The organism is Alphaproteobacteria bacterium (genome assembly GCA_019635875.1).
In the GTDB taxonomy this organism is placed as follows: Bacteria; Pseudomonadota; Alphaproteobacteria; order Reyranellales; family Reyranellaceae; genus JAFAZJ01.
Window position 1 is genome coordinate 1 of the sequence record JAHBYP010000011.1, and the last position, 56633, is coordinate 56633.

The 56633-nt window shown below is 67.5% G+C and carries 56 protein-coding genes (1 of these 56 running past the window's edge); 31 read left to right on the forward strand and 25 right to left on the reverse strand.

The genetic code is table 11. The features are described 5' to 3' along the window. The 3 genes from KF889_27545 to KF889_27555 form a co-directional block, all read left to right on the forward strand. The coding region (locus KF889_27545; protein ID MBX3503215.1) for a hypothetical protein at window positions 1-1039 on the forward strand (1039 nt) is incomplete at its 5' end. A gap of 159 nt (window positions 1040-1198) precedes the next feature. After that, a complete protein-coding gene (locus KF889_27550) occupies window positions 1199-1615 on the forward strand; it encodes a response regulator (protein ID MBX3503216.1) in 417 nt (138 codons plus the stop codon). Window positions 1616-1618: 3 nt separating this feature from the next. Next, window positions 1619-1855, forward strand: coding sequence for a hypothetical protein (locus tag KF889_27555; GenBank protein ID MBX3503217.1), 237 nt, complete (start codon window positions 1619-1621; stop codon window positions 1853-1855). Window positions 1856-1863: 8 nt separating this feature from the next. Here KF889_27555 and KF889_27560 read toward each other — a convergent pair whose 3' ends face one another. Then, the gene (locus KF889_27560; protein ID MBX3503218.1) at window positions 1864-3324 is read right to left on the reverse strand and encodes an oligosaccharide flippase family protein; all 1461 of its coding nucleotides are present in this window, start codon (window positions 3322-3324) and stop codon (window positions 1864-1866) included. 189 nt (window positions 3325-3513) lie between these two features. On the opposite strand from KF889_27560, the gene KF889_27565 reads away from it, so the two are divergent. After that, window positions 3514-8010 carry a hypothetical protein gene (locus tag KF889_27565; GenBank protein MBX3503219.1) on the forward strand — a complete coding sequence of 1499 codons (4497 nt, stop codon included), beginning with the start codon at window positions 3514-3516 and terminating at the stop codon, window positions 8008-8010. On the opposite strand, the gene KF889_27570 is transcribed toward KF889_27565, so the two are convergent. The 4 genes from KF889_27570 to KF889_27585 all read right to left on the reverse strand — a co-directional run bounded on the left by KF889_27570 (window position 7975) and on the right by KF889_27585 (window position 11462). Beyond that, window positions 7975-8916, reverse strand: a complete 942-nt coding sequence (locus KF889_27570) for a glycosyltransferase family 2 protein (protein MBX3503220.1) — start codon at window positions 8914-8916, stop codon at window positions 7975-7977. The two genes, KF889_27565 and KF889_27570, sit on opposite strands and share 36 nt — an antisense overlap. A 212-nt stretch (window positions 8917-9128) precedes the next feature. Further along, complete coding sequence (locus KF889_27575; GenBank protein ID MBX3503221.1) at window positions 9129-10604, reverse strand: amidase; 1476 nt, start codon at window positions 10602-10604, stop codon at window positions 9129-9131. Between the two features lie 52 nt (window positions 10605-10656). Then, window positions 10657-11040, reverse strand: coding sequence for a hypothetical protein (locus KF889_27580; protein MBX3503222.1), 384 nt, complete (start codon window positions 11038-11040; stop codon window positions 10657-10659). A 35-nt stretch (window positions 11041-11075) separates the two neighbouring features. Continuing rightward, window positions 11076-11462, reverse strand: a complete 387-nt coding sequence (locus tag KF889_27585; GenBank protein MBX3503223.1) for a hypothetical protein — start codon at window positions 11460-11462, stop codon at window positions 11076-11078. A gap of 108 nt (window positions 11463-11570) precedes the next feature. Here KF889_27585 and KF889_27590 point away from each other — a divergent pair, with 108 nt between their 5' ends. After that, window positions 11571-12536 carry a nitronate monooxygenase gene (locus KF889_27590; GenBank protein MBX3503224.1) on the forward strand — a complete coding sequence of 322 codons (966 nt, stop codon included), beginning with the start codon at window positions 11571-11573 and terminating at the stop codon, window positions 12534-12536. 102 nt (window positions 12537-12638) lie between these two features. Here the strand turns inward: KF889_27590 and KF889_27595 are convergent, their stop codons facing one another. The 5 genes from KF889_27595 to KF889_27615 form a co-directional block, all read right to left on the reverse strand. Further along, entirely contained in the window at window positions 12639-14123 is a 1485-nt protein-coding gene (locus tag KF889_27595; protein MBX3503225.1) for an ABC transporter substrate-binding protein, read from the reverse strand. A 155-nt stretch (window positions 14124-14278) separates the two neighbouring features. After that, window positions 14279-14710: a DUF2147 domain-containing protein gene (locus tag KF889_27600; protein ID MBX3503226.1), complete on the reverse strand. Its 432-nt coding sequence runs from the start codon at window positions 14708-14710 to the stop codon at window positions 14279-14281. A gap of 9 nt (window positions 14711-14719) precedes the next feature. Then, window positions 14720-15520 (reverse strand): sterol desaturase family protein, encoded by an 801-nt coding sequence (locus tag KF889_27605; GenBank protein ID MBX3503227.1) that lies wholly within the window; start codon window positions 15518-15520, stop codon window positions 14720-14722. Window positions 15521-15685: 165 nt separating this feature from the next. Beyond that, the gene (locus tag KF889_27610) at window positions 15686-16759 is read right to left on the reverse strand and encodes a helix-turn-helix transcriptional regulator (protein ID MBX3503228.1); all 1074 of its coding nucleotides are present in this window, start codon (window positions 16757-16759) and stop codon (window positions 15686-15688) included. A 24-nt stretch (window positions 16760-16783) separates the two neighbouring features. Next, window positions 16784-17455, reverse strand: coding sequence for a metalloregulator ArsR/SmtB family transcription factor (locus KF889_27615; protein ID MBX3503229.1), 672 nt, complete (start codon window positions 17453-17455; stop codon window positions 16784-16786). Between the two features lie 24 nt (window positions 17456-17479). Here KF889_27615 and KF889_27620 point away from each other — a divergent pair, with 24 nt between their 5' ends. The 3 genes from KF889_27620 to KF889_27630 all read left to right on the forward strand — a co-directional run bounded on the left by KF889_27620 (window position 17480) and on the right by KF889_27630 (window position 20661). Next, window positions 17480-18325, forward strand: coding sequence for a sterol desaturase family protein (locus KF889_27620; GenBank protein MBX3503230.1), 846 nt, complete (start codon window positions 17480-17482; stop codon window positions 18323-18325). Continuing rightward, window positions 18322-18969, forward strand: a complete 648-nt coding sequence (locus KF889_27625; protein ID MBX3503231.1) for a TVP38/TMEM64 family protein — start codon at window positions 18322-18324, stop codon at window positions 18967-18969. Before KF889_27620 ends, KF889_27625 begins: the two co-directional genes overlap by 4 nt. A gap of 90 nt (window positions 18970-19059) precedes the next feature. Then, complete coding sequence (locus KF889_27630; protein ID MBX3503232.1) at window positions 19060-20661, forward strand: choline dehydrogenase; 1602 nt, start codon at window positions 19060-19062, stop codon at window positions 20659-20661. A gap of 324 nt (window positions 20662-20985) precedes the next feature. Here the strand turns inward: KF889_27630 and KF889_27635 are convergent, their stop codons facing one another. Continuing rightward, complete coding sequence (locus KF889_27635) at window positions 20986-21486, reverse strand: hypothetical protein (GenBank protein ID MBX3503233.1); 501 nt, start codon at window positions 21484-21486, stop codon at window positions 20986-20988. A gap of 160 nt (window positions 21487-21646) precedes the next feature. Here KF889_27635 and KF889_27640 point away from each other — a divergent pair, with 160 nt between their 5' ends. Next, a complete protein-coding gene (locus tag KF889_27640; GenBank protein ID MBX3503234.1) occupies window positions 21647-22855 on the forward strand; it encodes a CoA transferase in 1209 nt (402 codons plus the stop codon). A gap of 152 nt (window positions 22856-23007) precedes the next feature. On the opposite strand, the gene KF889_27645 is transcribed toward KF889_27640, so the two are convergent. Beyond that, entirely contained in the window at window positions 23008-23667 is a 660-nt protein-coding gene (locus KF889_27645; GenBank protein MBX3503235.1) for a peroxiredoxin, read from the reverse strand. A gap of 113 nt (window positions 23668-23780) precedes the next feature. On the opposite strand from KF889_27645, the gene KF889_27650 reads away from it, so the two are divergent. After that, window positions 23781-24725, forward strand: coding sequence for an SMP-30/gluconolactonase/LRE family protein (locus KF889_27650; protein ID MBX3503236.1), 945 nt, complete (start codon window positions 23781-23783; stop codon window positions 24723-24725). Window positions 24726-24737: 12 nt separating this feature from the next. Next, window positions 24738-25913, forward strand: coding sequence for an acyl-CoA dehydrogenase family protein (locus KF889_27655; GenBank protein ID MBX3503237.1), 1176 nt, complete (start codon window positions 24738-24740; stop codon window positions 25911-25913). A 116-nt stretch (window positions 25914-26029) separates the two neighbouring features. Here KF889_27655 and KF889_27660 read toward each other — a convergent pair whose 3' ends face one another. Next, a complete protein-coding gene (locus tag KF889_27660; GenBank protein MBX3503238.1) occupies window positions 26030-27127 on the reverse strand; it encodes a serine hydrolase in 1098 nt (365 codons plus the stop codon). A 15-nt stretch (window positions 27128-27142) separates the two neighbouring features. Next, window positions 27143-28021, reverse strand: a complete 879-nt coding sequence (locus KF889_27665; GenBank protein MBX3503239.1) for an LLM class F420-dependent oxidoreductase — start codon at window positions 28019-28021, stop codon at window positions 27143-27145. A 426-nt stretch (window positions 28022-28447) separates the two neighbouring features. On the opposite strand from KF889_27665, the gene KF889_27670 reads away from it, so the two are divergent. The 7 genes from KF889_27670 to KF889_27700 all read left to right on the forward strand — a co-directional run bounded on the left by KF889_27670 (window position 28448) and on the right by KF889_27700 (window position 36931). Further along, entirely contained in the window at window positions 28448-30388 is a 1941-nt protein-coding gene (locus tag KF889_27670) for a hypothetical protein (GenBank protein MBX3503240.1), read from the forward strand. Next, on the forward strand, window positions 30385-31062 hold the full coding sequence (locus tag KF889_27675; protein MBX3503241.1) for a hypothetical protein: 678 nt from the start codon (window positions 30385-30387) through the stop codon (window positions 31060-31062). The genes KF889_27670 and KF889_27675 overlap by 4 nt, the downstream gene beginning before the upstream one ends. A 260-nt stretch (window positions 31063-31322) precedes the next feature. Beyond that, window positions 31323-33452, forward strand: coding sequence for a hypothetical protein (locus tag KF889_27680; protein ID MBX3503242.1), 2130 nt, complete (start codon window positions 31323-31325; stop codon window positions 33450-33452). Then, the gene (locus KF889_27685) at window positions 33449-34165 is read left to right on the forward strand and encodes a hypothetical protein (GenBank protein ID MBX3503243.1); all 717 of its coding nucleotides are present in this window, start codon (window positions 33449-33451) and stop codon (window positions 34163-34165) included. The genes KF889_27680 and KF889_27685 overlap by 4 nt, the downstream gene beginning before the upstream one ends. Before the next feature lie 79 nt (window positions 34166-34244). Next, entirely contained in the window at window positions 34245-34757 is a 513-nt protein-coding gene (locus tag KF889_27690; protein ID MBX3503244.1) for a GNAT family N-acetyltransferase, read from the forward strand. Window positions 34758-34772: 15 nt separating this feature from the next. Then, window positions 34773-35798, forward strand: a complete 1026-nt coding sequence (locus tag KF889_27695) for a TauD/TfdA family dioxygenase (protein MBX3503245.1) — start codon at window positions 34773-34775, stop codon at window positions 35796-35798. Window positions 35799-35890: 92 nt separating this feature from the next. Then, window positions 35891-36931 carry an LLM class F420-dependent oxidoreductase gene (locus KF889_27700; GenBank protein MBX3503246.1) on the forward strand — a complete coding sequence of 347 codons (1041 nt, stop codon included), beginning with the start codon at window positions 35891-35893 and terminating at the stop codon, window positions 36929-36931. Here KF889_27700 and chrA read toward each other — a convergent pair. After that, a complete protein-coding gene (gene chrA / locus KF889_27705) occupies window positions 36921-38150 on the reverse strand; it encodes a chromate efflux transporter (protein ID MBX3503247.1) in 1230 nt (409 codons plus the stop codon). The genes KF889_27700 and chrA overlap by 11 nt on opposite strands. Beyond that, window positions 38147-38362: a PadR family transcriptional regulator gene (locus KF889_27710; protein MBX3503248.1), complete on the reverse strand. Its 216-nt coding sequence runs from the start codon at window positions 38360-38362 to the stop codon at window positions 38147-38149. The genes chrA and KF889_27710 overlap by 4 nt, the downstream gene beginning before the upstream one ends. 233 nt (window positions 38363-38595) lie before the next feature. On the opposite strand from KF889_27710, the gene KF889_27715 reads away from it, so the two are divergent. From KF889_27715 to KF889_27765, 11 genes are all read left to right on the forward strand, one after another. Continuing rightward, on the forward strand, window positions 38596-39051 hold the full coding sequence (locus tag KF889_27715; GenBank protein MBX3503249.1) for a DUF1801 domain-containing protein: 456 nt from the start codon (window positions 38596-38598) through the stop codon (window positions 39049-39051). A gap of 57 nt (window positions 39052-39108) precedes the next feature. Next, on the forward strand, window positions 39109-39534 hold the full coding sequence (locus tag KF889_27720; GenBank protein MBX3503250.1) for a helix-turn-helix transcriptional regulator: 426 nt from the start codon (window positions 39109-39111) through the stop codon (window positions 39532-39534). After that, on the forward strand, window positions 39531-39941 hold the full coding sequence (locus KF889_27725) for a VOC family protein (protein ID MBX3503251.1): 411 nt from the start codon (window positions 39531-39533) through the stop codon (window positions 39939-39941). The genes KF889_27720 and KF889_27725 overlap by 4 nt, the downstream gene beginning before the upstream one ends. Beyond that, entirely contained in the window at window positions 39938-40318 is a 381-nt protein-coding gene (locus KF889_27730) for a DUF1801 domain-containing protein (GenBank protein MBX3503252.1), read from the forward strand. The genes KF889_27725 and KF889_27730 overlap by 4 nt, the downstream gene beginning before the upstream one ends. A gap of 55 nt (window positions 40319-40373) precedes the next feature. Beyond that, a complete protein-coding gene (locus KF889_27735) occupies window positions 40374-40673 on the forward strand; it encodes a PAAR domain-containing protein (protein MBX3503253.1) in 300 nt (99 codons plus the stop codon). Window positions 40674-40763: 90 nt separating this feature from the next. Continuing rightward, window positions 40764-41162: an SRPBCC domain-containing protein gene (locus KF889_27740; protein ID MBX3503254.1), complete on the forward strand. Its 399-nt coding sequence runs from the start codon at window positions 40764-40766 to the stop codon at window positions 41160-41162. A gap of 203 nt (window positions 41163-41365) precedes the next feature. After that, entirely contained in the window at window positions 41366-41680 is a 315-nt protein-coding gene (locus tag KF889_27745; protein ID MBX3503255.1) for a winged helix-turn-helix transcriptional regulator, read from the forward strand. Between the two features lie 51 nt (window positions 41681-41731). Beyond that, window positions 41732-42076, forward strand: a complete 345-nt coding sequence (locus KF889_27750) for an SRPBCC domain-containing protein (protein MBX3503256.1) — start codon at window positions 41732-41734, stop codon at window positions 42074-42076. Between the two features lie 149 nt (window positions 42077-42225). Beyond that, on the forward strand, window positions 42226-43242 hold the full coding sequence (locus tag KF889_27755; protein MBX3503257.1) for an LLM class flavin-dependent oxidoreductase: 1017 nt from the start codon (window positions 42226-42228) through the stop codon (window positions 43240-43242). Further along, window positions 43239-44171, forward strand: coding sequence for an LLM class flavin-dependent oxidoreductase (locus KF889_27760; GenBank protein MBX3503258.1), 933 nt, complete (start codon window positions 43239-43241; stop codon window positions 44169-44171). Before KF889_27755 ends, KF889_27760 begins: the two co-directional genes overlap by 4 nt. A 97-nt stretch (window positions 44172-44268) precedes the next feature. Next, on the forward strand, window positions 44269-45123 hold the full coding sequence (locus tag KF889_27765) for an LLM class F420-dependent oxidoreductase (GenBank protein ID MBX3503259.1): 855 nt from the start codon (window positions 44269-44271) through the stop codon (window positions 45121-45123). A 112-nt stretch (window positions 45124-45235) separates the two neighbouring features. Here KF889_27765 and KF889_27770 read toward each other — a convergent pair whose 3' ends face one another. Continuing rightward, a complete protein-coding gene (locus tag KF889_27770; GenBank protein ID MBX3503260.1) occupies window positions 45236-45508 on the reverse strand; it encodes a hypothetical protein in 273 nt (90 codons plus the stop codon). Between the two features lie 60 nt (window positions 45509-45568). Beyond that, complete coding sequence (locus tag KF889_27775; GenBank protein ID MBX3503261.1) at window positions 45569-46522, reverse strand: LLM class F420-dependent oxidoreductase; 954 nt, start codon at window positions 46520-46522, stop codon at window positions 45569-45571. Between the two features lie 47 nt (window positions 46523-46569). Between KF889_27775 and cofH the strand changes: the two genes are divergently transcribed. Next, window positions 46570-48945 (forward strand): 5-amino-6-(D-ribitylamino)uracil--L-tyrosine 4-hydroxyphenyl transferase CofH, encoded by a 2376-nt coding sequence (cofH, locus tag KF889_27780; GenBank protein MBX3503262.1) that lies wholly within the window; start codon window positions 46570-46572, stop codon window positions 48943-48945. Between the two features lie 133 nt (window positions 48946-49078). Here cofH and KF889_27785 read toward each other — a convergent pair whose 3' ends face one another. The 7 genes from KF889_27785 to fgd all read right to left on the reverse strand — a co-directional run bounded on the left by KF889_27785 (window position 49079) and on the right by fgd (window position 56453). After that, a complete protein-coding gene (locus tag KF889_27785) occupies window positions 49079-50431 on the reverse strand; it encodes a hypothetical protein (GenBank protein MBX3503263.1) in 1353 nt (450 codons plus the stop codon). A 202-nt stretch (window positions 50432-50633) separates the two neighbouring features. Then, window positions 50634-52346, reverse strand: a complete 1713-nt coding sequence (locus KF889_27790) for a Kef family K(+) transporter (protein MBX3503264.1) — start codon at window positions 52344-52346, stop codon at window positions 50634-50636. A gap of 213 nt (window positions 52347-52559) precedes the next feature. Further along, the gene (locus tag KF889_27795) at window positions 52560-52931 is read right to left on the reverse strand and encodes a hypothetical protein (protein MBX3503265.1); all 372 of its coding nucleotides are present in this window, start codon (window positions 52929-52931) and stop codon (window positions 52560-52562) included. 49 nt (window positions 52932-52980) lie between these two features. After that, a complete protein-coding gene (cofC, locus tag KF889_27800; protein MBX3503266.1) occupies window positions 52981-53652 on the reverse strand; it encodes a 2-phospho-L-lactate guanylyltransferase in 672 nt (223 codons plus the stop codon). Continuing rightward, complete coding sequence (locus KF889_27805) at window positions 53649-54575, reverse strand: 2-phospho-L-lactate transferase (protein MBX3503267.1); 927 nt, start codon at window positions 54573-54575, stop codon at window positions 53649-53651. The genes cofC and KF889_27805 overlap by 4 nt, the downstream gene beginning before the upstream one ends. 91 nt (window positions 54576-54666) lie before the next feature. Continuing rightward, window positions 54667-55440 carry a coenzyme F420-0:L-glutamate ligase gene (gene cofE, locus KF889_27810; protein ID MBX3503268.1) on the reverse strand — a complete coding sequence of 258 codons (774 nt, stop codon included), beginning with the start codon at window positions 55438-55440 and terminating at the stop codon, window positions 54667-54669. Window positions 55441-55448: 8 nt separating this feature from the next. Continuing rightward, window positions 55449-56453, reverse strand: coding sequence for a glucose-6-phosphate dehydrogenase (coenzyme-F420) (fgd, locus tag KF889_27815; protein MBX3503269.1), 1005 nt, complete (start codon window positions 56451-56453; stop codon window positions 55449-55451). A gap of 84 nt (window positions 56454-56537) precedes the next feature. On the opposite strand from fgd, the gene KF889_27820 reads away from it, so the two are divergent. Further along, a protein-coding gene (locus tag KF889_27820) for an LLM class F420-dependent oxidoreductase (GenBank protein ID MBX3503270.1) crosses the window boundary here: on the forward strand, window positions 56538-56633 show its 5' end (the start). It continues 795 nt past the right edge of the window; only the first 96 of its 891 coding nucleotides appear in the window; the start codon lies at window positions 56538-56540; its stop codon lies off the right edge, out of view.

Genomic DNA, 56633 nt, shown 5'->3' on the forward strand with positions numbered 1-56633 from the left:
CACCGTGTTCGCCGGCGCGATCTCGGCCACGGGCGGCGCCGAGGGCGGCAACGGCGGCTTCGCCGAGGTCTCCGGCAAGGTCTATCTCAGCTTCCACGGCACGGTCGACCTGCGCGCTGCGGACGGCTTCCAGATCGGCACGCTGCTGCTCGATCCCAGCGACATCACCATCAGCAACAATCCCGACAGCAATATCGACGTGTCGGGCGACACGATCACCGGCACCGCGGACGCCTCGAACATCAGCGTCGCGACGCTTCTGGGGCTCTTGTCGACGGCGGATGTCATCATCGACGCGACCGGCGGTCCCGGCTCGGGCGGCGGCACCATCACGATCCTCGACAGCGTCGTCAACAATTCGTTCACCAGCCTGACGCTGAGGGCGCTGGGCAACATCGCGGTGAACGGGGCGCTATCGGGCTTCGACACGCTCACCTTCATCTCCAGCGGCGGTCAGCTCACCCAGACCGCACCCATCAGCGCCTTTACCGTGACGTTCGCGATGGGCGGCCTGGTCGCGCTGACCAATCCCGACAACCTGATCTCGAACGTGAGCGGCACGGCGGGCGGCTCGATCGCGATCGTCAGCAGCACGACGATGGTGGTCACCAGCGACGGCCTGACTTCCGGTCCGTTCTCGAGTATCAGCCTGACGACGCTGGGCCCCGAATCCGACCTGTACCTCAACGGCGTGGTGACGGGATTCGGCATCACGCTCAGCCCTGGCGGAAGCCTGCTCGGCGGCTCGCCCTTCAGGGACGACACGGGTCCGCCCGAGTTCATCGACCCCGGGCCGTTCATCAACGACACATCCATCGCCTTCTGGGCCAGCGGCCAGCCGCAGTTCACGAAAACGGCAGACGTGGATGTCGGCGCCATTTTCACCTCCTGCCAGCTGGTGAAGGAAGCGCCCGAGTGTGGCGCGGTGTCGTTCGATCACGGCGTGCCGTTCGTCGACACCGACCTCGCGCCAATCAATACCGGCAACGAAGAGCTGATCTTCGCCAACGTCCTGCGCCCGCAGCGGACGCCGAACTGAGGTCGCGGCCGAGGCGGCCGATCGCGTCCGCCCAGGCCTCCGCGCCTGCCCGTCTCGTAAATATTTCCTCGTCACGGCAACTTGCGCCGAAGCGAGCCGTTCAACGGGCTATTCGGCTCAGTGAACTCGACAACCACTCGAACGAGCAGGTGGCGTCCCATGAACGCACGCCATCGCAAGGCATCGCGCGTCCTCCTGGTAGACGACGACGATTTCGTGCGCCGAATCGCTGCGCAGTCGCTCGAGCACCTGGGCTTCAGCGTCGTCGAGCTCGCGGATGCCCGCTCGGCGTTGGAATTGCTTGAGCGGAGCGGCAGCGACATCCAGCTCATCGTCAGCGACGTGCGGATGCCGGGACTGCAGGGCGACGAACTCGCGAGTATCGTCTCGCAGCGCTGGCCCGATCTGCCGGTTCTGCTGACGTCAGGCCATGCTCGCACCGGCGACTTCACCGACGGAGACGTCCGGTACGAGGTCCTGGCCAAGCCCTATTCGCAGGCACAGCTCGCCAGGGCGATCGCCCACGTGAAGAACGAGATGAAACAGCGTCGGCGCCACTCTGCCCAAGGGGTTTGAAACATGGCGACCAAACCCAGCACGCCATCGCTCGCAATCAGCTGTCGGCGCTGCCGCCACAAATTCGAGCAGCCTCTGGTCTGGCTGAAGAAGAATCCAGAGTTTCACTGCCCGCGGTGTGACTGTCCCATCATCGTCGAGAGCGCCGCCATTGTCGAAGCCGAAGGCGCTCTCGGATCTGCAGATGGGTTCATGCCGACTGCCCGCGCGGAGCCCAAGAACAATGGCAAGAGGCCCTGACTGCGCGCCTAAGCGAAGCTGCGCAGCAGGCGCCGAAGGGCGCGCTGCTCAAACGCCGCGAAGCATCCCGCAAGCACCGCCGCGCCGATGAGAAGCTGCAACCACCATAGCCTGTCGAGCCAGCCGGGCAGGGATACCAGGATCATGGCCACGGCCGCCGAGCAAACGAGTGGCGGACCAACCACGGGCAGGACGGGGTGCCAGTGCAGGCGCAGGCGGCGTCGCGCGAGAAGTCCGACGATCACCACCAGCAGTTCCGAGCTGATCGTCGCGGCAACCGCGCCCCAAGGCCCGTAGAGCGGGATCGCGAGGGCGCAGACACAAAGATTCAGGATCGCAGCGGTGCCGGCAATCTTGAGTTGCAGCCCCCCGTATCCCCACGGCACGAGGGTGGCGACCACGCCATAGTTCAGGAAGGTGAGTCCGATGGTGATGCAGAGCCATTCGAAGTAATGGCCGCTGGGGCCGAACTGCGGGCCGTACAGCAGCCCGACGACGTGCCGGCCGAGCGCCCATCCCAGCGCCGCCATCGGCAGACCCATCCACGCCAGCAGTGCGAGGTACTCGCGCGACAGGGCAATCGCTTCATCGCGCCGCTCGAGCGTGCGCGCAAACGCCGGGAAATAGGCATTCCACAGCGCCGCCGTGATCACGGCCGCGACCAGCATCAGCCGATAGGCCGTCGTGAACTGGCCCACGGGAGCGTCGCCGTGCGTGAAGCCGAGGATGATGGTGCCGCTGTGCATCGCAATCATGGCGGCACCCTGCGCCAATGCCAGAGGCCATGCTTCCCGGAACAGGCCACCCGTGCCGGACAGCGTGGGTCGCAGCTGCCATAACCGCGCCAGGCCTCGACGGGCGATGTACCAGAGGTTGAAAAGGACGCCGGCAAACGCAAAGGGCAGCGACAGCGCCGCATAGAGGTATAGATCTCCGGGCCCGTAGACGAGAAGCGCCAGGGCCGGCAGCTGCAGGGCGTTGATGACCAGGCCGGCTATGCTGGGCGCGACCATTCGCTCGTGAGCCTGCAGCACCCATCCCGTGTTCCAGGCGAAGGAGAACAGCGTCACGCCATAGATGACCAGCAGAACGCTGACGACCTTGCCGCGCGGCTCGAACGCAGCAAGGACCAGCAGCGCACCGTAGACGGCGACTGCCAGCATGGTTTGCAGGGTGAGGACAAGGGCGAGGCGCTGCGGGGTCAGCTTCGGCATGCGCGCGAGCTCGCGCTGCGCCACAATCGTCAGTGCCGGGCATACCGCGACGGTGAGATAGCCGATCGCCGCCAGCGCCCAGCTCGCCTGCCCCACTGCGACCGGACCGAGGATGCGCCGCACGTAGACGCTGATGAGGATCGTTACCAGCAGGCCCAGAAGGCTGGTGAGCGCCAATGTGACGAAGTTCGTGGCGATGCGACGACGTCCGGCATCGGCAGCCGTCTCCGTCGCGCCCGCGATGCCGGTGGTCATCACCCCATTGTCGGGCGACGCCATCCGACCACCAGTGACAAAGTCGTGGCGTCGCTTGGCAAGTGTTCCGCAGCAACGACGCCTACGCTGGATCCAGAAGCTTGCAGTCCTCGTGTCACCGATTGATCACTTCGATCGTACTCGAGCGTGAATTAGCTATGCAGCTCTCCGATAAAAAGGACGACAGCCATGGCCTTCGCGTTCTCCACCCAGCAGGTGATCGACGGGCTGGCTAATCCCACCTCGCTGCAGTTCGGCCCCGACGAGCGGCTGTACGTCAGCCAGCAGAACGGGCTCATCCAGGTCTACACAGTCTCCCAATCATCGTCCGGGATCTGGACGGCGACGCTCGACGAGACGATCGATCTCATCCGAAATATCCCCAATCACAATGACGACGGCACGCTGAACGCCTCGATCGTCGATCGACAGGTGACCGGTGTGCTGGTTGCCGGAACGTCGACCAATCCCGTCCTGTATGTGACTTCGAGCGATCCACGCATCGCCAACTTCACGGATTTGAACCTGGACACCAATTCGGGAATCCTGTCGCAGCTGACCTGGAACGGCACCAGCTGGGACAAGGTGGATCTGATACGCGGCCTGCCGAGGTCGGAGGAGAATCATTCGGCCAACGGAATGGCGCTGAGCGAGGACGGGACCACGCTCTATCTGACCCAGGGCGGCAACACCAACAATGGCGCGCCGTCGCATTTTTTCGCCAACACGCCCGAATACGCGCTCGCGGGCACGATCCTCGAGATCGACCTCGCGGCGTTGGCCGCGATGCCGGACAAGCTCCACACCTACGCGTCAGGCGTCACGAGCGTCTACCGCTACGACTTGCCGACGCTCGACGATCCCAACGTTCCCAATGACGGGCTTCCGGGCAACGAGACCGCTTCGGGCATGGATATCGACGGCCCATTCGGCGGCCGCGATGGATTGAACATGGCCGTTCTGCCGGCGGACGCGCCGCTGAGGATCTTCGCGACCGGCCTGAGGAACACCTACGACGTCGTCATCACCCAGTCGGGTCAGGTCTTCACCATCGACAACGGCGCCAACGCCGATCTTGGCGGTACGCCGCTGTTCGACTCCGACGGGCTGCCGACCAACGAGGTCAACAACGGTGGCCTGGGCAGCCTCGACTATCTCTATCTCCTGGAAGATGGCGGCTACTACGGTCACCCCGCTCCGATCCGCGCCAACCAGTCCGGCACGATCTACGGCTACACCGACGGCCTCGAGCCGCAGGTACACGGTACCGTGCCGGTTGCCTGGGAAGCGGTACCCGATGGCGTCGACATCGCGCCGGGCTACGTCATCGATCCGAGCAAGTTCACGGCAGACAGCTCACGCCTGTCCCAGGAAGGGCAGTTCAGCGTCGGCGTGCTGGGCCTGGCGCAGTTCGGCGCGTCGACCAATGGCCTGATGGAGTACACGGCCACGGCGTTCGGCGGCGAGATCACCGGCGACCTCGTCACGGCGTCCTTCGACGGCACGGTGAAGCTGATCCAGCTGGCCGCCGACGGCGTGACGGTGACGGGCGTGATAAACCTCGCGACGCCGGGCGGCATCCCGCTTGATGTGACGCAGGGTCCCGATGGCACGATCTGGGTTGCCCAGATCGGCGCCGGCGCTGTCATCGCCCTTGTGCCCTCCAGTGAAGGATCGACCAGCAATCCCGACATCGACGGCGATGGCCTGTTGAACGTGGTCGATCCGTTCCAGGCCGACGCGGCCAACGGGCTCGGCACGTTCCTCGCGGCCAACAGCAGCTATAACTGGAACTTCCAGTTCGGCGCCGGCGACACCGCACCTGGCCCGTCCGGCCTGTTCCTTGGACTTACCGGGCACATGACCAATGGCACGCGCGATTTCGTGGCGCCGGTCGAGGAAGGCGGCCTGGACCTCAACAACGTCAAGATCGGAACCGCGGCCGGCGGCGGCCTGGTCGTGATCGAGAACGTCTCGACCGGTACGGCGTCCGGATCGACCAACACCGGCGAGTTCGTCTTCCAGACCGGCGTCGCGCTGTCGCCGGATATCGAAGCCTTCGACATCAAGTGGACCGCCATCAACCCGTTCCCGGGCCTGGCAGACAGCCCGACGGTGCGGCAGATCGGCGGCTTCATCGGCACCGGCGATCAGGACAACTTCATCAAGGTTGTCGCCGGGCCGAATGGCTCGGGCAACATCCTGTTCGAGCTGGAAAGCAACGGCGTTGTGCTCTCGAGCCAGTCGTTGGCCGGCAGCGGACTGCTTACCGCGCCGTCCGGCAGCAGCATCATCTTCAATCTCGCTGTGGATCGCGCCATATCGCAGGCGGTGCCATCGATCACCTATGCCAGCAGCAGCGGGCCCATCACGGTGAGCGGCGCGCCGATCAACCTGCAGGGCACGTCGATCCTTGCCGCCATCGACGGCAGCTACAGCGTTCAGGGTCAGGCCAGCGGCCTGGCGATCGGCCTGTGGTCGAGCAACACCGGCGAAGGCAGCCAGACCAGCTTCCAGGCCTCCTTCGACGACATCCTGATCACCACCAGCGGCGGCACCAGTCAGCTGATCAAGGCGGTGAACGTCGGCGGCGGGCAATTCACGTCGAGCGGCGGCATCGTCTACGAGGCCGACGCCGGCCCGACGAGCGGCGGCGCGGAGAGCCAGGTGTTCACCACCGGTTCGGCGATCGCCGGCACCACCGACGATGTCATGTTCAGCAGCGAGCGCTGGACGCCCGGCGGCAGCTACACCTACGAGATCCCGGTCGACAACGGCACCTATCGCGTCGACCTGCACCTCGCCGAGATCTACTCCGGCATCTTCGGCTCCGGCCAGCGCGTCTTCGACATGGCCCTCGAAGGCCAGGCCCTCGCACCCCTGCAGGACATCGACATCTACAGCCAGGTCGGACCCAACGCCGCCCTCACCATCAGCCAGGAGATCACCGTCAGCGACGGCTCGCTCTCCATCCAGGTCGGCCCCGGCAGCGACGCGCCCGGCAACGTCGAGAACGCCAAGCTCAACGGCTTCGCCATCTTCAGCCTCGGCGCCGCACCGACGCTCCCCACCCTGTCGATCGCCGCCGCCAGCGCCAGCAAGCCCGAGGGCAACTCCGGCAGCACCGCCTTCACCTTCACCGTCAGCCGCGCCGGCGACACCAGCGGCACCTCCTCGGCGATCTATACCGTCAGCGGCAACGGCGCCACCGCCAGCGACTTCACCGGCGGCGTCCTGCCCAGCGGCACCATCTCCTTCGCCGCCGGCGAGACCAGCAAGACGCTCACCATCAACGTCGCCGGCGACACCACCGTCGAGCCCGACGAAGGCTTCACCGTCACCCTCTCCCAGCCCGCCGGCGCCACCATCGCCACCGCCTCCGCCTCAGGCACCATCCTCAATGACGATGGCGTCACACCGCCGGCTGCGCTGGCGAAGCTGCTCATCACGCCTGGCACCGACGTCAACGCCAGCACATTCAACATTCCGAGCTACGAGCTCACCAACACCGGCAACAGCGCCATCACCACTTTCTCGATCGACCTGCACAACAGCCTGATCGCCGGCAACGTCTTCGATCCATTCGGCACGTTCGGCGACACCACGGCACTCGATCTGACGCCCTATGGCAACACGTCGATCAGCGCGAGCTGGAGCTACGGCCCCACACCTGTCACCGAAGGCGGATACAAGACCCTGACCGTGACCTTCGACGGCAGCGGCCTCGCGCCGGGACAGACCTTTTCATTCAGGCTCGATGCCGATCCCGCGAGCATCGAGGGTCCGGCGCCCGGGCCGAACGAGGCCGGCTCCATATCCGGCTTCGAGCATGTCGGCGCGGCACTCACGATCGGCCTTGCCGGCGGCGCGACGCATACCGCCGAGGTCTTCGTCGACGGCAGCGCCGGTGGCGGCGTCGCCACCGTGCTCCAGCAGCTCTCGGCGGCGCCCGTCCTCGCGATCGCCGGACTTGACGATATACCGCTGGTCACCGCCGAGGTCGGCGGCATCCTCAAGTCCAATCTGCCGGGACTGAACGATCTGGCGGGGAGCCCCGGCGACGACATCCTTGTGCTCGTCCAGGGCGGCGCCGGCCAGACCATCCGGCTGAGCCTCGCCGAAATCGGCGGCGTGGGTCAGGACATTCCACTGGGGAGCCACGAGGGCAACACCGTCCTGCAGGATCCGCTCTTCTTCGATGTCACCCTGGACGCCAGTGGCAGCGCCACCGTGGCCTTGGCACTGCCGGCAGAAACACCCCTGGCCGGCCTGGCCAGCGGATCCGTCTCAGGCCTGTTCGCGCTGACCGCCGCGGCGATCGATCCGCTCAGCGGGAACGCGATCAGCCTGGTGTCGAGCACGCTCGTCGTGAAGGACGCCCCCAACAGCTTCGTGTCGGAGAGCGGATCGGACACGTTCCGCTTCCACCTGGGCTTCGCGACGACCGACATCTTCAGCTTCGATGCCACGGGAACGCAGCACGACGTGATCGGCCTGGAGCAGGAGCTCTTCCCCGGCATGACCGTGGAGCAGTTCCTGGCAAGTGGCGCCGTGACCGATGGGCCCAATGCCGGGGACGTGAACATCACGGCTCCCGGCGGCGAGCTGATCCGGCTGCACGACGAAACCGGCACGCTGACCGCGTCGCTGCTACAGGGCCAGCCGCAGGACTTCTTCTTCTTTTGAGTGATGGGCACGTGGCGGCCGCGCGACGCGATACAGGGGCGCCGACATCAGGCCCCAGGCAAACCAGGCGAGCCCGGCAACGGCGGAGCCGGTGGCGAGCCGATTGCAGGCGAGCCACCAGGCAAGGCGCATCAGATACCCAATGGCGACGGTGTCGAACCGCAAGGCATAGGCACCGAGCACGGCGGCTTGAACACGAATCGCGACCTTCATCATGTGCGCGAACGCGCCGGCGTCCAGCCAGTTGTCGTGCTCGACCAAGGGATCCGGCGAGTACACCAGACGGCAGCGGTGCCACAACAGCCGATAGGTGAACTCCAGATCCTCGCCGGTGCCGATCCTGGATCCCGGCCCGAGCGACTCCATGAAAAGGCCGACCCGATGAAAGGCCTCCTTGCGGAACGACATGTTGTTGCCGGCGCCCAGCGTGAGATGCGGGATGGCCGGCGACTGCACGACCAGCCGGGTGGTCGATTGATTGACGGCGGGACAGATCAAGTCGCCGGCCTGGCTGAGGCAATCCCAGTCGTTCCTGCCCGCCGACCCGAACGGGATCACCCGGCCATAAACGCCCAGCGCGGCACGATCCATGCGGAACTCGGCGTGGATGGCGGCGAGCCATCCCGCATCGCAAACGCAGTCGTCGTCCGTGAAGACGACGATATCGGCGCGGGCGGCGCGAATGGCGATGTTCCGGGAGATCGCGACGCCCACGGTGCGCGTCCCGATGTAGCGCAGCCGACTGTCTCTGATCATCGCCAGGGCAACACGGGTCGATTCATCATCGGTCTGGTCGACGACGATGAGCTCAAAGTCAGTGAAAGTATTTCGGAGAACACTTTCAACCGCGCGCAAGACCTTGGCGGGACGATTGCGGGTGCAGATCAGAACCGACAGGGTTGGCATTGGTCGCGGTCCCATAATTCCTTCTCTCGGACCGCCAAAATAAAAAAGCGTTAGCGACATGTGTTGTGCTTAATTCGTGTTCTTACATACCCGCACCTTCTGCTTACGATTTACTTACGATTGCATACACAGACCGTTAAACCAGCGTGTGAAGAAATGCGATGCAAGGAAACTGAATGAGTTGAGCGCAGCCAGCTCACCCAGGATCTCAGCTACCCGTGCGCGACGTGCACTGGCGGCAGCCGCCCGTCGGTCCACTTGCCGCCGATGGCGCGCTCGACCTGCGCGGCGAGCTGCAGCAGCAGGCCGTCGGCGCCCTGCCTGGCCTGTGCCTGGATGCCCAGCGGCAGGCCGTTCTCCTGCGCGGCGAGCGGCAGGGAGATGCCGGGAATGCCGCAGAGATTGGCCAGCGGCGTGTAGGCGAAGATGCGCCAGAGATTGGCGAACCAGTCGTGCACCGAGGGATTGTCGCTGATCGTCAGGTATTCCTTCGTGCCCACCCGCGGCGTCGGCAGCGCCATCACGGGCGTGAGGATGATGTCCCAATCCTCGAAGAAGGCGCCGAAGCCACGCGAGGTGGTATTGAACACCGCCTGCATGCGTGCGCGATCGCTGTAGCTGAAGCCGATGCCGGCCTGCCAGATGCGGATGTTGATCGGCTCGACCAGATCCGGCGGCGGCTTGTCGAGCCCGCGCGGCGCCAGCAGGTTGGCGATGGTCTGCGCGAAGTTGCTGATGTAGCAGGCGGTCTGCGCCTGGAAGGCGGCGCGCAGGTCGACCTGCGGCAACGCCCAGTCGACCGTGTGGCCCAGCCCCTCGAGAAACCTGCCGATGCGCTCCAGCTCCTTCACGAAATGCGGAATCGCCTTGTAGTCGCCCCACTCGTGCGACAGCGCGATCTTCAGCCGGCCGGGATCGCGCCCGATCAGCTGGGCGTAGGGCTCGGCCGGCTGCCAGAACGGCATGAACTCGCCCGGCGCGCCGCCGCGGCAGGCATCGAAAAACACCGCGGTGTCGCGCACCGAGCGCGTCTGGACGCCCTGGGTCGAGACCAGGCCGCTGAGATCCGAGGCCATCGGCGAGAGCGAGAACACGCCGCGCGAGGGCTTGAGCCCGATATTGCCGTTGGCGCCCGCCGGCAGGCGGATCGAGCCGCCGCCGTCGGAGGCATGCGCGATCGGCACCGCGCCGCAGGCGACCATCGCCGCCGTGCCGGCCGACGAGCCGAGCGTCGTGTAGTCCGTGTCCCAGGGGTTGCGCGTGACATAGATCTCGGGATTCTCAGCCGAGGAGCAGCAGCCGAACTCCGGCGTCGTGGTGCGGCCCATGATGTTGAGGCCGGCGTTGCGGATGCGGCCAGTGAGCCAGGTGTCGGCGGCGGCACGGTTGCCGCGCAGCAGCTTGGAGCCCATCTCCTGCAGCCGCCCCTTCAGGGTCGGGCCGAGGTCCTTCATCAGGTAGGGCACGCCGGCGAACGGGCCGTCGAGGTTGGCGCCGTCCCGGGCCGGATCGGCGACGACGTCGTCGAACACCTCGACCACGGCGCCGAGCGTCGGATTGGTCCGCTCGATCGCGGCGGCGGCCTGCGCCGACAGCTCGGCCGGCTTGAGCTTCTTCGCGCGCACCAGTTCCGCCAGGGCGGTCGCATCGCACCTCGCCCACTCGTCCCAACCCATCGCCAATGTCATGTCGTATCCGGCCTCTCTCGCGAAGCCGGCAACCTAGAACGGCAACGGGGTGTCAGTCACGCATTGCCGCGTCGAGCTCGGCGAACCAGGCGTAGGCCGCTTCCACGTTCGAGAACACGCGGCAGGGCCGCTCGGCATTGGTGCGCCGGGCAAAGTACGCGCTCATGTAGCGCTCCGCGTCCGAGCTGGCGATCAAGGCCAGCGCGGCGTCGAATCCCTCGGGCTTCTGCCCGCTGGCGAATCGGCTGAACGCCGCCAGCTCCGCCGGCTTCAACTCGCCCCTGGCCGCCGACGCATCGAAGATAATCCGGTAGCCGACGGCCCCCTGGCTCTCGCGCTCGGCGATCCAGCGCTCGATGTCGGCGCCGCTCACCGCGCCGCTTACGACGGTGACGACCAGCCGCTTCCCGTGATCGACCGTCCATGTCAGCGACATGCCAAACTCCCTTGGCAGGACCACCTGAACCGTCTTCAGCCCCGCGACGCGGCGTCGAGCTCGGCATACCAGGCGCGCGCCGCCTCGATATCATGGAAGATGCGGCAGGGACGCGCGCCGCTGAGAAACTCGGAGAAGTAGTCGGCCATCTCGCGCTCGGCCTCGGACGTGACGATCAGGGCGATCGCGCCGTCGAAGCCGTCGGGCTTGCGCGAGGCGACCAGCCTGCCCTGCGCCGCAAGCTCGGCCGAGCGGATGTTCAGCCCGGCAGCGCGACGGGCGTCGAAGATCGCGCGGTAGCCGACCGCGCCCTCGGCGACCAGGCCGTCAAGATAGCTCATGACCTCCTGATGCGTCATGGCCCCGGCGGCGGTGGCCACGATGGTCTTCGCCTTGTGGTCGATCGTCCAGGTGAGCGGCATGAGTCATCCGTGATCGGGAACCGTGATGCGAAAGCTGTTGGACCGACTACGCTGTCACCTCCATAGCGCCATGATACGACAATTCAGGGGCAAGACGGATCGGGCACCATGTTCACAGGCAATCGGGTCACCGCCCATACACGTTCGCGCTATCCGATATTCCAGTCGCCGATGACCTGGATCGCCCGCGCCCCGCTGGTGACGGCGGTGTCGAAGGCCGGCGCCATGGGTCTGCTCGAGAACTCGATCCGCGATCTGAACGTCACCAAGAGCGAGTTCGCCGCCGTCCGCGCCGCGACCAACGCGCCCTTCGGCGTCAACCTGCCGATCCGATATCTGCAGATGGACGTCAAGGAGGAGGACGCCATCATCGACTGGCTGCTGGGCCAGGGCATCCACTTCGCCACCACCTCGGCCGGCGATCCGACGCGCTACACCAGGCGGCTGAAGGATGCCGGCGTAATCGTCTACCACGCCACTGCCACCTTGCGCGGCGCGATCAAGGCGGTCGATTCAGGCGTCGACGGTCTGATCGTCGAAGGCGCGGAAAGCGCCGGCATCCGCAATCCCGAGGAGGTGCACACCTTCGCGCTGCTGCAGGCGGTGCGCGAGGCGGTCGACGTGCCGATCGTCGCCGCCGGCGGCATCGTCGACGGGCGCGGCATGGCCGCGGCCTTCGCGCTCGGGGCCGAGGGCGTCACCATGGGCACGCGCTTCGTCGCCTCGTTCGAGAGTCCGGTGCACGTGAACTACAAGCAGGCGATCGTCGACGCGCCGATTACCGGCACGATCATGACCGACAATCCGCCGCGCGCCCGCTCGCGCGGCCTGAAGACGCCCTACTCCGTCGCGGTTGCCGAGGGCACGCGCGAGCGCGCGCTGCGCAGCTCGACCATCGAGCTGCTCTACGTCCAAGGCGATGTCGAGAACACCTCGGGCGCGGCCGGCGAAAGCGCCGGGCTGATCCACGAGATCAAGCCGGTGCAGCGCATCGTCGAGGAGACGATCCAGGGCTTCTGGCGCGAGATAGACCGGCTGGCGGGGTTGCGTCCCGGAAAGGCTCCGTCGTCCTGAGCGCCAGCGAAGGACCTTTCGGTGGTGTGAACGGCCACATTGTCTGGACGTGACCGCGGTACCGCGAGGTCCTTCGCTTCGCTCAGGACGACGGTGGCGTGCCTACTTCCACCCGTACATGTAGAAGCGCGGCAGCTCGTCGGCGTAGGGCGTGAAGTCGAGCTGCTTGGAGTGGGCGTAGGTGTTGACGTAGGTGAACAGCGGCAGCCAGTAGGCGTTCTCGGTGGCGCGCTTGATCGCCGCCGAATAGGCCTTCTTGCGCACCGCGGGATCCGACGTGCTGCCGCCCTGGTCGAGCAGCTTGATCATCTCGGGATCGCGCGTGTAGTCGTCGTTCCCGCCGCCGAACATCACCGGCATGATCGCCGAGACGTCGTTGATCGAGTAGCTGCCCCAGCTGCCGTGATAAAGCGGGTTCTCGCCGCGCCACGACTTCTGGATCGCCGCCGCGACCTGCAGCTGGGTGATCTTGGCGCGGATGCCCACGGCCTGGAGATAGTTCTGGATCGCGGCGCTCCACTGCGTGGGCTGCACGTAGGTCACCAGCTCGATCTCGAAGCCGTCGGGGAAGCCCGCTTCCTTCAGCAGCTCCTTGGCCTTGGCCGGGTTGTAGTCGTACTTCACCGCCGCGTCCTGGTCGCAGCCGAACTGGCTCGGGAAGCACGGTGCCTGCGGCACGCGGCTGCCACCGGTGATCAGCTTGTCGGCCATCGACTGGCGGTCGATGGCGTGCCAGATCGCCTGGCGCACCTTGACGTTGGTCAGCGGGTTGCCGGCGCCGCTGCGCCCGGCGGCGTCGATCGACAGGTAGCCGACGCGCATCGACTCCTTGCGGATCGCCGTCAGGGTCGGCATGCGGTTCACGGCAGCGAACTGGTCGGGATTGATGTTCCAGATCCAGTCGGCGCGCCCGCCCAGCAGCTCGGTCATCTCGGTGCTCGAATCGGGCACGAAGCGCACGTGCAGCTTGCCGATCCGCGGCACGCCCTTGGGGCTGCCCTTCCAGTAATCGGCGAAGCGCTCGAAATGGACCTCCTTGCCCTGCTCGAGCCTGACGATCCGGTACGGCCCGGCGCCGACCGGCGCCTTGGAGAAGCCCTCGAAGCCGACCTTCTCGCGATAGGCCTTGGGATGGATCGGCACGACCAGCGCGAAGTACTCCAGCGCCGCCGGCGTCGGCTTCTTCATGTGCACGCGCACGGTCTTGTCGTCGACCTTCTCGGCCTTGTCGATCCAGGCGTAGTTGCTCGGCGTCGCCACCTTGCTCGCCGGATTGGACGCGAGGTTGATGGTGTAGACGACGTCGTCCGCCGAGAGCGTGCTGCCGTCATGGAACTTCACGCCCTCGCGGATGGTGAACTCCAGGGTCTTGTCGTCGACCAGCTTCCACGCCGTGGCCAGCGCCGGCTTGATCTCGAAGCTCACCGGGTCGCGATGCACCAGCATGTCCCAGGCCTGGTGGCTGAGGATCAGGCCGGTGCGCTGCGAGTTGAAGTACGGGTCGATGCTGGGCACCGCGTCGCGGAACAGGATCCGCAAGGTGTCGTTGGACTTGTCGGCCAGAGCCGGCGCGGCGAGCGCCAGCATGCTTGTCGCCAATAAGCCGGCGACCATCCCCCTGAATCGCATGTCGATCCTCCGTCGGTTCGGTGGCGGTACGCTAGGACCACCAGCACCGGCGCGCAAGCACGCGCCCGCAGGACCGACATACGCAAACGCGATGCCATCAGGCCGGGCTCGCCTCAGCGCGGCAACGCCGATGGCCGGCGCCAGACCTGCGAGCGGCAGATGAACAGCACGCAGCCGCGCACATCGAGGGTCGTGGCGTCGCGCAGCTTGAGGCTGGCGCTGTAGCTGTTGCCGTCCTCGGGATTGTAGATGCTGCCGCCGGTCCATTCGCCCGGCCTGGCCGGACGGAAGCCCTGCAGCATCTCCAGGCCGACCAGCGGCCGCGAGCGCAGCGCCGGGTCGGCATTGCGCGTGTCGGCGCTCGTCGACGGATCCCACAGCCAGGTGATGCGCCCGCACAGCGTGCCCTCGTCCGACGGGCAGGGTGCGATCCGCACCACCGCCGAGGCGCCCGCCGTGAGCCAATCGCCCATCGGCGTCGGTTGCGCCGAGGCCGAGCCGACGAACGCCAGCACGGTCGCGACGGACAGAAGAACCCGATGCATCGCGCCCTCCTACGCGCCCAGCGCCTGCAACCGGCGACGGCGTGCTTCGAGGAAGCGTTGCGCATAGTCGGGGTGCTCGGTGCCCATCAGCCGGTCCCAGAAGGTGAAGTAGAAGCCGAAATTCCAGCGGCCGGTCTGGTGGTGGAGGTCGTGATGCGTGGTGGTGGTCAGCCAGCCCAGCGCGCGGCCCGGCGCGAAGATCGCCGGATGGAACTCGACGCCGGCGTGGCCCATGACGTTGCGCACGATCATGATCAGCAGGAAGAGCGAGATCACGCCGGGGTGGGTCGGCACAGCCAGCAGGAACAGCGGCAGGAAGATCGCCTGGATGACCGCCTCGCCGATGTCGAAGGCATAGGCGGCGAAGGGCGTCGGCGCGATCGAGCGGTGGTGCGCGCGGTGCATGCGCCGCCACATCGCCGGGCCGTGCAGGAGGCGGTGCGTCCAGTAGAACCACGCGTCATGCGCCAGCAGGATACCGGCGAAGGTCGCGACGATAGCCGCCCAGCCGCCGGCCGCCTCGAGCGTGCGGGGAATGGTGATGATGCCGGCCTGCACCGCGGCGAACAGGCCGAAGCCGTTGAGCGAGAAGATCAGCACGGTGCGCAGCGACAGGCCGATCTCGCGGCCGTAGTCGCCGCGGCTAGGTAGCCTGGCCTGGATCGGCCCGGGTCCGAAGCCCAGGCGCGCGACCACCACGATGATGAGCGCCATGACCGAGGCGGCGATCACGTAGCGCAGCAGGTCGATCAGGAACATGGCCGGCCAGGCCTGCAGGAAGAATTCCAGGGCCGAGGAGACAAGGGACATCAGCGGGGCTCCCGTGTTGTGGACGCCCCCTTCTCCCTGTTGCCACGCGCGCGTGCTCGCCGGATGCGAATCGCGGCCAGCCGATTCGTCGCAGGGTCCTGTCGAATCCGAAATCGCGATGCCGTGGCAAGCGCTTGGCGTCTTTGGGAGCGCCGGCGCCCAACGCTAGGTCGCGGCGGCGCGGGCCCGGAACTCGCTCGGCGTGAGCCCCGTCTCGGCCTTGAAGGCGCGGTTGAACGGGCCCAGCGAGCCGAAGCCGGCGTCCATGGCGATGGTCAGCACCGGCACCTCGGCCTGGCTCGGATCGGCCAGCGCCGCCCGGGCGTCGGCGATGCGGTAGGCGTTGAGGAACATGTTGAAGTTGCGATGGCCCAGCCCGGCGTTGATCGCCCGGCGCACGCGGTGTTCCGTCGCCCCCAGGCGCATGGCGAATACAGCGATGGTCAGCCCCTCCTCGCGGTAGAGCCGGTCGCGCTCCATCGCGGTCCTGATCTTGTCCAGCAGCGCGGTGTCGACCGAAACGGCAGGCGCCGGGGGCTCGTCGATCGCCGGCTCGGCTGGCGCTTGCGCAGCGTTGCGCGGCACCTGGACGAAGAGGTCGGCGGCCCCCAGCCCGAGCACCACCGCACTGAAGGCGAAGACGACCGCGAAGATGCCGGCGGCGTTGAGCGCCGACAGCGCCGCAGGCGCCGGCCCCTTGGGCATCGCCACCTCCAGCACCAGGACCACCAGCATGTAGAGGCCCGACATGGCGACGAACACCGGCCGCAGCCGCCGGCGGCGCTCGACCAGGTCGGCGGGCGCGCCGCGGATGGCGGCGAGCAGCGACAGCACGACGAAGCCGGCGGCGACGGCATGGATCGCCAGATCGACTGCCATCCGCACCGGGTTGCCCATCGGCCACAGGAACAGCCAGTAGATCAGCGCGACCACGATCCAGCCGACGATCATCGCGGCGTGCACGCCACGCGGCCGGAAGCCATCCTCGAAGAACGCGCGTGCCATCAGCCAGAAGGCGACAGGAGCACTGTGGGCGAGAATCGCCAGCGGCATCAGGGCGAGGCCGAAGCGCGGGCCCAGCCCCGGCGCCGAGACGACGCAATAGGCCGCGATGGTGAGCGAATAGGCCGCGGCGATCCATGCCGCGGGCGCCCGCGGCGCGCCGCGCGGCAGGAGCAGCATCACGAGGCCGAGCAGGCCGACGGCGCCGCCGCGCAGGGCCATGTCCAGTTCGAGCATCGCGCCGCGCCCCCGGGTGGCGGCCTACCCGGAGCCGCCGGCAGCCGCCTCGACCGGCAGGCCGGCCATCTTCCACTCGGGATAGCCGTCCTCCAGCCGCCGCGCGTCGTAGCCTTTGGCGCGCAGCGCCGCAACCGCCTCGAAGGACAGGACGCAATAGGGCCCGCGGCAATAGGCGACGATCTGCAGCGTCTTGGGCAGCTTCGACAGCCGCCGCGAAAGCTGCGCCAGCGGCACGTTCAGCGCGCCCGGCAGATGGCCCAGGGCGAACTCGTCCTCCGGCCGCACGTCGAGCAGCAGCACGCCGCCCTCCTTCACGCGCCGCGCGATCTCCGCCCGCGACACCGGCTCCAGCGCGTCGAGGCGCGCGAAATAGTCATCCACCACCCGGCGCATCTCGCCGCTGGCGAACTCGGCGTAGCGGCGCAGCGCCTGCAGCAGCTCGAGCACCGGGCCGTCGCCCAGCCGATAAAGCACCTGCTTGCCCTCGCGCCGTGCGCGCAGCAGCCCGGCGCGCCTGAGCACCTGCAGGTGGCGCGAGGCATTGGCGACCGAGAGCCCGGAAAGCTCAGCCAGACGCTCGACCGGCCGCTCGCCCTGTGCGGCGTGCTCCAGCAATTCCAGTCGGTTGGCCTCGCCCAGCACGCGGGCGATCTCGGCGAACTGGGCGAAGACTTCGGATTTCGGGTTGATCATTCAATTATACACTTGACTGATTGAATGATTGGAGTCAAGAGACCGGTCATGGGCAGCGAGCCTTTCATCCGCCTCTCCTTCTTCCTCGGCGTGCTGGCATTGATGGCGCTGTGGGAGGTGCTGGCGCCGCGCCGGCGGCTGAGCCTGCCGCGCGCCGCGCGCTGGCCGGCCAATCTCGCCATCGTGCTGCTGAACACGGCGCTGCTGCGCCTCGTCCTGCCGGCCTCTGCGGTGGGCTTCGCCCTGCTCTGCGAGCAGCGCGGCTGGGGGCTGCTGGGCCTGTTCGAGGCGCCGTCCTGGGCGACGATCGCGCTGGGCGTGCTGGCGCTTGACCTGGTCGTCTACCTGCAACACGTGCTGTTCCATGCCGTGCCGGCGCTGTGGCGCCTGCATCGCATGCATCACGCCGACCTCGACATCGACGTCACCACCGGCGCGCGCTTCCATCCTGTCGAGATCCTGCTGTCGATGGCCATCAAGCTGGCGGCGATCGCCGCCTTCGGCGTGCCGGCCACCGCCGTGCTGATCTTCGAGATACTGCTCAATGCCACGGCGATGTTCAATCACGGCAACATCCGCATGCCCGTCGCGCTCGATCGCGTCCTGCGCTGGATCGTGGTGACGCCGGACATGCATCGCGTCCACCACTCGGTGCTGCCGCAGGAGACCAACAGCAATTTCGGCTTCAACATGCCATGGTGGGACCGGCTGTTCGGCACCTACCGCGCGCAGCCCGCCGCCGGTCACGAGACGATGGCCATCGGCGTCGCGCATCTGAGCGCGCCACGCGAGCAGCGGCTGGACCGCATGCTGATACAGCCCTTCCACGAGGTCGTTGGCCCACCCTCCCCGGCAAGCGGCGATCGATGAGCGGCAGGACGATCTCCCGGCTGGCGCTGCTCCTCGCCATCGCGGTCGCCGCGGTGCTGGCGTTCCTTCATCGCGAGCAGCTGGAGCCGGCGCGGCTGCAGGCGCTGGTCGAATCGGCCGGCGTGTTCGGCCCTCTCCTGCACATCGCGGCGTTCGCAGTCGCGACGGTCCTGTTCGTACCGGGCGTGATCTTCGCCCTGAGCGGCGGCGCCCTGTTCGGTCCGGTCTGGGGCACGCTGTGGAACGTGCTGGGCGCGTCGATCGGCGCGGCGCTCTCCTTCCTCATCGCCCGCCATGTCGCCGCCGACCTGGTCGCGCGCAGGAGCGCCGGCATCACCCGGCGGCTGATCGACGGCGTCGAGGCCGAGGGCTGGCGCTTCGTCGCCGTCACCCGGCTGATCCCCTTCGTGCCGTTCAATGCCCTGAACTATGCGCTCGGCACGACCCGCATCGGCTTCACCCAGTACCTGCTGGCGACACTGGTCTGCATGGTTCCGGGATCGGCCGCCTATACCTGGCTGGGCCATGCCGGCAAGGAAGCCCTGGCCGGCGACGCGTCCGCTATCCGCTGGGCGCTGCTGGCGCTGGGCGCGCTGGCGCTGATGGCCTTCCTGCCGCGCTTCGTGCGACGGGTGCGCAGCTGATATCCGCCGACGGGCTGGCGCCGTACCGCGCGCCGTCCTAAAGGTACCTCGTCGCGAAGCCAAACAAGGGCGGCGGGAGGGAAACGGGCTATGTCGGCGTATGACTACATCGTTGTCGGGGCGGGTTCGGCGGGCTGCGTGCTGGCCAACCGGCTGAGTGCGGATCCGACCAGGAAGGTGCTGCTGCTGGAGGCCGGCCGCAAGGACGACGGCTTCTGGATCCCGATCCCGGTGGGCTTCTCCAAGCTGCTCAATCACAAGGTCTACAACTGGAACTTCGCCACCGAGCCGGAGGAGAACACCAAGGGCCGCGTGATCCCGATTCCGCGCGGCAAGACCCTGGGCGGCTCGAGCTCGATCAACGGCATGCTCTACGTCCGCGGCCAGCCGCTCGACTACGATACCTGGTCGCAGCTCGGCAATCGCGGCTGGTCCTATGAGTCGGTGCTGCCCTACTTCAAGCGCTCCGAGCATTTCGAGCGCGGCGGCGATAGCAGCCGCGGCAAGGGCGGCGAGCTCAACGTCGCCGACATGTACGAGAAGCACGAAATCCTCGATGCCTTCATCGATGCCGGGGTCGCCGAGGGCTATCCGCGCACCGTCGACTACAACGACGGCAACCAGGAAGGCTTCGGCTACTACCAGGTGACGCAGAAGAACGGCCGGCGCTGGTCCACCGCGCGCGCCTTCCTCGACCCGGCGCGCGGCCGGCCCAACCTGCAGATCGAGACCGACGCGCAGTGCAGCGGCCTGATCCTCGAGGGCAAGCGTTGCGTCGGCGTGCGCTATCGCCAGCACGGCCAGACCCGGGAGGCGCGCGCGTCGGGCGAGGTGGTGCTCTGCGCCGGCGCGGTGCAGTCGCCGCACATCCTCGAGATCTCCGGCATCGGCCAGCCCGAGCTGCTGAAGAAGCTCGGCATCGCCGTCAATCACGAGCTGCCCGGCGTCGGCGAGAACTACCGCGACCACTACGCCACGCGCATGGCCTGGCGCGTCAAGCTGCCGATCACGCTCAACGAGCAGACGCGCGGCGTGCGCTTCCTCACCGAGCTGCTGAAATACTACATCCAGGGCCGCGGCATCCTCACGCTGACCGCCGGCATCGTGCACGGCTTCGTCAAGACGCGGCCCGAGCTGGCCGGTCCCGACATCCAGTACCATTTCGCGCACGCCAGCTATCCCAACGTCGCCGACCGCAGGCTCGAGAAGGAGCCGGGCATGACGGTGGCGGTGTGCCAGCTGCGACCGGAATCGAAGGGCTCGATCCACGCCCGGTCGAACGATCCCTTCGCCGCGCCGTCGATCCGGCCGAACTTCCTCGCCGAGGAGGTCGATCGGCAGTGCCTGGTCGACGGCATGAAGATCGCGCGCCGCGTGATCGACAACCACAAGATGGACAAGTACCGCGCCTTCGAGTTCCGGCCCGGCCCCGAGGTCAGGAGCGACGAGCAGTGGCTCGATTTCGCGCGCATCAACGGCCAGACCGTGTTCCACCCCATCGGCACGTGCAAGATGGGCAGTGATCCGCAGGCGGTGGTCGACGATCAGCTCAGGGTGCACGGCATCGCCGGCCTGCGGGTGGCCGACGCCTCGATCATGCCGACCCTGGTCAGCGGCAACACCAACGCCGCCTGCATCATGATCGGCGAGAAGGCCGCCGACATGATGCGGCAGGCGGCGAAGGCGGCGTGAGGGTCAGTTCACCATCTCGATGATGACGACGCTCATCGCGCCCAGCAGCGACAGGACAAAGCCCAAGGTGCGCAGTCGACGATTGCGGCGCACGCGATCACGCTGATCGCGCTCCAGTCGGAGTTGGCTCGGCATGACGCGTCGCAGTATGAAGCAGAGGCGAGGCAGCAGCCAACCGATCAGCCGTCACTTCGCGCGGACACCGCTGTTCACTGGTTGCGTCGAGATTGCGCTGTGCTCCGATGGCGACGACTGCGCGATGCAATGAGTTCAACGTCCTCGTCAGCGTCCAGTCGGCGCGTCAAGTCGGACATCCGTTGTCGCCTAAGCCTCCCTGATCCATATGCGCACGCTGGGCACAAACGCCTCAACCGGCGACAAATGCGGCATGCAGACATCGACGAAGCCTGCCAGGTCTGTCTCCTGCGTGTAAAACGGATCGGGACCAGGACTGGCCGCCGAGAAGACGACCATAACCCTCGAAACCCTGCGGCTGCTGAACGCTGCGGCCACGACGTCGCGGATAGCCGCAAGGTTGCGTCGCAGGATTCCATCTCGCACGGATCCCTGGAATACGAAGCCATCGGGCTTGATCAGCTCTTCCGCCGTACTTTCTCGCGGCGAGGCGGTCAGGGCGAAGGCAATGGCATCATCTTCGATCGGCAGACCGATCATCTCATGGATCGAACCCTGCACGATGTTGCCGTCGAAGGTGACGCAGATGCCACGATCGGCCGCCACCTTCAGAACATCGAACAGCATCGCGTTGTCCGCTTCAGCGAACGGACTCTTCAACTTCAGGATACCGCCGGCAAGGTCGCTCATGGCCGCCTTGCTTACTCCGGAATTTCGCACCTCGCTACCGTGCCTCATGCTGCAGCGCAGGGATGCGGCCGGCCGGCTTGCCTCCGGTCGCGCGCTGGTCAATGGTCTGCCCAACGAAGCGCCGGCGGGACGCCGGCGCTCGCAAAGAGAGGAAACGCGAATGGCCGGGCCGCTGGCGGGTGTGAAGATTCTGGACTGCACGTCGGTGGTGCTCGGGCCGTGGGCGGCGCAGCAGCTGGGCGACCTCGGCGCCGACGTGATCAAGATCGAATCGCCGGAGGGCGACACCACGCGCCAGCTCGGGCCCAAACGCAACCCCGACATGGCGGCCTTCTATCTCGGCTGCAACCGCAACAAGCGCAGCATCATCCTCGACCTGAAGAAGCCGGACGGGCGGCAGGCGCTGTTCGACCTGGCGAAGGACGCCGACGTGCTGATGCACAACTACCGGCCCGAGCCGGCGGCGCGGCTGGGCGTGCCCTACGAGGTGTTCGAGAAGATCAACCCGCGCCTGATCTATCTCGCGACCTACGGCTATCGCGCCGCCGGACCGATGGGCGCCAAGGCGGCCTACGACGACATCATCCAGGCCGGCTCGGGTCTCGCCATGCTGCAGACCGTGGTCGCCGGCGCGCCGCGCTTCCTGCCGACCATCGTCGCCGACAAGACCAGCTCCAACGGCGTGGTCTCCGCCGTGCTCGCCGCGCTGTACGAGCGCGAGAGATCGGGCAAGGGCCAGTCGATCGAGGTCCCGATGTTCGAGACCCTGGTCTCGTTCGTCATGGTCGAGCATCTCTACGGCGAGACCTTCATGCCGGCGGTCGAGGGCGCGGGCTATCGCCGCCTGCTCAACAAGGAGCGCCGCCCCTACCCCAGCAAGGACGGCTTCTTCGCGCTGCTGCCCTACACCGACCAGCACTGGCGCGAGTTCTGCCAGCTGATCGGCCGCGACGACATCATGGCCGATGCACGCTTCAAGTCGCTGGCGACGCGGCTGACCAACATCGAGGTGGTTTACGCCACCCTGGCCGAGATCTGCGCCACGCGCACCAACGCCGAATGGGTCGAGCTCTTGAAGACCAGCAACGTGCCGCACGGCCCGGTCAACACGCTGGAGGATCTGCTGAAGGACGAGCAGCTCAACGCCACCGGCTTCTGGCAGGAGCTCGACCATCCCAGCGAGGGCAGGATCCGCGTGCCCGGCATCCCGCCCAGGTTCAGCCGCACGCCGGCCGAGATCCGCCGCCTGCAGCCGCGCCTGGGCGAGCACAGCGTCGAGGTGCTGCGCGAGGCCGGCTTCGCCGAGGAGCGCATCCAGTCGATGCTCGCCTCGGGCGCGACGCGGGACGGCAATAAGCCGAAGAAGTAGGAATACCTTCCCCCGGAGGGGGAAGGTGGCAGCGCGCAAGCGCTGACGGATGGGGGATGTCGAAGACGAACCCAGGAGTCCGTCTTCGACAACCCCCATCCGCCCTTCGGGCACCTTCCCTCTCCGGGGGAAGGTAGGGTGGAAGCGGACTCTTACTTTGGCTGCGCCACCGTGCGCAGGTATGGCTTCAGCTTCTTGAAGCCCTGCGGATACTTCGCGGTGGCTTCCTCGTCGGTGACGGCCGGCACGATGATCACGTCCTCGCCGTTCTTCCAGTTCACCGGCGTCGCCACGCGGTGCTTCGCCGTGAGCTGCATCGAGTCGATCACGCGCAGGATCTCGTCGAAGTTGCGCCCGGTGGTCATCGGGTAGGAGATCATCAGCCGGATGTTCTTGTCCGGGCCGATGACGAAGACCGTGCGCACCGTGGCGTTGTCGGCCGCCGTGCGGCCCTCGGACGAGCCGGACGTCTCGTAGGGCAGCATGTTGTAGGCCTTGGCGACCTTCAGGTCGGTGTCGCCGATCATCGGGTAGTTCGGCGCCGTGCCCTGGGTCTCCTCGATGTCCTTGGCCCACTTGGCGTGGTTGGTGACGGGATCGACCGAGAGGCCGATGATCTTGACGTTGCGCTTGTCGAACTCCGGCTTCAGGCGCGCCATGTAGCCGAGCTCGGTGGTGCATACCGGCGTGAAATCCTTGGGATGCGAGAACAGCACCGCCCACGAATCGCCGATCCAGTCGTGGAAGCTGATCTTGCCCTCGGTGGTCTCGGCGGTGAAGTCCGGCGCCTTCTGGCCGATCTGCAGTGACATGACCCCCTCCTTGGTTCAGTGGTGTCGACGCGCGGATCATAGACCGCGCGGGCTGGATTTCCATGACGAAGAGACCCTAGGATCGCCTTAGAAAATCTTAAGGGGAGCGGAAAATGTGGCAGCCCAGCGAGCGTTATCCTGATCCGGCGGTACGCATCCTCGATCCGGCGTTCACCAAGTACCGCCTGCCGCTGGCCTCGGTCGAACGCCTCTACACGGGATGCCGCTGGTCCGAAGGCCCGGTGTGGCTCGGCGACATGCGCTGCCTGCTGTGGAGCGACATCCCCAACAACCGCATCCTGCGCTGGGACGAGGAGACCGGCCAGGTCAGCCACTTCCGCAAGCCCTCCAACAACGCCAACGGCAATACGCGCGACCGCCAGGGCCGGCTGGTCACCTGCGAGCACGATGCGCGGCGCGTCACCCGCACCGAGATCGACGGCGCCATCACCGTGCTGGCCGACAGCTACAACGGCAAGAAGCTGAACTCGCCCAACGACGTGGTGGTGAAGTCCGACGGCTCGGTCTGGTTCAGCGATCCGGTGTTCGGCATCCTGGGCTACTACGAGGGCCACAAGGACGAGTCCGAGAACAAGCCGGCCGTCTATCGCCTCGACGGCAAGACCGGCAAGCTCGCGGTGATGGCCGACGACATCCCCGGCCCCAATGGTCTCGCCTTCTCGCCCGACGAGAAGACGCTCTATGTCGTGGCCTCGCGCGCCGAGCCCAACCGCCAGATCCTCGCCTACGACGTGACCGGCGGCGGCACCAGGCTGGGCAAGGGCAAGGTGCTGATCGACGCCGGCGCCGGCGGCTCGCCCGACGGCTTCCGTGTCGATGTCGACGGCAATCTCTGGTGCGGCTGGGGCATGGGCAGCGCCGAGCTCGACGGCGTGCGCGTCTTCAGCCCGGCCGGCCAGCCGATCGGCCATATCGACCTGCCCGAGCGCTGCGCCAACCTGTGCTTCGGCGGCCGCTACCGCAACCGCCTGTTCATGGCGGCGAGCCACAGCCTCTACTCGCTCTACGTCAACACGCAGGGTGTGGCCGGCGGCTGAGGAGAAGACCTCATGGACGATCTGCCACCTCGGGATATCGACCCGCTCAGGGGGGCGCGCGCCCTGGCGCGGCAGCTCGAGGCGGCGGCCGACGAGATCGAGCGCACGCAGCGCATCCCCGAGCCGCTTCTCTCGGCGATCCACGACGCGCGCCTGCCGCGCATGCTGCTGCCGCGCATGTGCGGCGGCGACGAGGTCGATCCCTGGACCTACCTCCACACCATCGAGGAGATCTCCAGGCATGACGGCTCGGTGGGCTGGAACCTCTTCGTCGCCAACAGCTCCGCGCTGATCGCGCCGTTCCTCGCAGCCGACGTCGCGCGCACCATCTTCAGCGACCCGCGCACCGTCGTCTCGTGGGGCCCGCCCAATGCCTGCCGCGCCCGGGCGGTCGAGGGCGGCTACATCGTCAAGGGCCGCTGGGACTTCTCCTCGGGCTGCCGTCAGGCCAACTGGATGGGCGCGCACTGCCAGGTGGTCGAGCCCGACGGCTCGCTGCGCCTCAATCGCTGGGGCCGGCCCACCATCCGCACCCTGCTCTTCCCCGTGGCGCAGGCCACGCTGATCCACACCTGGGACGTGATCGGCCTGCGCGGCACGGCGTCCGACTCCTACACCGTCGACGACGTCTTCGTGCCCGAGGCCTTCAGCACCACGCGCGAGGACCCGTCGCTGCGCCTGGTGCGCGGCCCGCTCTACGCCTTCACCATGCAGGGGCTCTATGCCGTCGGCGTCGCCGGCGTCGCCATGGGCCTGGCGCGCGCCATGCATGAGGCGTTCGTGTCCCTGGCCAAGGAGAAGGCGCCGCGCTTTGTCGGCCGCCTCGCCGACAACAACGTGATCCAGGACAGGGTGGCGCGCACCCAGGCCGAGCTCGACGCCGCGCGCGCCTATCTCGTCGAGACGACGCGCGACATCTACGCCCGCGCCGACGACATCGAGCCGATCGACACGGCTGACCGCGCCCGCGTGCGGCTCGCCTGCGCCCATGCCATCGCCGCGTCGGAGTCGGTGGCGGACTGGTGCTACAAGGCCGCCGGCACCACCTCGATCTTCCTCGGCAGCGCCTTCGAGCGCCGCTACCGCGACCTGCACACCGTCTCGCAACAGATCCAGTCTCGCGCCCAGCACTTCGAGGCGGTGGGGCAGATCCTGCTCGATGTCGAGCAGCAGGGGATCTTCTACTGAGTCCTCTGTCGTCCTGAGCGAAGCGAAGGACCTGGCGGTATCGCGGCCATACGCCCGCAATGTATCCCCTCGCACCACCGCTGGATCCTTCGCTTCGCTCAGGATGACGGGGAGAGCTAACGCAACGCCCCCAGCACCTTGCCGATGAAGCTGTTCTGGTGGGCCGGATCGAGCCAGCGCATCACGGCGACGATGTCGTGCTCGCGGTCGATCCAGGTCAGGTTGCCGCCGGCGCCGACGGCGAAGAAATTGCCATGGGGTGCGGCGGGCATGCGGATGCCGTTCGTGTTCAGCCACCAGAAGAAGCCGTAGCTGACGTTCAACGGGCAGGGCTGCAATGAGAGCCCGATCCATTCCTGCGACAGCAGGCGCTTTCCGTTCCAGATGCCATCGTTTGCCATCAGCACGCCGATGCGCGCCTGGTCCTCGGCATGGATGCAGACGCCGCCGCCCCAATGCGTGCCGCCGGCGACGCTTTCGATCTGCCTGCCCTCGACGTCGACCACGGACGTCGAATAGCCGCGCCAGGTCCAGCCCTTCGAGGCGCCGATCGGATCCATGATGCGCTCGGCGAAGACCTCCGGCAGGCCGCGCTTCAGCCGACGCAGCACCGCGAGGCCGCAGCGATTGACGCGCACGTCGTTGTATTCCCAGTAGGAGCCCGGCGCCTGCAGCACGCGATCGCCCTTCTTGCGCGTGCCCTCGGTGGCGAGCGTGCGGCCGCGGTCGATCCTCTCGCTCTTGCCGAACAGCTCGCCTTCCCACTCCGAGGTGTTGGTCAAGAGCTGCCGCCAGGTGATCGGCGCGTTCTGCGCGCTGTCGAAACCGCCATCGGTCACCGTCTTGCCGACGGGCTCATCGACGTCGCCGATCAGCCCGTCGTCGTAGGCCAGGCCGGCGCAGATCGACATGTAGCTCTTGGCGACGCTGAAGGTGTAGTCCTCCTGCCGCGTGTCGCCCCAGCGCGCCACGACGCGTCCGCCGCGCAGCACCATGCCGTTGGTCGGCCCGCGATCGCGGATCGGGCCGATGATCTCGGCATCCTGCGGCTGCTCGAAATGCCCCGACAGCAGGTGGTCGCGCAGGCTGATCGGCCAACCGATCTCGTGGCCGCGCGCGAAGGCGATCGCGTCGGCCAGCGCGTCGGGATCGAAACCCGCGTCTTTCGGCGAGATGCTCGGCCAGGTCTGTCCGTCGGGCGGTGGGAAATGCATGGTCTTCTATGGTCCTCACGAAAACGGACGGATGACGGTCTCGCCGAAGTGCGCGAGATCGTCCTCGAGATTCCTGCGGAAGGCGGTGGCCGGCACGACGATGCGCTTGACGCCCTTCTTCATGCGCTCCTCGACCGCCGCATGCGGGTCCTTGCCGGAGTCCGGCAGGGCGTCGGGGCAGCCCATCAGCAGCTCGACCGACTGCGGATCGCGCCCCCTGGCCTCGGCGCTGCGCCGCACGATGTCCCACAGCCCCATGGGATCGATCGACGAGCCGATCGAGGGAAAGAAGCCGTCGGCGAGCCGCCCGGCGCGCCTGGCCGCCGCCTCGGAATGGCCGCCGACCAGGATCGGCACCGCGCCGCGCACCGGCTTGGGATTGCAGCTCACCGTGTCGAAGCTGACGAACTCGCCCTTGAAGCTGGCGGCATCCTTCGCCCACAGCGCGCGCATCGCGGCGACGTATTCGTCGGCGCGCTTGCCGCGGTGCTCGAACGGCACGCCGACCGCCTCGAACTCCTCCTTCAGCCAACCCACGCCGATGCCCAGCTCGATGCGCCCGCCGCTCAGGTGATCCATGGTCGCGACCTGCTTGGCCAGCACCAGCGGGTTGCGCTGCGGCAGGATGATCACGCCGGTCATGAACTTCAGCCGGCTGGTCGCCGCCGCCACCCAGGTCATCCAGATCAGCGGATCGGGGATCGGGCTCTGCGGCCCGCCGGGCAGGCGGCCGCTCGGCGCATAGGGATAGGTCGAGGTGTAGTTGTCCGGGAACACCACGTGGTCGACGGCGAACAGCGTGTCGAAGCCCGCCGCCTCGGCGGCGCGCGCCACGCGGCGGGCGCCCTCCGGATCGGGATAGGTGTTGTTGCCGAAATGCAGCGCGAACTTCATGGGCTCCCCTCCCGATGGTTGGGCGGGATCATAGCGGCGATCCTCTATAGTCTACAGCGTCCGGCTTGCCCGGCCATTTGCGCTCCTGCGGCGGCTGCTTTGCTATGGTTTCGCATGGGTTCGGACGTATCGCCCGGCCCGCGAATGCCCATGGCGCCAGGATGATCTCACGTGCCGGCCGGTTCGCCTATTTCCACCCCTAGCGGTGTCGAGATGCATGCCGACTGCCAAGCCGTCCACTTCATGCACGACACGCGTAGGGGTGGAAATATTGCCTCTCTCCGTGGGACCAAAGCCCCGTCGGCGACACGCGTAGGGGTTTAAATCGGCTTCCCGCGCGCCCCGTCATAGCCTGCTCGCGAAGGCACAGCGAATCCTGCGCGCCCGATCCACGGCGCCGCGCCGTGCCCCAGAAGCGGAACGCGCATGGCCGGCAGAATCTGGATCCCACCCTACAAGCCGCTTGGCGTGAGCACGCAGGGCGTGCCCGGCGGCGGCTACCTTGCCATCGACGCCATCGCCGGCCAGTTCGGCCCCTCACCTCAGCTGCAATTCGGCCTGCAGGCCGCCGAAGGCGCCGCCGGCGTCGCCACGGTGCTGTCCGAGCACCTCGCCGGCGACAACGAGGCGATCGTCAAGGGCGCCGACGCGCGCCTGGGCGAGACCGAGCAGTCGCTGCTGTTCGATCCGCAGACTGGCTACCTCAACCTGCAGGGCCAGGATGCGCTGACGAAGGCACCGGCTGTCATCGACGCCTACCGCGAGGCCCAGGCGCGCGAGATGGCGACCATGGTCGACGACGACCAGCGCCAGATGCTGCAGGACCTCAACGAACGCCGGCTGGCGAGCTTCAGCACCCAGGTCGAGCGCCACACCGAAGCCGAGCGCATCCGATGGTACGACGAGGCCGGCGAACGGCGCATCGCGCAGATGCAGGCCGACGCCCGTCTGCACTGGAGCGACGACGCCCTGCTACGCCGTGCCCTGGGCACCACGCGCGCGGAGGTCAACGAGCAGGCCGAGCGCCATGGCTGGGACTCCGCGCTGACCGAGACGACCCTGCGCCGGCAGACCGGCCGCACGCTGGTGGCGGCGATTGAAGCGGCGGTCGAACGCGACCCCGAGCGCGCGCGCTCCCTGCGCGCACGCTACGACCACCACATCGAGGCTTCCGACCAAGCCGCCCTCGACGCGTTGCTTGCCGAAGCGCAAACGCGCGAGCACGCCCGACAGGCCAGCATGGATATCCTGAACGCCACGCCGCCGGAGAACGAGCCGTCGGTGCCGCAGTGGCGCCTGCGACAGGCCGAAGCGATCGCCGATCCGGCGATACGCGCCGCCACCATCCGCACCCTGCACAGCGCCGCCGCGGCCGACGAGGCCCGCGCCCAGACCCTGGCCGAGCAGGTGCTGGAGCGCGTGCTGCAGGACGGCCTGACCGACCCCGCGCAGATCCCGATCCGCGAGTGGATGGCGCTCGATGCCGAACGCCGCCGGGCGATCGAGACGCGCCTCGACCACAATGCCGCCGGCACCGAGCCTGCCCCGAAGCCGGCGTTGGTCGACGAACTGGCGACTGAGATGACGCAGGCGCCGCACGCTTATACGCGTCGCGATCTCGTCCCCGCTGTCTCGCAGCTGCCGCTGCCGCAATGGCAACGCTTCAGCGACTGGCAAGATGGTCTCCGGCGTAACGATCCCGCGACCGAGGACCAGCTCTATGCCATCAAGCGCGGCTTGCAGCTCGCAGAGAAGACGCTGCCAACAGACACACCCACCGACAGCGCTGCCAACTACCGCGCCGAGCTGGTCGATGAGCTCGATACATGGCGCAAAGTCAACGGCAAGAGCCCGAGCGACGTCGAAATTGCCGGTATGATTGAGTGGCACGTTACGCCGCTGGCGTTCGTACCTGGCACGCTCGAAGTCGGCCCCTATCACCGAATTGTCGAAAAGAACGTCGTTCCACCCGTGGCATCGGCGTTGGAGTGGCTGTTCGCACTGGGCGGGCATCATTTCATTCCGCGGGCGATCTATAAACGCCTGGGACTCCCGCCGAAAACGCTTAAGGTGTTTCGCGATGCTAGGACCGGCCCCCTGATACCGGGTGATCATCAATTCGACCAGGCACATCGAAGATACAATGATGCTGTAGCGGAGATAGTGGATGATTGGATCAAGAGAAAGGGAATCGACCCTAAGAAAATGACGGAGGCACAAGCCAGGAAGTTACTTGAGCATGTACTAAAGAATGGTCATCCTGCAATTAGGGACTATCTCAAGATGCTTCATGACAGTCGAAGGCGGTACCTTCGCAAATATGGATCCAAAGGAAAAGGATTTGGAAGAGGACTGGACCAGCAATGAGTTACAATACCGAAGCGATCGCCAGGGAAATGGTGGAGTTCGCCGCGGGCATCGCCCACGTCAGAGTTGAGGGTTCAATAGGGTCGGATGGAGTGCTTAGCTTCTTGGCGACCGTCCCTGCGGAAATTGCCGAAGGCACCCTGATGTCGCTGTGCCAGGGTTGGGCTCGACTTATTCGAAAGTCGGTGCCGGACAGGCCCGACGATTGGTCGAGCGACATTTCGGTGCGGTTACCATGGGGACCGTCGGTGGGGCTGTATGCCCTTGGTTGGATCGGCCACGAGGATGAGTGGCTGGTAGATGACCCGTCGAATATGCCCGATACACAGGAATGGGAAACGCTCCATCAACGGCTGGATGAGTACCTTGGCGCCCGTGGCAAGAGCGATTGGCGGGGAGGTGGTGACTACTATCTCTTTGAAGAGGAAAGCGGCCACGCGGATCAGTCGGTCACCATCTATCGGATCGAGTTCCTCACGCCCGACTTGGTGAACGGGATACAGGAGATCCTCAGGGACGGGTATTCGACCTGGATTGTGTATGTCGTCCTGGATCTCCTGCCCCCCGTTATAGGTATTGCATCCGATGGACTGGAAATCCATGCCGATCGTGTCGTCGAGAAGTGGGATCGCGCTGTCATGGTCGAACGTTTGGGCGCGCGGCTGAAGGTCTAGGTTCGTCTCACGCGACGGTACCCGTCGCATTGAGGCCGTGCGCCAGCCAGGTCGGAGTCCGGTGTAGAACCAGGAAGAACGACACGCGCAGGGGTGGAAATACTGCCTCTCTCCGTATGACGAAAGCCCCGTCGGCGACACCCGTAGGGGTTCAAGTCGGTCTCCTGCGCGCCCGGCCATAGAGTTCCTCGCGAGCGGCACGGTTGAGTCTTGCGCGCCCGATCCACGGCGCCGCGCCGTGCCCCGGAAGCGGAACGCGCATGGCCGGCAGAATCCGGATCCCACCCTACAAGCCGCTTGGCGTGAGCACGCAGGCCGTGCCCGGCGGCGGCTACCTCGCCATCGACGCCATCGCCGGCCAGTTCGGCCCCTCGCCGATGCTGCAGCTCGGCCTGCAGGCCGCCGAGGGCGCCGCCGGCGTCGCCGCGGTGCTGTCCGAGCACCTCGCCGGCGACAACGAGGCGATCGTCAAGGACGCCGATGCGCGCCTGGGCGAGGCCGAGCAGGCGCTGCTGTTCGATTCGCAGACTGGCTACCTCAACCTGCAGGGCCAGGACGCGCTAACGCAGGCGCCGGCGGTCATCGACGCCTACCGCGAGGCCCAGGCGCGCGAGATGGCGACCATGGTCGACGACGACCAGCGCCAGATGCTGCAGGACCTCAGCGAACGCCGATTGGCGAGCTTCAACACCCAGATCGAGCGCCACACCGAAGCCGAGCGGTTGCGCTGGTACGACGAGGCCGGCGAACGGCGCATCGCGCAGATGCAGGCCGATGCCCGTCTGCACTGGAGCGACGACGCCATGCTGCGCCGCGCCCTGGGCACCACCCGCGCGGAGGTGCGCGAGCAGGCCGAGCGCCATGGCTGGGACTCCGCACTGACCGAGGCGACGCTGCGCCGGCAGACCAGTCGCACGCTGGTGTCGGCGATCGAAGCGGCGGTCGAGCACGATCCCGAGCGCGCGCGCTCCCTGCGCGCACGCTATGAACAGCACATCGAGGCATCCAACCGAGCCGGGCTCGACGCGCTGCTCGCCGAAGCGCAAACGCGCGAGCACGCCCGACAGGCGAGCGCGGCAATCCTGAACGCCACGCCGCCGGGCGACGAACCGTCGGTACCGCAGTGGCGCCTGCGGCAGGCCGAGGCGATCGCCGATCCGGCGGTGCGCGCCGCCACCATCCGCACCCTGCACAGCGCCGCCGCAGCCGACGAAGCGCACGCCCGAACCCTAGCCGAGCAGGTGCTGGCGCGCGTGCTGAAGGACGGCCTGACCGACCCCGCGCAGATCCCCGTGCGCGACTGGGTAACGCTCGACACCGACCATCGCCAAGCGATCGAGACCCGCCTCGACCACAACGCGCGCGGCACCGAGCCGGTGCCGAACCCGGCGTTGGTCGACGCCCTGGCGACCGAGATGACACAGGCGCCGCACATCTTCGCGCGCCGTGACCTCGTGCCCACCGTCGCGCAGCTGCCGCTGCCGCAATGGCAACGCTTCCGCGACTGGCAGGCCGGCATCCGCCGCAGCGATCCGACGACCGAAAACGAGCTCTATGCCATCAAGCGTGGCCTTCAAATTGCGCGGCAGACATCGACGGAGGCCAATCCCGCCCGCGACGGCGACAAGCCATCATCATCGGCGACGGATGTGAAGTTCCCGGCGGCGCTGGTCGAGGAGATTGATACCGCCCGCAAGCTCAACGGCAAGCCTCCTGACGATGCAGCCTTGCGCGAGATCGTGCGGCGCAGTCTACCGGTCACGCCGGTACACAACATCGTCATGCCGCACTTGGACCCGGAAACGCTCCGCCGCGTTGCCAAGCTGCCGAGACAGGTCGTCGATGAGCTCATGCTGTTCATGATGTGGCTGTTCATGAACGGCATCATCATGCAAATGCAGATGGCGCGCCCGCTATCGCCGCCAGCGCAAATCTCGCCCTCCGAGGAACCGGATGATGATGAAGATGAGTCGGAGCCATCATCTGATCCAGCCAAGCCTCCATCGAACCAGCCGTCATCTCCACCGCCGGTCCCTCCGCCGCCGGTCTCGACACCCGGGCAACAACCCCAGCCAAGTCGACCGTCAACACCACCGCCAGGTGGTGGATCGCATCCGCTCGAGCGCATATTGAGACCGAACGGGAGGGACATCGGCGCGCAGGGCAGCAGCTCGAAAATTCGCCTGGTCTCGAAGGCTGAGTTCGACCGCATAGAAGCCGCCTTGAAGGCCGCCTCCACGCCAATCTCTCCGCCACCGAGATATTCGGGCGACCGATACGGGCTTACACAGGGTGGCAACTTCGGAGTCCGCAACAGCAAAAGATGGGGGCCGACGCTGGACGTGGATCACCCCTCATTTCCACCAGGCTATAGGATCCATATCCAATGACACACGAAACACCGCAGTTCAGATACAAGGAAACCACTGACGAGTGGATCGACAGGCTTCCCGCCGACCTCGACTTCGAGCCGGTCGGGATGTGGGTGATCGTGCCGGCGGGCCGGCGTGGCTTTGGCCTCGAAGGGCAGGAGCTGATCACGTTCGTAGAACGGGCCGTGCGCAAGCTGCTGGACCACGGCTGCCGACCGGTGAAGCGAGACCCGCGCGGGCCGTACTACTGGGGCGTCCAGAAGCACTACGGCGAGACCGCCGACGAGATCGTCAAGAACACGATCGACGACTGGCTCGGCTGGGGAGGCGGTGATCCCACGCACGGCGGCTTGTGGTTTGCCTCGCCGGCGGACTGTGAGGTTCGCAACCTGAGCAGGAGCGAATGGCTCGACGGCCTTCCGTCGGAACTCGCGAAGGGCATGGCTCGTGCGGACATGATCGTGTGGGCGGGCCGGTACGACTATGGGCTGGAGGGTGCGGACCTTGGCCGCTTCATCGCGGAGGCAGTGCGTCGACTACTGGAGCATGGCGCGCTGCCGGCGAAGTACAACCTCGAGGGACCCCACGAGTATACGATCGTGACCCAGTACGGCGAGACTGCCGAAGAGATCGTCTCCAACATTGTCGCCGCCTGGAATGCCGGCCAGGACTCTTCCATCGGCGATCTGCGCTTCGTCACCCGCAAGATGCTGGACAGCCCGCGCGACTAGGTCACGTCCCTCGCCAGTCATGTGGATAGCGGATGTTTCGCCGTTGGCAGCGTCGCTTTGGCACAGCTATGAAGGCCGCATGACGCGCAACGTTCAATTCCGCCTGCTGACGCCGGCCGACGCGCGGCTGTACCAGGACATCCGCCTGGAAGCGCTGCAGGCCGCGCCCGAAGCCTTCGGCAGCACCTACGAGCTGGAGCGGACCTACACGGAAGAACAGTTCGCCGATCTGCTGAGCCGGTCGGATGTGTTCGGCGCCTTCCGCGGCTCCGACCTGCTGGGCATGGCGGGCTACCGCACGCAGGCCGGCCCCAAGCGCGAGCACAAGGGATTCCTGTGGGGCATGTACGTGCGGGATGCCGCGCGCCGCACGGGCGTCAGCAAGCGACTGGTCGAGGCGGTGCTCGGCCACGCCCGTGGCCGCGTCGAGCTGGTGCAGCTGAGCGTCGTCAGCGACAACGAGACGGCCCAGCGCCTCTATCGCTCCTGCGGCTTCGTCGTCTACGGCCATGAGGTCCATGCGCTGAAATTCAACGGCCGCTACTACGACGAGAAGCTGATGGCCGTGGCGCTGGAGCGGCCCGCGAATTAGGGGCAGGATGCCGCCATGAGCAGCTTTTTCACCCTCGAGACTCCCCTGCCCGGCGCCCGGTTCGGCGGCCTTGCGCGCACCACGGGCGATGCCCCTGCCATCGTGCAGGCGGCCGAGGCCGAGCCGGCCGCCCTGCCCCGCGCGCTCAGCGAAAGCGGCGGCGTGCTGCTGCTGAAGGGGCTGCACGGCATCGCGCAGGATCCGGCGCTACTGGTGCGGCTCAGCCGGCTGTTCGGGCCGGAGGTCGAGGATTATCGCCGCACGCTGACGCCGCGCCACCAGGTGCACGCCGACGTGCCGGAGATCTTCATCGTCTCCAACGTGGCCCCGGTCAGCCGCATGCCGCCCAAGCGGCCCGAGCCGCCGCTGACCGCCGATGGCAAGCTGCCGGTGCAGTACCCGCAGCGCAAGGGCTGGCACACCGACCAGAGCTATCGCCGCCCGCCGCCCGACATCTCGCTGTTCTTCGCCGTGACGCCGGTGAGCCGCGACCAGGGCCAGACCATCTTCGCCAACGGCACCTTGGCCTACGCGGCGCTGTCGCCCGAGATGAAGCGCAAGGTCGGCCAGCTCGAGGGCCTGCACGCGCAACCCGGCTCGGGCCGCTCGCGCGACGCGGCGCTGGCGGGCACGGCGCCGCGCGCCTTCGCCGCCCACGAGCGCTCGCAGCGCCAGCCTGTCGTGCGCATCCATCCCGTCACCGGCAAGCCCGCGCTCTATCTCTGCGAGTCCGGCCAGATGGACTGGATCGAGGGCCCGTTCGTGGGCATGCAGCCCGGCCCGCATGGCGACGGCGCCGCCCTGCTCGACGCGCTGATGGCGCACTACACGCGGCCGGACTTCATCTATGTGCACGAATGGGACCAGGGCGACCTGATCGTCTGGGACAATCGCTGCCTGGTGCACGCTGCGACCTGGTTCGACGCCGAGACGCAGAACCGCGTGATGTGGCGCACGACGGTGCACGGCAATCCCGGCGCGCTCTACGCCGGCGAGAAGAAGAGCTGGATCCCCGAGCTGGCCGACGCCAGCACGGAATAGCTCGATCTGTCATCCCGAGCGCAGCGAGGGATCACGACATCACCCTGGATCCCTCGCTGCGCTCGGGATGACAGGCTGGGAGGAAACGCCCCATGAAGCTCGGCCTGTCGATCGGCTACTCCGGCGCCCATCTCGACATCCCCGTCAAGCTGGTGCAGCGCGCCGAGGAGCTCGGCTACGACTCGGTGTGGACCGCCGAGGCCTACGGCTCCGATGCGGTGACGCCGCTCGCCTACCTCGCGGGCTTCACGAAGAAGATCAAGCTCGGCACCGGCATCATGCAGCTCGCCGCGCGCACGCCGGCCAATGCCGCGATGTGCGCCGCCACCGTCGATGCCATGGCCGGCGGCGGACGCTTCATCGCCGGGCTGGGCGTGTCGGGGCCGCAGATCGTCGAGGGCTGGTACGGCCGCCCGTGGGGCAAGCCGTACTACCAGCTCAAGGACTACGTCGCGATCATGCGCAAGATCTTCCGCCGCGAGGGGCCGGTGAGCCATGACGGGCGCGAGTATCCCCTGCCCTACAGGGGCGAAGGCGCGATGGGCATCGGCAAGCCGCTGAAGTCGATCCTGCACATGAACCCCGACATCCCGATCTATCTCGCCACCGTCAATGAGGCGACGGTGAAACTCACCGGCGAGATCGCCGATGGCTGGCTGCCCACCGGCCTCGTGCCCGGCTTCCTCAAGGACTACCAGCCCTGGCTCGAGGAAGGCTTCCGCCGCGCCGGCAACGGCAAGAGCATGAAGGATTTCGTGATCCAGACCTCGGTGCATGTGCAGGTCCAGGACGACGTGAAAGCGGCGCTGCAGAAGCTCAAGCCCGAGGTCGCGCTCTATGTCGGCGGCATGGGCCACCGCGACAAGAACTTCCACAACGACCTGATGGTGCGCAACGGCTTCGGCGACGCCGCCCGGCGCATCCAGGAACTCTACCTCGCCGGCCACAAGGACGAGGCGACGGCGGCGGTGCCCGACGAGTGGGTCGACGCCAAGTCGCTGGTCGGCCCGGCCGCGCGCATCAAGGAGCGCTATCGACGCTGGCAGGATTGCGGGCTCGACACGCTCAGTGTCCGCTCGCGCCAGCCCGAGGCGATCGAGGTCATGGCGCAGGCGGCGCGCCTCAACGCGTAATGTTCAGCAGCACGCCGCCCGCCGCGGCGACGAGTACGACGACCCACGGTGGCGCCTTCCACGCCATCAGCAGGACGAAGCACGTCAGCGCCAGCACGAAGGCGTGCGGGCCCTTGATCGCGCTGACGAAGACCGGATCGTAGAGCGCCGAGCCGAGGATGCCGACCACGGCGGCATTGGCGCCGCGCATCAGGGCCTGGGCAGCGGGCCGGGCGCGGAAGTCGTCCCAGAACGGGATCGCGCCCAGCAGCAGCAGCAGGCCGGGAAGAAACACCGCGACGAGCGCGATGGCCGCGCCGGCGACGCCGTTGGGCTGCGGGCCGAGCACCGTGCCGAGGTAGGCGGCGAAGGTGAACAGCGGACCGGGCACCGCCTGCGCAGCACCGTATCCGGCCAGGAACTGAGCCTGGCTCACCCAGCCGGTCCGCACGACCTCCGACTCGAGCAGCGGCAGCACGACATGGCCGCCGCCGAACACCAGCGCGCCGGCGCGATAGAAGGCGTCGAACACCGCGAGGCCCTGCGACGGTGCGACGGCCAGCGCCAGCGGCAGGCCCACGAGCAGCATCGCGAACAGCGCCAGGCAGATCGCGCCGACCGTGCGCGATACCGGAAAGCGGATGTGATCCGTGACCGGCGCGCCCGGCGTGCGGCACAGCGCGAGACCGGCAAGGCCGCCCACCACGATGGCGGCGATCTGGCCCCAGGCGCCGGCGAGGAGCACGACGATCAGCACCGCACCCAGCGCAATGCTGGCCCGCTCGCGGTCCGGGCAAAGCGATCTCGCCATGCCCCAGACGGCCTGCGCGACGATGGCCACCGCGACGATCTTGAGGCCGTCGATGACGCCCTCGCCGATCGGCCCGCCCATCGCCGCCGCGCCATAGGCGAAGGCGACGAGCGCGATGGCCGACGGCAAGGTGAACGCCGCCCAGGCGAACAGCGCGCCGAGCGGACCGCCACGCAGCAGGCCGAGCGCGAAGCCGACCTGGCTCGATGCCGGCCCGGGCAGGAACTGGCACAGCGCGACAAGATCGGCGTAGCCCTTCTCGTCGATCCAGCGCCGGCGCAGCACCAGCTCGTCGCGGAAATAGCCGAGATGCGCGATGGGCCCACCGAACGAGGTGACGCCGAGCTTGAGGAAGGCGCGCAGCACCTCGCCCGGCGCGACGATCCTGCTTGCGGCATCATCCGCCGCCGGTCGGGACTCCGCCGTCATTTCATCGCCTCCCCGCGGAACTCCGCGATCTGCTTCTTGGCCACCCGCAGGCCGGCGCGGCCCTTGGCCGTGATGCGGTAAAGGCGGCGGACCGCGCGGCCGTCACGTTGCGCGCGCGAAAGCAGGTAGCCATCGCGCTCCATCTTGTGCAGCATCGGGTAGAGCGTGCCGGGCGACAGCCGGTAGCCGTGATGCGCCAGCTCGTCGATCATCCACTGGCCGTAGATCTCGTGCTCGGCCGCGTGATGCAGCACGTGCAGCCGCACCAGCCCGCAGAGCAGGTCGTGATGTTCGAGCGGTCGGCTTCTCGGCACTATCGAACTCCGATATCGATCCTCGATATCGCCGATTTCCGTGCGCGTTTCAATCCGGTGCCGCGGCCGCGCGCCCGGGGTTGCGCGGGCGTGGCCGAACTCGTTAGCCTGCGCGCCCCGGAGAGAAGACGATGGCCGACGCACGATCGACACCGAAGAAGAAGTCCCAGAGGCGCGCCGCCGCGAAGCCCAGGCTGCTCGCGGGCGACAATCCGCAGATCGCCAAGGGCGACGGCGATGCGCCGGTGCAGGCCTATATCAGGGCCATCCCCGGCTGGAAGCAGGACCTCGCGCACCGGCTCGACTCCATCATCACCCGCACGCTGCCCGGCGTGCGCAAGGCGGTGAAGTGGAACTCGCCGTTCTACGGCGTCGAGGGCAAGGGCTGGTTCCTCAGCTTTCACTGCTTCACGAAGTACATCAAGGTCGGCTTCTTCAAGGGCGCGGAGCTCAAGCCCCTGCCGCCCGGCGAGTCCAGGCAGAAAGAAGTGCGCTATCTCGACATTCGCGAGAGCGACACGCTCGACGAAGCGCAGTTCGCGGCCTGGGTGAAGCAGGCCAGCAGGATCCCCGGCTGGATGGCGTAGCGCCAGGTGGGCCAGGATCCTCGATTGCTGCGCCGCCTGCTGCGCGCCAGGGACCGGATGGACGCGGCCTCGCACGAGGCGTGGCCGATCCCGCGGCTGGCGAGCGTGAGCGGTGTGTCGCAGGCGCATTTCGCGCGCTCGTTCCGCGGCGCCTTCGGCGTGCCGCCGCACCGTTACCTGCTGACGCGCCGCATCGAGCGGGCCAGAGCGCTGCTGCGCGACACCGGTCTGTCCATCACCGAGATCGCGTTCCAGACCGGCTGGACGAGCCTGGGCACCTTCGGTCGCGTCTTCCGCGACATCACCGGCGAGAGCCCGGGCGCGTTGCGGGCACGCGAGAAGGCCGCGCCGCACGATCTGTCGTGCGTGCCGGGCTGCTTCCTCAGCGCCGCCCATCGGCCCGACCTCACAACAGCAGTTTCGGAGAAGCGACGGCACCCGACAGGCGCTATGTCCGTTTCAGGCGAAACGGAGGTCCCATGAGCCAGGGCATCAGCGTGGTCGGTCTTTACGTGCGCGACCAGGACGAAGCGCTTCAGTTCTATATCGAGAAGCTCGGATGGCGCGTCCATACCGATGCACGCAACGGCGACTATCGCTGGCTGACGGTGCAGCACCCCGAGCAGCCCTCCTTCCAGCTCGGCCTGTTCAGGCCACAGGCGCCGATTCTCGACGCGGCCACCGTGCAGAGCCTGAACGAGATCGTCGCCAAGGGCGCCATGCCGCCGCTGGTGATGGTCGTCGACGACTGCCGCGCCGCGTTCAGGCAGCTGCAGGCGCGCGGCGTGGAATTCACCCAGGAGCCCACGGAGCGATACGGCTCGGTGGACGCCAACTTCCGCGACCCCTCGGGCAATGGCTGGAAGATGATCGAGGCGCGGCGAGCATGACCGAGGGCTCTGCCTCGAAGCTGATCGACGCGCGCATCAGGGAGCTGGGCGACTGGCGCGGCGAGACACTCGCGAAGGTGCGCGCGCTGGTCAGCCAGGCCGCCCCCGAGGTGGTCGAGGAATGGAAGTGGCGCGGCGTGCCGGTGTGGTCGCATGCCGGCATCATCTGCACCGGCGAGACCTACAAGGCCGCGGTCAAGCTGACCTTCGCCAAGGGCGCATCGCTGCCGGACCCTGCGGGTCTTTTCAATTCGAGCCTCGAGGGGAACGTCAGGCGCGCCATCGACATCCGCGAGGGCGACAGGATCGACGAGAAGGCGCTGAAGGCGCTGATCCGCGCCGCCGTGGCGCTGAACACGGCACGCAGGAAGAAGTAGCCCGGGCCGCCGCGACGGACTTTACATGGCAGCCAAAAAGTGATTAGATGCTCATATGCCGATGCCAGCCGCTCGTGTCACTGATCTGCATGCCTGCGCCTTGACCCTGGGCATTCCGGCAGGACCGATCTTGCCGCCATGCGCGGTCACCGTCCTGACCTGCAGCCTGCCCCAGGCTCGAGCCTTCATGGATCAGGTCGCCTGTGTGGCAGGGCCGATCCCGATCGTCCTCGGCTCGCCGACGGTCCTCGTGAACAACATGCCGGCCGTGCGCATCGTCATGAATGCGACGGGCTGCGGCGGTGTTGTCATGGCACCTGGCGCCTTGACACCGCCTGTTCTCATCGGCCCCTGAAAGAACCGCAGGTCAGGCCGGAACATCCGGAAACGCGCATGGGCGACGAGCCCAGGTTCGCTTCGATGGGCGGCTCGAGGATAATGAGTCATGAGCACGCTGCAGACCCTGACCATCGATCAGCCGATCAAGGCCTCGCCCGCGCAGGTGTGGGAGCGCATCTCGACGCCCGAGGGCATTGAGAGCTGGTGGGTGCCGGGCGACATCGCGCCGGTCGTCGACCACCACTTCACCCTCGACATGGGCCCGTCGGGCCAGCAGCAATGCCGCGTGATCGAGGTCGTGACCGAGCGCAAGCTGGCTCACACCTTCGGCGACTGGGAGCTGCACTGGAGGATCGCGGCCGTACAAGGTGGCTCCCTGCTGCGCCTCGAGCATCACGGCTTCGACCTCGACAACCCGCAACACAAGTTCGGCTTCGAGAACATGGGCGACGGCTGGCGCCTGGTGATCCTGCCGAAACTGGCGCGAGTGCTGGAGGCCCCGTAAGCTCCCGACCTCATCCCCACGCACCTGTCGTCCCGAGTGCGGCGAGGGATCGAGGCCGACGCACCATCGACATCCGCGAAGTCGAGGCGACCGACGAGAAGGCGCTCATCCGCATCGACGCGGAGCTGAACGCATCGAAGAAGTGCTGATCCGAATTTGTCGGGGATTGTTGACATGTCGGCACTTCCCGACATAATCCGGACATGCCGACCGAGCTCGTCTTTTCAGCCCTCGCGCATCCCGTCCGCCGGCAGGTGATCGCTCTCCTGCTCGACCGCGCGCGCACCGCCGGTGCGATTGCGGAGGAGTTCGAGATCAGCCGCTCGGCGGTGTCCGAGCATATCGGCATCCTGCGCAACGCCGACCTGGTGCGCGAGAAGAAGGTCGGCCGCGAGCGCATCTACGCGCTCAATGCCAAGCCGCTCATCGAGCTGCGCGACTGGCTCAAGCCCTACGAGACCTACTGGAAGAGCCGCCTCGCCCGCCTGGCGCGTCAGCTCGAGGATGAAGAGCGATGAGTACCTTGCGGACATTGACCATCGACCAACCGATCAAAGCTTCGCCGGCGCGTGTGGCAGCGCATCTCGACACCCGACGGCATCGCTAAGTGGTGGGCAGCCGGCAACATCGCGCCGGTGCTCGGCCATGCCTTCACCATGGACATGGGCAAGTGGGGCCAGCAGCCCTGCCGCGTGATCGAGGTCGTGCCCGAGCGCAAGCTCGCCTACACCTTCGCCGACTGGGAGCTGCACTGGACGATCACGCCCACCGCGGATGGCTGCATGCTGCGCCTGGAGCATCGCGGCTTCGACCTCGACAACCCGCAACACCGCTTCGCCTTCGACAACATGGGCACGGGCTGGCGCTCGCGCGTCCTGCCTCGCCTGGCGGAAGGGCTACTGGAAGCGGCGTAAGGACTCTTGTCTCCCTTCCCCGGGAGGGGGAAGGTGCCCGAAGGGTGGATGGCCGATGTCGACGAAGGACTCCTGCGTTCGGCTCCGACATCCCCCATCTGGCGCTTCGCGCCACCTTCCCCCTCCGGGGGAAGGCAAGGGAGAGAGCCATGCGTCCGGAGCTGCGAATCGGCACGGTCTACGATTTCCGCAACACGCCCGATTCGGGCCTCGACAACCCGAGCCTCTACGCCGCGATCATGGACCAGGTCGTGATGCTCGACGGGCTGGGGCTCGATCTCGTGTGGTTCACCGAGCATCACTTCCTCGACGACGGCTACCTGCCCTCGTGGATCCCGATCGCCGGCGCGATCGCCGCGCGCACCAGGCGCGTGAAGCTGTCGAGCGACGTCTGCCTGCTGCCGTTCAATCATCCGGTGCGCCTGGCCGAGGATCTCGCGGTGCTCGACAACCTCAGCAACGGGCGCGTCGAGATCGGCGTCGGCATGGGTTACGCGCCGCACGAGTTCAAGGGCTTCGGCCTGCCGGTGTCGCGCCGCGTCTCGCTGACGGATGAAGGCATCGAGGTGCTGCGCCTGTGCTTCGCCGGCGAACGCTTCAGCTATCACGGCAAGCGCTACGACTTCGAGGACGTGGTCATCCGACCCGGCTACGTGCAGCAGGGCGGCCCGCCGCTGTGGATCGCCGCCATGTCGGGACCCGGCGCGCAGCGCGCGGCGCGCTACGACAGCCATTTCCTGCCGCAGGGCCCGCGCTCGGCGGTGCTCGATCCGTGGCGCGCGACCATGCGCGAGTCGGGGCGCGATCCGGACACGTACCGCGTCGGCATCATCCGCTCCTGCCTCGTCACCGACGACCGCGAGCGCGACTGGCCCGCGGTGCGCGCCGCCGAGCGCTATCGCGGCCAGGTCTATCGCAGCTTCAACAGCGAGGGCGCCTATGGCGGCGTCAGGCACGAGGCCAGCGATCCGCCCATCCCGCAGACCTGGGTGGTGGGCGACGTCGATCACTGCGTGAAGGAACTCACGGCCTTCGTGAAGGAGTTCGGCATCACCGACCTGGTGACCTGGGCGGTGCCGCCGGGCATGCGGCCCGACCAGATGAACGGCCACCTCGAACGCTTCGTGCGCGATGTCGCGCCCAGACTGAAGGCAGCAGTGGCATGAGCGTCGCGGTCGGTCTCGGCCTCGCCGAGTTTCCCTTCGCCTCGGGCGCCGGATACTGGCGCTGGGTCGACATGTGCGAGCAAGGCGGCGTCGATTCGATCTGGCAGACTGATCGCCTCGTCGGCAAGGCGCCGTTCCTCGAATCGATGACGGCGATGGCCGCGCTGGCGGGGCGCACGCGGCGTCTGCGCTTCGGCATGAACGTGGTGTCGCTCGCCTTCCGCGATCCGGTGTTGCTGGCCAAGCAATGCGCCACCATCGACGTGCTGTCCGGGGGTCGCCTGCTGCCCGCCTTCGGCATCGGCTCGCCGTTCGGAGCGGAGTGGAAGATGCTGAACGCCGACACAAGGACACGCGGCAAGCGGACGGACGAATGCCTGGAGATCATCGCGCGGTTGTGGCGCGAGGACTCGGTCGACTTCGACGGCACCTTCTACAAGCTCTCGGGCGCGGTGATCGCGCCCAAGCCGGTGCAGCCCGACCTGCCGATGTGGATCGGCGGTTCGACCGACGCCGCGATCCGCCGCACGGCGAAGTACGGCACCGGCTGGCAGGCCGGCGGCGAGTCGCCCAAGGAAGCCGGCCGCGTCGTCGCCGCCATCAAGGCCGCGACCGCCGAAGCCGGCCGCAGCATCGACGAGGACCATTACGGCGCCGGCTTCGCCTACCATTTCGGCAGCGCCGAGAGCCCGATCGTGGCACGCGCCATGGACGCCTACACGAAGCGCACCGGCCGCGACGCGCGCCAGGCGTTCGCCGTGGGCGACGCCGACACGGTGCTGAACCGCCTCAGCGAGTTCGTCGACAACGGCGTCGCCAAGTTCATCCTGCGCCCGCTCGGCGCGAATGAGACCGCGGTGCTCGACCAGACGAAGCAGCTGATCGAGAAGGTCCTGCCGCAGGTTTCGGCACGCTGGCCGAAGCGCTAGCCTCCACCGTCATCCCGAGCGCAGCGAGGGATCTAGTCCTACCCTGGATCCCTCGCTGCGCTCGGGATGACAGGGGTGCGAAGGGAGAAAACGAGTCATGAAAATCGGCGGTGCGGTCTTCTTCACCGATTATTCGATGACGCCGGCCGAGATGGGCCGGGCGCTCGAGGAGCGCGGCTTCGATTCGCTGTGGGCGCCGGAGCATTCGCATATCCCGCTGTCGCGCAAGTCGCCCTTCCCCAGCGGCGGCGAGGTGCCGAAGAAGTACTACGACGCCATGGACCCGTTCGTGGCGCTCACCGCCGCGGCGGCGGCGACCACCAAGCTGCTGGTCGGCACCGGCGTCTGCCTGGTGGCGCAGCGCGATCCGATCCAGACCGCCAAGCTGGTGGCCTCGATCGACCAGATCTCCAACGGCCGTTTCCTGTTCGGCGTCGGCAATGGCTGGAACCAGGACGAGATGGAGAACCACGGCACCGTCTTCGAGAGCCGCCACAAGCTGGCGCGCGAGCGCATCGAGGCGATGAAGGTGATCTGGACCAGGTCCAAGGCCGAGTATCACGGCGAGTTCGTGAACTTCGATCCGATGATGGCCTGGCCCAAGCCGGTGCAGAAGCCGCACCCGCCGATCCTCGTGGGCGGCGCCTTCCCCTTCTCCGCCCGCCGCGCCTTGCGCTACGGCGACGGCTGGATCCCCCATCGTGCGCGCAAGCAGTACGACGACGTCTTCGACCTGATGCCAAACTTCCGGCAGATGGCGGCCGAGGCGAACCGCGATCTCGCCAGCGTGCCGGTGACGATCTGGGGCGCCAAACCAGATGCCGACCTGCTGAGGCGCGACCGCGACGGCGGCATCACGCGCACGATCATCACCTTCGAGTCGGCGAAGCTGGACGACGTGCTGCCTGAAATGGACAAATGGGCGGCGATCATCCGCAAGCTGGATAGTTGACTGTCGTCCTGGGCGTAGCGAAGGACCTCGCGGTGGTGCAATCGGACGCGGTACGTCCACGTGACCGCGATACCGCAGGATCCTTCGCTTCGCTCAGGATGACGAGTGGGCTCTACTTGCAGGTGCCCGTCGACTTCCAGCTGGCGATCTTGTCGGGCTCGGTCCGGCCGCAGGTATGGGCCTGCGTGCCGATGCAGATCAGGCTGTTGAGCGAGTAGACCGCGCCGCCATAGACGCAGAAATTCTCCTTGAAGTCGGCCCAGTCGATCGTGACGCCGACGCCCGCCGCCGGTGTGTTCACCGTGACAGCCGGCGCGCTCGTGGTCTGGGCATGGACCGCCTGGCCCAGGAACAGCAGCGCAATGGCAAGCGTGAGGATGCGCATCGTCGAGGCCTCCCGATATGCAGGAACGGCCTCGGCACCGGCGCGGTTCCGCCGGGCGGCTCAGACCAGCGCCAGCACCTCGGTCCTGAGCTTCTGCATGTTGCCCAGCATCTCGTCCGCGGTGTCGCCGGGCACGCCGAAATCGAGGCAGCCCACCCCCATGTCGCGCAGCGCGCGGATGTCGGCGGCGATGTCGGCCGGCTTGCCGGCGAACAGCCGGCGTTCGCCGTCGCCGGCCTGCGCCGGCACGCCCTCGCCATAGGCGGTGACGCGCAAGGTCAGGCCCACCGCGTCAGGCTTGCGCCCCGCCTCCGCCGTCATCTTGCGCAGGCGTGCGACCTGGGTCTTCAGGCGCTTGAGGCTGTCGAGCGGGTTCTGCGGGTTGGTGCCGATCGGGTACCAGACGTCGCCCAGCTTCGCCGTCCGACGCAGCGCCGGGCCGCTCTCGCCGCCGACCCAGATCGGCGGATGCGGCTTTTGTACAGGCTTGGGCGCGAAAACGATTCCGCCGAATTTCACATACTCGCCGGCGAATCTCGGATCCTCGTTGGTCCACAGTTCCTTGAAGGCGGCGATGTATTCGTCGGTGACCTTGCCGCGTGCCTCGAAATCGGGCAGCTGCAGCGCCTCGAACTCCTCCTTCATCCAGCCGGCGCCGATGCCCACCACCAGCCTTCCGCCGCTGAGCACGTCGATGGTCGAGAGGATCTTGGCCGTCAGCATCGCCGGGCGGTGCGGCACCACCATCACCGAGGAGACCAGCCGCAGCTTCTTCGTCATGCCGGCAACGAAGGCCATCTCGGTGAGTTGCTCATGTCGGCCGCCGCGCGAGCCCGACGGGAACTCGCCACTGGAGCTGTAGGGATAGATGGCGTGGATGTCTGTAGGGATCACCACGTGGTCGCTGAAGGTTGCGTAGTCGTAACCGAGCGCCTCCGCCCCGACCACAATGCGCGTAAGGTTTTCGACGCCGTAGAGTGCCCCGGCCGTCGGTGCGTTGAAGCCGAATTGCATGGCGCGCGTTCCTCCCCGCATTGCGTCGTCGGCGGCGATACTACACGATGCGGCCGCAGGTACATGCCGGAGCTGAGATGGCGTCGCGTTTCGATAGACCGCTGGACGAGCTGATGGCCGAGGCCGCGCGGATGCGCGACCAGGCGCATGGCCGACTGATTTCCTATTCGCGCAAGGTCTTCATTCCGCTGACCAAGCTCTGCCGCGACGTCTGCCACTACTGCACCTTCGCCGAGCGCCCGCATCCGACGATCCCGGCCTATCTCTCACCTGACGAGGTGCTGGCGATCGCGCGCGCCGGCCAGGCGGCGGGCTGCACCGAGGCGCTGTTCACCCTGGGCGACAAGCCGGAGCTTCGCTATCGCGCCGCCGAAGAGGCGCTGAAGGAACTCGGCTACGCCACGACGATCGAGTACCTGACAGCGATGTGCGCGCTGGTGCTCAAGGAGACCGGTCTGCTGCCGCACGCCAATCCCGGCGTGATGACGCGCCAGGAGATCGCCGCACTGCGCAAGGTCAGCGCCAGCCAGGGGATCATGCTGGAGACCACCAGCGAGCGGCTGAGCGAGCGCGGCGGTCCGCATTTCGGCTCGCCCGACAAGCATCCCGCGGTGCGGCTCGAGACCATCCGGCTCGCCGGCGAGCTGAAGGTGCCGTTCACCACCGGCATCCTGATCGGCATCGGCGAGACGCGGCAGGAGCGCATCGAGTCGCTGGAGGCGATCCGCGACCTGCACGCGCGCTACGGCCACATCCAGGAAGTCATCATCCAGAACTTCCGCGCCAAGCCCGACACCAAGCTCGCCGATTCCGAAGAGCCCGACCTGCCTGAGCTCCTGTGGACCATCGCCGTGGCGCGCCTGATCCTCGGCCCCGAGACGAACCTGCAGGCGCCGCCGAACCTGTCGCCCGGCGTCTACCAGAAGCTGGTCGGCGCCGGGCTGAACGACTGGGGCGGCGTGTCGCCGGTGACGCCCGACCATGTGAACCCCGAGGCACCGTGGCCGGCGATCGCCGAGCTGTCGCGGCGCAGCGCCGAGGTCGGCAAGCTGCTGGTCAACCGCCTGCCGGTCTATCCCTCCTATGTGCGCGACGTCGACACATGGCTGGCGCCGGAGATCGCCACGCGCGTGCGCCGCATGAGCGACGCCGAGGGCTTCGCACGCGACGACGACTGGGCGCCGGGCAACACCGAGCCGCCGCCGACGCCGCTGGCGCTTTCGCGCCAGGTCGATCCCGACGTCACGCGTATCGTCGAGCGCGCAAGCTCGGGCGAGCGACTCGACGAGGCGCAGATCGTGCGGCTGTTCGCGGCGCGCGACATCGACTACCGCTACGTCAACCAGGCGGCCGACGCGCTGCGCCGCTCCGTCAGCGGCGAGGTGATCCGCTACGTCGTCAACAGGAACATCAACTACACCAACATCTGCTATTTCCGCTGCAAGTTCTGCGCCTTCTCCAAGGGCCGCACGCACGAGGATTTGCGTGGTTCACCGTACGACCTGGATCTCGAGGAAGTGCAGCGCCGCGCCGTCGAGGCGTGGGATCGCGGCGCCACCGAGGTCTGCCTGCAGGGCGGCATCCATCCCGACTACACCGGCGGGACCTACGCAGCGATCTGCCGGGCCATCAAGGCGGTGACCCCCGACATGCACATCCACGCCTTCTCGGCGCTGGAGGTGACGCAGGGTGCGGCGGCCTCGAACAAGGCGATGCCCGATTTCCTCGCCGAGCTGAAGGAGGCCGGGCTGGGCACCCTGCCCGGCACGGCCGCCGAGATCCTCGACGACGAGGTACGGCGCATCATCTGCCCGGACAAGATCGACACACAGCAATGGCTCGACGTGCAGCGCGCGGCGCACAGAGCCGGGCTGCGCACTACCTCGACGATCATGTACGGCCATGTCGAGTCGTCGCGCTCGTGGGCGAAGCATCTGCTGGCGCTGCGCGACCTGCAGGCCGAGACCGGCGGCTTCACCGAGTTCGTGCCCCTGCCCTTCGTGCACATGGAAGCGCCGATGTACCGGCTGGGCATGGCGCGCAAGGGCCCGACCTTCCGCGAGGCGGTGATCATGCACGCCATCGCGCGGCTCAGCCTGCACCCGCTGATCCCCAACATCCAGACGTCGTGGGTGAAGATGGGTCCGGCGGGCGCGGCGATCTGCCTGCAGTCGGGCGCCAACGATCTGGGCGGCACCCTGATGAACGAGAGCATCTCGCGCGCCGCCGGCACGCAGCACGGCCAGGAATTCCCGCCGCACGAGATGGAGAAGCTGATCCGCTCGATCGGCCGCGTGCCGCAGCAGCGCAGCACGACCTATGGCGGCGTGTCGGACGAGCGCCGCATCGCCTCGTTCAACGCCGGCGAGCTGGCACCGGTGATCCAGACCCCGCCGCGCAAGAAGCAGCGCGCCGCCGTCTGACGTCTGCCTTCCCCCGGAGGGGGAAGGTGGCGCGGAGCGACGGAAGGGGGATGTCGAAGACGAACGCAGGAGTCCGTCTTCGACATCCCCCTTCCGCCCTTCGGGCACCTTCCCCCTCCGGGGGAAGGTAAAGCTACCCCTCGTACCCCATGAACACGAACTGGCTGCCGTTCCAGGCGAAGACTTCCTGCGTCTGGTTGGGCAGCGTGTTGTCGGAGTTCCAGAGGATGATGCGCTGGACCTCGTCGGCGTCGGCGGTGATCGAGGCGGCGCCCGAGCCGAGGATGCTCAGCGTGAAGACGTTGCCGGCGGCGTAGCTGACCGACACGCCCGAGCCGCTGCCGCCCAGCGCATCGCCGATCGTGCCGCCGTTGTTGTCGGACACGCCGGTGCCGGGGATCCACCACTGGCCGGTGTCCTCCGTGGCGAAGCCGCCGAAGACGACGATGGTGTTGGTGCCGCCCGAATCGAAGATCCGGTTGCCGGTGCCGTCGCCGCGCGCGAAATAGTAGAAGTCGTCGCCGTCGCCGCCGTACATCGTGTCGCCGTTGCCGCCGCCGCCGTAAATGTAGTCGGTGTCGCCGCCGCCATAGATGATGTCGGTGCCGTCGCCGCCCCACAACGCGTCCTCGCCGAGGCCGCCATCGAGGTAGTCGTTGCCGGCTCCGCCGTCGATCACATCGTTGTTGGCGCCGCCGAAGATGGTGTCTCTGCCGCTGCCGCCGAGTATGAAGTCGTTGCCCGTGCCGCCGTAGAGCGTGTTGGTGCCGCCGGTGACGCTGATGAAGTCGTTGCCGTCGTCGCCGTAGATGATGTCGTTGCCGTTGCCGCCGAAGGCCCAGTCGTCGCCGAGGCCGCCATACATCAGGTTGTCGCCCAGCGTGCCGACCAGGGTGTCGCGGCCGTCCTCGCCATGGAGGGTGTCGTTGCCCAGGCCGGCGACCAGCGAATCGTTGCCGGCGCCGCCGAACAGCGTGTCGTTGCCGGCGCCGCCGTCGATCCAGTCGTCGCCATCGCCGCCATAGAGCCGCTCGCCGGGGTTGTGGCCCCAGATGATGTCGTCGCCCGCGCCGCCATAGACCCACATGGTGGCGTTGGCGCCGCCGCTGGCGGAGTCCCATTGCCAGTAGGTCTGGCCGGTGTGCTCGTAGGTCAGGTTGATCAGGTCGCTGCCGGCGCCGGCGATGATGGTCTCGATGGCCCGGCTCTGGCTGCTGTTCTGGAAGGCGTAGTACTCGGTGGAGCCGTTGAGCCCGCCGCCCGGCGTGCTTGTCGTGTAGTCGTCCCAGGCGAACAGGTCGTTGCCGCCGGTCATCACCAGCGTATCGGCGGTGTTGCTGTTGCCGTTGCCGAGGCGGGAGCGCAGGCTGGTCCAGGTTCCGGTGACCGAATCGCCCGTCGCCTGGCCCGACTCGTCATAGCGGGTGACGGTGAGGGTGTAGGTCGAGGTCGGGGCGTTCGAGGTGCCGTAGGTGAAAACCGTCATGACCAATGTCCAATCTCATGGCGGCCCATCCACGTCGGAATCGCGCCTGAAAATGAATGATTGAATATAAGCGCTTGCCTGTCTTTGTTGGTTTTCTGACACAAGATTCACGAAAAATCAACACCTTTTCAGGTCGCTGCCCGATCTTCTGTATCTTGTAACTCAAGCCAATTCAAAGCTCTAGCGACGACCTAGCTGAAACTTAGGCGGTGGGCGAACCCGCCGTGATAACCTCGACGATGCTGCGGGCGATCTCGCGCTCCCCCATGATCACGGTATTTGCACCGAGCCTGTCGAGATACTCGACCTCTGCATCCGAATGGGCGCGGGCGATGATTTCCAGCGAGGGGTTGGCCGACCGGGCCTGCTCGACGATCTGGCCGGACTCGAAGGCGTTGGGGATGGCGACGATCAGCCGGCGCGCGTGGGCAAGGTTGGCGGCGGCCAGAATCTCAGCCTTGGCGGCGTTACCGACGATGTGCTCGACGCCGCTCTCGTGCAGCTGCGCTACCCTCTTATCGGCGTCCTCGATCGCCAGAAAGGGCAGCTTCGCCTCGAGCAGGGCCTCGCCGACCAAGCCACCGACGCGGCCGTATCCGATCAGCACTGTGTGGTTACTGAGCGACGTCGGCACCAGAATCGTCTCGTCGGGTACGGGCGCCGCCGGCGCGGTGACCGTGGCCGACTGGGGCCTGCGCCTATCCAGCCAGCCCTGCAGCCTGCCCACCGAGGTGAAGGCGACGGGGTTGAACAGGATCGACAGAATCGCGCCGGCGAGGATCAGGTCACGTCCCTGCTCCGGCAGCAGCTTCAGGCCGACGCCGAGCTCGGCGAGGATGAACGAGAACTCGCCGATCTGCGCCAAGCTGGCGGAGATCGTGAGGGCTGTGCCGGTCGAATGGCGAAACGCGATCACGATCAGGAATGCGGCGATCGACTTACCGACAATGATGATGAACAGCACCGCCAGCACCGGCAGCGGATCGCGCACGACGCTGGCGGGATCGAACAGCATGCCTACCGAGACGAAGAACAGGACGGCAAAAGCATCACGCAGGGGCAGCGATTCCTGCGCCGCCTGATGGCTGAGTTCCGATTCACTGAGGATCATACCGGCGAAGAAAGCGCCCAGCGCCAGCGACACACCGAACAGCTTGGCGGCGCCGAACGCCACGCCCAATGCGATTGCCAGGACGGCCAGCCGGAAGAGCTCGCGCGAGCCGGTATGCGCGACGTAATGCAGGACCCAGGGAATCATCCGCCGGCCGACGATCAGCATCAGCGCGACGAAGGCGACGACTTTCGCGATCGTGACGCCAAGCACGCCCCACAAGCCCAGGCCGAGACGCGCGGCAAGCGGATCGGCCGCCGCGGCCCCGCCGCCAGCCTGCATCACGCTGGCCAGCGCCGGCAAGAGCACCAACGCCATCACCATGGCCAGGTCCTCGACGATCAGCCAGCCGACGGCGATACGGCCGCGCTCGGTCTCGACGAGGCGCCGCTCCTGCAGGGCGCGCAACAGCACCACGGTGCTGGCGACGGAGAGCGCGAGGCCGAAGACCAGGCCAGTGGCCAGCGGCCAGCCCATCGCCCAGGCAAGCAATGCGCCCATCGCGGTGGCGACGGCGATCTGCGCAAGCGCGCCGGGCACCGCGATGGTGCGCACCGAGAGCAGATCCTTGAGCGAGAAATGCAAGCCGACACCGAACATCAGCAGGATCACGCCGATTTCCGCCAGTTCCGGCGCCAGCGCCTGGTCGGCGACGAAGCCGGGCGTATACGGCCCTACCAGCACGCCGGCCACCAGATAGCCGACCAGTGGCGGCACACGCAGGCGGTTGGCGATGGCGCCGAAGACGAAGGCGAGCCCAAGGCCTGCGACGATGGTGGCGATCAACGGCATGTCGTGCTGCATGCACCAGTCCTCGGGAGAGAGAGTCCCGCCTGGAGACGGGGCCAAGGTATGCGAAACCGTCCGCAGGGAGTCGTTCGTGGGGATCCGCGACCTCACGCGCCGCGACAGGGTTCGCGACGCGCAGAGCGATTCGCATCTCGGGATCGGCAACGTCGGCGCGACATCGTTGTGCCCTGGCCGATGGCGGGCACAGGTGCGCGCCGATGCAGACTGCTAGAGCCGGAAAGGTGGATCGCGTGGACGGTGGGTCTGGCGCGCGGATGTGGAAGGTCGGCGGCCGAGGTCCGGCCCCACCGCGGACGCTTGCGTGCCCGACTGGCGCGTTGCCGCGATCACCGGTGGCGGCGCATCGACGTCGCCGGTCTTGCCGCCCGGTGGCGTCGACTTGCGCGCATCGGTGATTTGGCGCGTGCCGCGCAACGTTGGCAGCGTACCGCGAGCGCTCAACGCGGTGCCTTCGGCGAACCCGAGGCCCAACAGCCGCATGCACTGAGCCGACTGCGAGGCAAAACCGTGCGAGGCTGCGCCGACGATGACCAGCATCAGCGTCAGGTGGGAGATCCAGAAACGACCCCGGCCCTTCATATTGCCAGCCTACATCGCGCGACGCGCTATCACCACCCGCGCCGGCGGCTCACCTTGCGCCCGCCGGGCGCTGGGCGATGCCGAACCGTCCCAGCAGGATCCTCGTGCGCGTGCCGTGCGACTGCGGCAGGCGCAGGAAGGTATCGAGGTCGACCGGATGGTCGATATCCATGGCGACGCCCGGCTGGCGCAGGATGGTGGGCTCGATGCCCTGCGCGCGCGCCGCGTCGAGATGCGGGAAGTAGGAGTTCTCGCCGAAGCGCAGCGGCACCGAATCGGGTGGCGAGCAGACCACGGCGTTGGAGCCGAGATCGTCGTGCGCCGGGGAGATGGTGAAGGACGGCGCCGGCCTGTGCGCCGCCAGGATCGCGTCGATCTCCGCCGCCCGCACCGCGGGGATGTCGCCCGGCATGGTCATGAAGCCGCCCTTGCCCTCGCGCGCGAGGATGCGCAGGCCGGCCGCGACGCTTCCCGTATGGCCCGCGCGCGCCCCCTCCGCCTCGACCCGCGCGCCGATGCGCCCCGCCATCGCCCGCGCGATCGGCTCGAGCGTGATCAGCATGACGCCGGCCAGGCTCTTCGCGCCGGCCACCGCCTCGAGCACGTCGGCGAGCATGGTCTCGGCGAGCAGGCGGCGCTGCCCGGGCGTCAGCAGCGGCGACAGCCGGTGCTTGGCGCCCTCGAACTCCTTGACCGGAATGACCGCCCAGATGTCGCTCATCGCCGCAGCGATTCCGCCGCGTCGAGCACGACGCGCGCCAGCGCCTCGCGATCCTCGAGGCTCAGCATCAGCGTCTTCGCCGCCGTCACGCGAGCGGCGATGCCGGCGACACCGGCGGCGTCCTCGTGCTCGACGACGTAGCCCTGCAGCATGTCGCCGTAGCGCCGGGCGACGCCGAGCGCCGTCGCCTCCATGCCGAGCTCGGCCATCATCTTCGCCGTCGGCCCCTTCACCGCCTTACCGCCGATGATCGGCGACACCGCCACGACCGGCGCCTTGCTCTGCGTGATGGCCTCGCGGATGCCGGGCACGGCGAGGATCGGCTCGATGCTGATGAACGGGTTGGACGGGCAGATGACGATGGCATGGGCGGCGCGCAGCGCCTCGACCACGCCCGGCGCCGGCCTCGATGCCGGCGCGCCCTCGAAGCTCAGCGCGCGCACCGCCGGCCGGCACTGCTGGCGCACGAAATAGTCCTGGAAATCGATCCAGCCCTGCTCGCCCAGCACGCGCGTGCGCACCCGATCGTCGCTCATCGGCAGGATGTTCGCGCCGATGCCGAGCCTGGCCGCGAAGTCGGCGGTGATGCGCGAGAGCGTCTCGCCCGATCGCAGGCGGCGCGTGCGCTCGACATGCACGGCGAGGTCGCGGTCGCCCAGGCGGAACCAGTCCTCGCCGCCCAGCGCCTTGACGCTCTCCATGAACGACCACGTCTCGTCGCGCCGTCCCCAGCCGGTGGCCGGATTGTCGATGCCGGCCAGCGCGTAGGTCAGCGTGTCGATGTCGGGACAGATGCTGAGCCCGAGATGCTCGAAATCGTCGCCGGTATTGGCGATCACCGTGAGCCCGGCCGGTGGCAGCACGCGGCTCAGCCCCAGCGCCAGCTTGGCGCCGCCGACCCCGCCGGACAGCGCGATGATCACGACGTCGTCCTGAGCGCAGCGAAGGACCCCGCGGTCTCGCCCACTCGCACCACCGCTGGATCCTTCGCTGCGCTCAGGATGACGGAGGAGCTCATCGGAACATGTCCTCGGACGCCGGGCGCACCAGCTCGTGCGCGCTGTTGTCGGGGCCGCTCCAGCTCAGCCCGCGCACCAGCACCACGGGCTGACCCTCGGCGCCCTGGCCCTGCACCAGCGAGGCGGCGGCGGCGATCTCGTCGGCGTGGCCGGTGATGCTGACCTGCAAAGTGCGGCCGAAGAGATCCGGATTGCCGCGCAGGTCCATCAGCGACGGCAGGCCGGCCGCGCCCACCGCCACGCCGCAGGTGCCGCGGCGCCAGGCGCGGCCGAAGCTGTCGTTGACGATCACCGCCAGCTTCGCGGCGAAGCGCCGCGACAGCGCCGCGCGCAGTCGTTCCGCGCTGCCATCGGGATCGACCGGCAGCAGCAGCGCCATCTGCGGACCATCGGGGCCGGCGACGTTGGACTGGTCGATGCCGGCATTGGCCATGACGAAGCCAAGGCGATGCTCGACGATTAGCACGTTGGGCCTGGAACGCACCACGCGCACCGACTCGTCCAGGATCAGGTGCACGAGGCGCGGATCCTTCTGGACTTCCTCGGCCAGCTTCACCGCTTCGGCCGACGGCACGACGCTCGCGAGATCGACGCTGCGGCCCTCGGCCTTGGACACGACCTTCTGCGCCACCACGAGCACGTCGCCGTCGCGCGGCGTCAGCCCGGCGCGCGCCAGGCCGTCGGCGATGATCGACACGAGATCGTCGCCCGCGCGCACCATCGGGATGCCCTGAAGCGCGCGGATCTCGATGCCGCTGGTGGACGCCATGTGGCCGGTCAGCCGAACTTCTTGCGCAGGCGCGGCAGCACGTTCTCGCCATAGAGCCGGATGAAGCGCGCCTGATCGGGGCCGGGTGCGTGGAACACGAGATGGCGGAATCCCAGGCCGACATAATAGCCGACACGCTCGACATGCTCGTCGGGATCGTTGGACACGATCCATCGGCTGGCGGCGCGCTCCAGCGGCAGGGCCTCGGCCAGGCGCTGCATCTCCACCGGATCCTCGACCGACATCTTCTCCTCCGAGGTCAGCGCCAGCGCCGCCCAGTGCCGCGTGTCGTGCAGCGCGCGCTCGGTGTCGGTGTCGAAGGAGACCTTGACCTCGATCATGTGGTCGTAGGGCTTCTTGCTGTCGCTTGCCGCGGCGATGCCGGCGGCCACGTTGGGCAGCAGGGTCTCGGTGTAGAGCTCGCGCTTCTTGCCCGAGGTGCAGATGAAGCCGTCGCCCGAGCGTCCGGCGTATTTCGCCACCAGCGCGCCGGCGGCGGCGACGTAGATCGGCACCGGCGTGTCGGGCCGGTCGTAGATGGTGGCGTTCTCGGTCTTGTAGTACTGGCCCTCGAAGGTCACCCGCTCCTGGCTCCATAGCGTGCGGATCAGGTTCACCGATTCGCGCAGGCGCGCGAAGCGCTCCTTGAACTCGGGCCAGGCCTGGCCGGTCGAGGGCACCTCGTTGAGCGACTCGCCGGTGCCGATGCCCAGCACGACGCGATCCGGGAACATCGCGCCCATGGTGCCGAAGGCCTGCGCCACGATCGAGGGATGATAGCGGAAGGTCGGCGTCAGCACCGAGGTGCCCATGACCACCTTCGATGTGCGCGCGCCCAGCGCGCCCAGCCAGGTCAGCGAGAACGGCGCGTGCCCGTCGATGTGCTTCCAGGGCTGGAAATGGTCACTGATGAAGACGGATTCGAAGCCCATCTCCTCGGCCAGCACGGAGAAGTCGAGAAGCTGACGCGGGGCGAACTGTTCCGCCGACGCCTTGTATCCGAGCTTGAGCACGCCACCGCCCTCCCCGCTATGGTCTGGCGCCGAAATCTATAGACTGACGGCACCGCAGCAACCAGACAAAGTCGGGGAACCCCCATGCAACTCGGTCTTGCCCTTCCGTTCGGCGATATCGGCGGCGACGGCCCCGTCGTGCGCGAGTTCTGCCAGCTGGCCGAGGCCGAGGGCTATGAC

Bases quoted from the DNA above. Each gene is read 5' to 3' on its own strand.
- KF889_27585 (MBX3503223.1), bottom strand. From the start codon at position 11,462: ATGCCGCTCACCTGGACGATCGACCACAAGGCGAAGACCATCGTGGCC.
- KF889_27550 (MBX3503216.1), top strand. From the start codon at position 1,199: ATGAACGCACGCCATCGCAAGGCATCGCGCGTCCTCCTGGTAGACGAC.
- KF889_27600 (MBX3503226.1), bottom strand. From the start codon at position 14,710: ATGCATCGGGTTCTTCTGTCCGTCGCGACCGTGCTGGCGTTCGTCGGC.
- KF889_27715 (MBX3503249.1), top strand. From the start codon at position 38,596: ATGGCCGACGCACGATCGACACCGAAGAAGAAGTCCCAGAGGCGCGCC.
- KF889_27605 (MBX3503227.1), bottom strand. From the start codon at position 15,520: ATGTCCCTTGTCTCCTCGGCCCTGGAATTCTTCCTGCAGGCCTGGCCG.
- cofE (MBX3503268.1), bottom strand. From the start codon at position 55,440: ATGGCGTCCACCAGCGGCATCGAGATCCGCGCGCTTCAGGGCATCCCG.
- KF889_27665 (MBX3503239.1), bottom strand. From the start codon at position 28,021: ATGAAGTTCGCGCTGCATTTCGGCAACAACACCTATCCCGATCCGGAG.
- cofH (MBX3503262.1), top strand. From the start codon at position 46,570: ATGCGGCCGCAGGTACATGCCGGAGCTGAGATGGCGTCGCGTTTCGAT.
- KF889_27630 (MBX3503232.1), top strand. From the start codon at position 19,060: ATGTCGGCGTATGACTACATCGTTGTCGGGGCGGGTTCGGCGGGCTGC.
- KF889_27670 (MBX3503240.1), top strand. From the start codon at position 28,448: ATGGCCGGCAGAATCTGGATCCCACCCTACAAGCCGCTTGGCGTGAGC.
- KF889_27660 (MBX3503238.1), bottom strand. From the start codon at position 27,127: ATGCATTTCCCACCGCCCGACGGACAGACCTGGCCGAGCATCTCGCCG.
- KF889_27675 (MBX3503241.1), top strand. From the start codon at position 30,385: ATGAGTTACAATACCGAAGCGATCGCCAGGGAAATGGTGGAGTTCGCC.
- KF889_27635 (MBX3503233.1), bottom strand. From the start codon at position 21,486: ATGAGCGACCTTGCCGGCGGTATCCTGAAGTTGAAGAGTCCGTTCGCT.
- KF889_27565 (MBX3503219.1), top strand. From the start codon at position 3,514: ATGGCCTTCGCGTTCTCCACCCAGCAGGTGATCGACGGGCTGGCTAAT.
- KF889_27790 (MBX3503264.1), bottom strand. From the start codon at position 52,346: ATGCAGCACGACATGCCGTTGATCGCCACCATCGTCGCAGGCCTTGGG.
- KF889_27685 (MBX3503243.1), top strand. From the start codon at position 33,449: ATGACACACGAAACACCGCAGTTCAGATACAAGGAAACCACTGACGAG.
- KF889_27620 (MBX3503230.1), top strand. From the start codon at position 17,480: ATGATTGGAGTCAAGAGACCGGTCATGGGCAGCGAGCCTTTCATCCGC.
- KF889_27735 (MBX3503253.1), top strand. From the start codon at position 40,374: ATGCCGATGCCAGCCGCTCGTGTCACTGATCTGCATGCCTGCGCCTTG.
- KF889_27720 (MBX3503250.1), top strand. From the start codon at position 39,109: ATGGACGCGGCCTCGCACGAGGCGTGGCCGATCCCGCGGCTGGCGAGC.
- KF889_27680 (MBX3503242.1), top strand. From the start codon at position 31,323: ATGGCCGGCAGAATCCGGATCCCACCCTACAAGCCGCTTGGCGTGAGC.
- cofC (MBX3503266.1), bottom strand. From the start codon at position 53,652: ATGAGCGACATCTGGGCGGTCATTCCGGTCAAGGAGTTCGAGGGCGCC.
- chrA (MBX3503247.1), bottom strand. From the start codon at position 38,150: ATGACGGCGGAGTCCCGACCGGCGGCGGATGATGCCGCAAGCAGGATC.
- KF889_27700 (MBX3503246.1), top strand. From the start codon at position 35,891: ATGAAGCTCGGCCTGTCGATCGGCTACTCCGGCGCCCATCTCGACATC.
- KF889_27575 (MBX3503221.1), bottom strand. From the start codon at position 10,604: ATGACATTGGCGATGGGTTGGGACGAGTGGGCGAGGTGCGATGCGACC.
- KF889_27580 (MBX3503222.1), bottom strand. From the start codon at position 11,040: ATGTCGCTGACATGGACGGTCGATCACGGGAAGCGGCTGGTCGTCACC.
- KF889_27760 (MBX3503258.1), top strand. From the start codon at position 43,239: ATGAGCGTCGCGGTCGGTCTCGGCCTCGCCGAGTTTCCCTTCGCCTCG.
- KF889_27745 (MBX3503255.1), top strand. From the start codon at position 41,366: ATGCCGACCGAGCTCGTCTTTTCAGCCCTCGCGCATCCCGTCCGCCGG.
- KF889_27640 (MBX3503234.1), top strand. From the start codon at position 21,647: ATGGCCGGGCCGCTGGCGGGTGTGAAGATTCTGGACTGCACGTCGGTG.
- KF889_27645 (MBX3503235.1), bottom strand. From the start codon at position 23,667: ATGTCACTGCAGATCGGCCAGAAGGCGCCGGACTTCACCGCCGAGACC.
- KF889_27775 (MBX3503261.1), bottom strand. From the start codon at position 46,522: ATGCAATTCGGCTTCAACGCACCGACGGCCGGGGCACTCTACGGCGTC.
- KF889_27725 (MBX3503251.1), top strand. From the start codon at position 39,531: ATGAGCCAGGGCATCAGCGTGGTCGGTCTTTACGTGCGCGACCAGGAC.
- KF889_27655 (MBX3503237.1), top strand. From the start codon at position 24,738: ATGGACGATCTGCCACCTCGGGATATCGACCCGCTCAGGGGGGCGCGC.
- KF889_27695 (MBX3503245.1), top strand. From the start codon at position 34,773: ATGAGCAGCTTTTTCACCCTCGAGACTCCCCTGCCCGGCGCCCGGTTC.
- KF889_27610 (MBX3503228.1), bottom strand. From the start codon at position 16,759: ATGCTCGAACTGGACATGGCCCTGCGCGGCGGCGCCGTCGGCCTGCTC.
- KF889_27555 (MBX3503217.1), top strand. From the start codon at position 1,619: ATGGCGACCAAACCCAGCACGCCATCGCTCGCAATCAGCTGTCGGCGC.
- KF889_27570 (MBX3503220.1), bottom strand. From the start codon at position 8,916: ATGCCAACCCTGTCGGTTCTGATCTGCACCCGCAATCGTCCCGCCAAG.
- KF889_27615 (MBX3503229.1), bottom strand. From the start codon at position 17,455: ATGATCAACCCGAAATCCGAAGTCTTCGCCCAGTTCGCCGAGATCGCC.
- KF889_27740 (MBX3503254.1), top strand. From the start codon at position 40,764: ATGAGCACGCTGCAGACCCTGACCATCGATCAGCCGATCAAGGCCTCG.
- KF889_27650 (MBX3503236.1), top strand. From the start codon at position 23,781: ATGTGGCAGCCCAGCGAGCGTTATCCTGATCCGGCGGTACGCATCCTC.
- KF889_27755 (MBX3503257.1), top strand. From the start codon at position 42,226: ATGCGTCCGGAGCTGCGAATCGGCACGGTCTACGATTTCCGCAACACG.
- KF889_27690 (MBX3503244.1), top strand. From the start codon at position 34,245: ATGACGCGCAACGTTCAATTCCGCCTGCTGACGCCGGCCGACGCGCGG.
- KF889_27710 (MBX3503248.1), bottom strand. From the start codon at position 38,362: ATGATCGACGAGCTGGCGCATCACGGCTACCGGCTGTCGCCCGGCACG.
- KF889_27560 (MBX3503218.1), bottom strand. From the start codon at position 3,324: ATGACCACCGGCATCGCGGGCGCGACGGAGACGGCTGCCGATGCCGGA.
- KF889_27795 (MBX3503265.1), bottom strand. From the start codon at position 52,931: ATGAAGGGCCGGGGTCGTTTCTGGATCTCCCACCTGACGCTGATGCTG.
- KF889_27595 (MBX3503225.1), bottom strand. From the start codon at position 14,123: ATGCTGGCGCTCGCCGCGCCGGCTCTGGCCGACAAGTCCAACGACACC.
- KF889_27765 (MBX3503259.1), top strand. From the start codon at position 44,269: ATGAAAATCGGCGGTGCGGTCTTCTTCACCGATTATTCGATGACGCCG.
- KF889_27730 (MBX3503252.1), top strand. From the start codon at position 39,938: ATGACCGAGGGCTCTGCCTCGAAGCTGATCGACGCGCGCATCAGGGAG.
- KF889_27625 (MBX3503231.1), top strand. From the start codon at position 18,322: ATGAGCGGCAGGACGATCTCCCGGCTGGCGCTGCTCCTCGCCATCGCG.
- KF889_27785 (MBX3503263.1), bottom strand. From the start codon at position 50,431: ATGACGGTTTTCACCTACGGCACCTCGAACGCCCCGACCTCGACCTAC.
- KF889_27770 (MBX3503260.1), bottom strand. From the start codon at position 45,508: ATGCGCATCCTCACGCTTGCCATTGCGCTGCTGTTCCTGGGCCAGGCG.
- KF889_27590 (MBX3503224.1), top strand. From the start codon at position 11,571: ATGTTCACAGGCAATCGGGTCACCGCCCATACACGTTCGCGCTATCCG.